Origin of the sequence: Actinoplanes xinjiangensis (genome assembly GCF_003148685.1) — a bacterium.
GTDB classification, from domain to species: domain Bacteria; phylum Actinomycetota; class Actinomycetes; order Mycobacteriales; family Micromonosporaceae; genus Actinoplanes; species Actinoplanes xinjiangensis.
This window is the reverse complement of record NZ_QGGR01000019.1, coordinates 1-55,811: the sequence shown is the minus strand read 5'-3', so window position 1 is coordinate 55,811 and position 55,811 is coordinate 1. Positions and strand designations below refer to the sequence as shown.

At 68.7% G+C, this 55,811-nt stretch carries 51 protein-coding genes, 24 tRNA genes, 1 pseudogene and 1 riboswitch; of the genes and pseudogenes, 54 read left to right on the top strand and 22 right to left on the bottom strand.

Annotated elements, in window-relative coordinates; genetic code table 11:
• Positions 1-123 precede the first annotated feature (123 nt).
• On the bottom strand, positions 124-1,923 hold the full coding sequence (locus BC793_RS33250; RefSeq protein ID WP_239170430.1) for a S1 family peptidase: 1,800 nt from the start codon (positions 1,921-1,923) through the stop codon (positions 124-126).
• Between the two features lie 424 nt (positions 1,924-2,347).
• Positions 2,348-2,476 carry a hypothetical protein gene (locus BC793_RS52445; protein ID WP_275416269.1) on the bottom strand — a complete coding sequence of 43 codons (129 nt, stop codon included), beginning with the start codon at positions 2,474-2,476 and terminating at the stop codon, positions 2,348-2,350.
• Between the two features lie 132 nt (positions 2,477-2,608).
• On the opposite strand from BC793_RS52445, the gene BC793_RS33245 reads away from it, so the two are divergent.
• The 5 genes from BC793_RS33245 to BC793_RS33230 all read left to right on the top strand — a co-directional run bounded on the left by BC793_RS33245 (position 2,609) and on the right by BC793_RS33230 (position 9,188).
• Positions 2,609-3,883, top strand: coding sequence for a DUF1800 domain-containing protein (locus BC793_RS33245; RefSeq protein ID WP_109599770.1), 1,275 nt, complete (start codon positions 2,609-2,611; stop codon positions 3,881-3,883).
• A 12-nt stretch (positions 3,884-3,895) separates the two neighbouring features.
• Positions 3,896-5,125: a DUF1501 domain-containing protein gene (locus tag BC793_RS33240; RefSeq protein WP_109599768.1), complete on the top strand. Its 1,230-nt coding sequence runs from the start codon at positions 3,896-3,898 to the stop codon at positions 5,123-5,125.
• Positions 5,126-5,135: 10 nt separating this feature from the next.
• Positions 5,136-5,261 carry a hypothetical protein gene (locus tag BC793_RS52440; RefSeq protein ID WP_275416270.1) on the top strand — a complete coding sequence of 42 codons (126 nt, stop codon included), beginning with the start codon at positions 5,136-5,138 and terminating at the stop codon, positions 5,259-5,261.
• Positions 5,262-5,365: 104 nt separating this feature from the next.
• Positions 5,366-6,679 carry a Na+/H+ antiporter NhaA gene (gene nhaA / locus BC793_RS33235; protein ID WP_109599766.1) on the top strand — a complete coding sequence of 438 codons (1,314 nt, stop codon included), beginning with the start codon at positions 5,366-5,368 and terminating at the stop codon, positions 6,677-6,679.
• Positions 6,680-7,061: 382 nt separating this feature from the next.
• Positions 7,062-9,188, top strand: a complete 2,127-nt coding sequence (locus BC793_RS33230) for a S8 family serine peptidase (protein WP_109599764.1) — start codon at positions 7,062-7,064, stop codon at positions 9,186-9,188.
• Between the two features lie 204 nt (positions 9,189-9,392).
• Here the strand turns inward: BC793_RS33230 and BC793_RS33225 are convergent, their stop codons facing one another.
• Positions 9,393-9,965 carry a C40 family peptidase gene (locus BC793_RS33225; RefSeq protein ID WP_109599762.1) on the bottom strand — a complete coding sequence of 191 codons (573 nt, stop codon included), beginning with the start codon at positions 9,963-9,965 and terminating at the stop codon, positions 9,393-9,395.
• 6 nt (positions 9,966-9,971) lie between these two features.
• A riboswitch (cyclic di-AMP (ydaO/yuaA leader) is annotated at positions 9,972-10,159 on the bottom strand.
• Positions 10,160-10,589: 430 nt separating this feature from the next.
• On the bottom strand, positions 10,590-11,120 hold the full coding sequence (locus tag BC793_RS33220) for a TetR/AcrR family transcriptional regulator (RefSeq protein WP_203896437.1): 531 nt from the start codon (positions 11,118-11,120) through the stop codon (positions 10,590-10,592).
• Here BC793_RS33220 and BC793_RS33215 point away from each other — a divergent pair.
• The gene (locus tag BC793_RS33215) at positions 11,103-11,396 is read left to right on the top strand and encodes a nuclear transport factor 2 family protein (protein ID WP_203896438.1); all 294 of its coding nucleotides are present in this window, start codon (positions 11,103-11,105) and stop codon (positions 11,394-11,396) included. The genes BC793_RS33220 and BC793_RS33215 overlap by 18 nt on opposite strands.
• Positions 11,397-11,473: 77 nt before the next feature.
• Positions 11,474-12,145 (top strand): VOC family protein, encoded by a 672-nt coding sequence (locus BC793_RS33210; RefSeq protein ID WP_109599760.1) that lies wholly within the window; start codon positions 11,474-11,476, stop codon positions 12,143-12,145.
• Positions 12,146-12,216: 71 nt separating this feature from the next.
• On the opposite strand, the gene BC793_RS33205 is transcribed toward BC793_RS33210, so the two are convergent.
• The 4 genes from BC793_RS33205 to hflX form a co-directional block, all read right to left on the bottom strand.
• Complete coding sequence (locus BC793_RS33205; RefSeq protein ID WP_109599759.1) at positions 12,217-13,218, bottom strand: hypothetical protein; 1,002 nt, start codon at positions 13,216-13,218, stop codon at positions 12,217-12,219.
• A complete protein-coding gene (locus BC793_RS33200) occupies positions 13,215-13,754 on the bottom strand; it encodes a SigE family RNA polymerase sigma factor (RefSeq protein WP_109599757.1) in 540 nt (179 codons plus the stop codon). The genes BC793_RS33205 and BC793_RS33200 overlap by 4 nt, the downstream gene beginning before the upstream one ends.
• A 101-nt stretch (positions 13,755-13,855) precedes the next feature.
• A complete protein-coding gene (locus tag BC793_RS33195; RefSeq protein ID WP_109599755.1) occupies positions 13,856-14,356 on the bottom strand; it encodes a hypothetical protein in 501 nt (166 codons plus the stop codon).
• 88 nt (positions 14,357-14,444) lie between these two features.
• A complete protein-coding gene (gene hflX / locus BC793_RS33190) occupies positions 14,445-15,626 on the bottom strand; it encodes a GTPase HflX (RefSeq protein WP_109599753.1) in 1,182 nt (393 codons plus the stop codon).
• A 306-nt stretch (positions 15,627-15,932) separates the two neighbouring features.
• Here hflX and BC793_RS33185 point away from each other — a divergent pair, with 306 nt between their 5' ends.
• From BC793_RS33185 to BC793_RS33080, 27 genes are all read left to right on the top strand, one after another.
• Positions 15,933-16,727 carry a SigB/SigF/SigG family RNA polymerase sigma factor gene (locus BC793_RS33185; protein ID WP_109599751.1) on the top strand — a complete coding sequence of 265 codons (795 nt, stop codon included), beginning with the start codon at positions 15,933-15,935 and terminating at the stop codon, positions 16,725-16,727.
• A 519-nt stretch (positions 16,728-17,246) separates the two neighbouring features.
• Positions 17,247-17,320, top strand: a tRNA-Trp gene (locus tag BC793_RS33180).
• Positions 17,321-17,532: 212 nt separating this feature from the next.
• Positions 17,533-17,605: transfer RNA gene (locus BC793_RS33175), tRNA-Ala, on the top strand.
• A 126-nt stretch (positions 17,606-17,731) separates the two neighbouring features.
• A tRNA-Glu gene (locus BC793_RS33170) sits at positions 17,732-17,805 on the top strand.
• Between the two features lie 65 nt (positions 17,806-17,870).
• A tRNA-Gln gene (locus tag BC793_RS49855) sits at positions 17,871-17,941 on the top strand.
• Between the two features lie 72 nt (positions 17,942-18,013).
• Positions 18,014-18,085, top strand: a tRNA-Gly gene (locus tag BC793_RS33165).
• A 45-nt stretch (positions 18,086-18,130) separates the two neighbouring features.
• Entirely contained in the window at positions 18,131-18,574 is a 444-nt protein-coding gene (locus tag BC793_RS33160; RefSeq protein ID WP_109599946.1) for an HNH endonuclease, read from the top strand.
• A gap of 218 nt (positions 18,575-18,792) precedes the next feature.
• A tRNA-Leu gene (locus BC793_RS33155) sits at positions 18,793-18,867 on the top strand.
• 15 nt (positions 18,868-18,882) lie between these two features.
• Positions 18,883-18,957: transfer RNA gene (locus BC793_RS33150), tRNA-Ala, on the top strand.
• 12 nt (positions 18,958-18,969) lie between these two features.
• A tRNA-Asp gene (locus BC793_RS49850) sits at positions 18,970-19,030 on the top strand.
• 9 nt (positions 19,031-19,039) lie between these two features.
• Positions 19,040-19,116 (top strand) — tRNA-Ile (locus BC793_RS33145).
• Position 19,117: 1 nt separating this feature from the next.
• A tRNA-Arg gene (locus BC793_RS33140) sits at positions 19,118-19,191 on the top strand.
• A gap of 39 nt (positions 19,192-19,230) precedes the next feature.
• Positions 19,231-19,318, top strand: a tRNA-Ser gene (locus tag BC793_RS49845).
• 4 nt (positions 19,319-19,322) lie between these two features.
• Positions 19,323-19,397: transfer RNA gene (locus tag BC793_RS33135), tRNA-Lys, on the top strand.
• Between the two features lie 8 nt (positions 19,398-19,405).
• Positions 19,406-19,483, top strand: a tRNA-Arg gene (locus tag BC793_RS33130).
• 7 nt (positions 19,484-19,490) lie between these two features.
• Positions 19,491-19,564 (top strand) — tRNA-Arg (locus BC793_RS33125).
• Between the two features lie 6 nt (positions 19,565-19,570).
• Positions 19,571-19,642 (top strand) — tRNA-Lys (locus BC793_RS49840).
• A 1-nt stretch (position 19,643) separates the two neighbouring features.
• Positions 19,644-19,718 (top strand) — tRNA-Met (locus tag BC793_RS33120).
• Positions 19,719-19,720: 2 nt separating this feature from the next.
• A tRNA-Val gene (locus BC793_RS33115) sits at positions 19,721-19,793 on the top strand.
• A 17-nt stretch (positions 19,794-19,810) separates the two neighbouring features.
• A tRNA-Glu gene (locus tag BC793_RS33110) sits at positions 19,811-19,885 on the top strand.
• Positions 19,886-19,928: 43 nt separating this feature from the next.
• Positions 19,929-20,010 (top strand) — tRNA-OTHER (locus tag BC793_RS49835).
• Positions 20,011-20,068: 58 nt separating this feature from the next.
• Positions 20,069-20,140: transfer RNA gene (locus BC793_RS33105), tRNA-Val, on the top strand.
• A gap of 73 nt (positions 20,141-20,213) precedes the next feature.
• Positions 20,214-20,287, top strand: a tRNA-His gene (locus tag BC793_RS33100).
• Positions 20,288-20,341: 54 nt separating this feature from the next.
• Positions 20,342-20,415, top strand: a tRNA-Arg gene (locus BC793_RS33095).
• A gap of 30 nt (positions 20,416-20,445) precedes the next feature.
• Positions 20,446-20,521, top strand: a tRNA-Cys gene (locus tag BC793_RS33090).
• A gap of 213 nt (positions 20,522-20,734) precedes the next feature.
• Positions 20,735-22,096 (top strand): flavin monoamine oxidase family protein, encoded by a 1,362-nt coding sequence (locus BC793_RS33085; protein ID WP_109599749.1) that lies wholly within the window; start codon positions 20,735-20,737, stop codon positions 22,094-22,096.
• A 198-nt stretch (positions 22,097-22,294) separates the two neighbouring features.
• On the top strand, positions 22,295-23,503 hold the full coding sequence (locus BC793_RS33080) for an AI-2E family transporter (RefSeq protein ID WP_109599747.1): 1,209 nt from the start codon (positions 22,295-22,297) through the stop codon (positions 23,501-23,503).
• Positions 23,504-23,566: 63 nt separating this feature from the next.
• On the opposite strand, the gene BC793_RS33075 is transcribed toward BC793_RS33080, so the two are convergent.
• Positions 23,567-24,160: a TetR/AcrR family transcriptional regulator gene (locus BC793_RS33075; protein ID WP_109599745.1), complete on the bottom strand. Its 594-nt coding sequence runs from the start codon at positions 24,158-24,160 to the stop codon at positions 23,567-23,569.
• A 160-nt stretch (positions 24,161-24,320) separates the two neighbouring features.
• Between BC793_RS33075 and BC793_RS52435 the strand changes: the two genes are divergently transcribed.
• The 6 genes from BC793_RS52435 to BC793_RS33045 all read left to right on the top strand — a co-directional run bounded on the left by BC793_RS52435 (position 24,321) and on the right by BC793_RS33045 (position 28,605).
• Positions 24,321-24,455 carry a hypothetical protein gene (locus BC793_RS52435; RefSeq protein ID WP_282959002.1) on the top strand — a complete coding sequence of 45 codons (135 nt, stop codon included), beginning with the start codon at positions 24,321-24,323 and terminating at the stop codon, positions 24,453-24,455.
• 26 nt (positions 24,456-24,481) lie between these two features.
• Positions 24,482-24,946 carry a DUF2269 domain-containing protein gene (locus BC793_RS33065; protein WP_211340655.1) on the top strand — a complete coding sequence of 155 codons (465 nt, stop codon included), beginning with the start codon at positions 24,482-24,484 and terminating at the stop codon, positions 24,944-24,946.
• Between the two features lie 150 nt (positions 24,947-25,096).
• A complete protein-coding gene (locus BC793_RS33060; protein ID WP_109599739.1) occupies positions 25,097-25,945 on the top strand; it encodes a L,D-transpeptidase family protein in 849 nt (282 codons plus the stop codon).
• A gap of 85 nt (positions 25,946-26,030) precedes the next feature.
• Complete coding sequence (locus BC793_RS33055) at positions 26,031-26,462, top strand: DUF6153 family protein (protein WP_146246541.1); 432 nt, start codon at positions 26,031-26,033, stop codon at positions 26,460-26,462.
• Between the two features lie 90 nt (positions 26,463-26,552).
• Complete coding sequence (locus BC793_RS33050; RefSeq protein WP_203896440.1) at positions 26,553-27,197, top strand: DUF305 domain-containing protein; 645 nt, start codon at positions 26,553-26,555, stop codon at positions 27,195-27,197.
• 190 nt (positions 27,198-27,387) lie between these two features.
• On the top strand, positions 27,388-28,605 hold the full coding sequence (locus BC793_RS33045; protein WP_203896441.1) for a cytochrome P450 family protein: 1,218 nt from the start codon (positions 27,388-27,390) through the stop codon (positions 28,603-28,605).
• 51 nt (positions 28,606-28,656) lie between these two features.
• On the opposite strand, the gene BC793_RS33040 is transcribed toward BC793_RS33045, so the two are convergent.
• Both BC793_RS33040 and BC793_RS33035 read right to left on the bottom strand, forming a co-directional pair.
• Positions 28,657-31,800 (bottom strand): diguanylate cyclase domain-containing protein, encoded by a 3,144-nt coding sequence (locus BC793_RS33040; RefSeq protein WP_109599734.1) that lies wholly within the window; start codon positions 31,798-31,800, stop codon positions 28,657-28,659.
• A gap of 548 nt (positions 31,801-32,348) precedes the next feature.
• Positions 32,349-32,993, bottom strand: a complete 645-nt coding sequence (locus BC793_RS33035) for a hypothetical protein (RefSeq protein WP_109599732.1) — start codon at positions 32,991-32,993, stop codon at positions 32,349-32,351.
• 397 nt (positions 32,994-33,390) lie between these two features.
• Between BC793_RS33035 and BC793_RS49105 the strand changes: the two genes are divergently transcribed.
• Together BC793_RS49105 and BC793_RS33030 are read left to right on the top strand one after the other, a co-directional pair.
• Positions 33,391-33,792, top strand: a complete 402-nt coding sequence (locus BC793_RS49105) for a hypothetical protein (protein WP_146246540.1) — start codon at positions 33,391-33,393, stop codon at positions 33,790-33,792.
• 226 nt (positions 33,793-34,018) lie between these two features.
• Positions 34,019-34,555, top strand: coding sequence for a VanZ family protein (locus BC793_RS33030; protein ID WP_211340654.1), 537 nt, complete (start codon positions 34,019-34,021; stop codon positions 34,553-34,555).
• Positions 34,556-34,713: 158 nt separating this feature from the next.
• Here BC793_RS33030 and BC793_RS33025 read toward each other — a convergent pair whose 3' ends face one another.
• From BC793_RS33025 to BC793_RS33010, 4 genes are all read right to left on the bottom strand, one after another.
• Positions 34,714-35,340 (bottom strand): ribonuclease FAU-1 family protein, encoded by a 627-nt coding sequence (locus BC793_RS33025; protein WP_109599728.1) that lies wholly within the window; start codon positions 35,338-35,340, stop codon positions 34,714-34,716.
• A 190-nt stretch (positions 35,341-35,530) separates the two neighbouring features.
• Positions 35,531-35,923, bottom strand: a complete 393-nt coding sequence (locus BC793_RS33020; protein WP_109599726.1) for a CPCC family cysteine-rich protein — start codon at positions 35,921-35,923, stop codon at positions 35,531-35,533.
• 216 nt (positions 35,924-36,139) lie between these two features.
• Positions 36,140-36,307, bottom strand: a complete 168-nt coding sequence (locus BC793_RS50745; protein WP_203896442.1) for a hypothetical protein — start codon at positions 36,305-36,307, stop codon at positions 36,140-36,142.
• Positions 36,304-37,302: an NADP-dependent oxidoreductase gene (locus BC793_RS33010; RefSeq protein ID WP_109599725.1), complete on the bottom strand. Its 999-nt coding sequence runs from the start codon at positions 37,300-37,302 to the stop codon at positions 36,304-36,306. Before BC793_RS33010 ends, BC793_RS50745 begins: the two co-directional genes overlap by 4 nt.
• A gap of 120 nt (positions 37,303-37,422) precedes the next feature.
• Here BC793_RS33010 and BC793_RS33005 point away from each other — a divergent pair, with 120 nt between their 5' ends.
• A complete protein-coding gene (locus BC793_RS33005) occupies positions 37,423-38,298 on the top strand; it encodes a LysR family transcriptional regulator (protein WP_109599723.1) in 876 nt (291 codons plus the stop codon).
• 65 nt (positions 38,299-38,363) lie between these two features.
• Here the strand turns inward: BC793_RS33005 and BC793_RS49100 are convergent, their stop codons facing one another.
• From BC793_RS49100 to BC793_RS32995, 3 genes are all read right to left on the bottom strand, one after another.
• Positions 38,364-38,798, bottom strand: a complete 435-nt coding sequence (locus BC793_RS49100; RefSeq protein WP_146246539.1) for a hypothetical protein — start codon at positions 38,796-38,798, stop codon at positions 38,364-38,366.
• Positions 38,799-39,946: 1,148 nt separating this feature from the next.
• On the bottom strand, positions 39,947-40,423 hold the full coding sequence (locus BC793_RS33000; protein ID WP_109599721.1) for a hypothetical protein: 477 nt from the start codon (positions 40,421-40,423) through the stop codon (positions 39,947-39,949).
• A gap of 301 nt (positions 40,424-40,724) precedes the next feature.
• Positions 40,725-41,192, bottom strand: coding sequence for a hypothetical protein (locus BC793_RS32995; protein WP_109599719.1), 468 nt, complete (start codon positions 41,190-41,192; stop codon positions 40,725-40,727).
• Positions 41,193-41,235: 43 nt separating this feature from the next.
• Between BC793_RS32995 and BC793_RS49095 the strand changes: the two genes are divergently transcribed.
• Positions 41,236-41,664, top strand: coding sequence for a hypothetical protein (locus BC793_RS49095; protein WP_146246538.1), 429 nt, complete (start codon positions 41,236-41,238; stop codon positions 41,662-41,664).
• Between the two features lie 437 nt (positions 41,665-42,101).
• Here BC793_RS49095 and BC793_RS49090 read toward each other — a convergent pair whose 3' ends face one another.
• On the bottom strand, positions 42,102-42,689 hold the full coding sequence (locus tag BC793_RS49090) for a hypothetical protein (RefSeq protein ID WP_146246537.1): 588 nt from the start codon (positions 42,687-42,689) through the stop codon (positions 42,102-42,104).
• 455 nt (positions 42,690-43,144) lie between these two features.
• Between BC793_RS49090 and BC793_RS32990 the strand changes: the two genes are divergently transcribed.
• From BC793_RS32990 to BC793_RS49830, 3 genes are all read left to right on the top strand, one after another.
• On the top strand, positions 43,145-43,483 hold the full coding sequence (locus BC793_RS32990; RefSeq protein WP_249037399.1) for an immunity protein Imm33 domain-containing protein: 339 nt from the start codon (positions 43,145-43,147) through the stop codon (positions 43,481-43,483).
• A 181-nt stretch (positions 43,484-43,664) separates the two neighbouring features.
• Positions 43,665-44,783: a hypothetical protein gene (locus BC793_RS32985; RefSeq protein WP_239170429.1), complete on the top strand. Its 1,119-nt coding sequence runs from the start codon at positions 43,665-43,667 to the stop codon at positions 44,781-44,783.
• Between the two features lie 226 nt (positions 44,784-45,009).
• A tRNA-OTHER gene (locus BC793_RS49830) sits at positions 45,010-45,088 on the top strand.
• Between the two features lie 159 nt (positions 45,089-45,247).
• On the opposite strand, the gene BC793_RS49085 is transcribed toward BC793_RS49830, so the two are convergent.
• From BC793_RS49085 to BC793_RS32970, 3 genes are all read right to left on the bottom strand, one after another.
• Positions 45,248-45,817, bottom strand: a complete 570-nt coding sequence (locus BC793_RS49085; RefSeq protein WP_146246536.1) for a hypothetical protein — start codon at positions 45,815-45,817, stop codon at positions 45,248-45,250.
• 239 nt (positions 45,818-46,056) lie between these two features.
• A complete protein-coding gene (locus BC793_RS32975) occupies positions 46,057-46,641 on the bottom strand; it encodes a hypothetical protein (RefSeq protein ID WP_146246535.1) in 585 nt (194 codons plus the stop codon).
• A gap of 600 nt (positions 46,642-47,241) precedes the next feature.
• Positions 47,242-49,260 carry an APC family permease gene (locus BC793_RS32970; RefSeq protein WP_170167305.1) on the bottom strand — a complete coding sequence of 673 codons (2,019 nt, stop codon included), beginning with the start codon at positions 49,258-49,260 and terminating at the stop codon, positions 47,242-47,244.
• Positions 49,261-49,618: 358 nt separating this feature from the next.
• On the opposite strand from BC793_RS32970, the gene BC793_RS32965 reads away from it, so the two are divergent.
• From BC793_RS32965 to BC793_RS52875, 7 genes and pseudogenes are all read left to right on the top strand, one after another.
• Complete coding sequence (locus tag BC793_RS32965; protein ID WP_109599712.1) at positions 49,619-50,653, top strand: iron-siderophore ABC transporter substrate-binding protein; 1,035 nt, start codon at positions 49,619-49,621, stop codon at positions 50,651-50,653.
• The gene (locus tag BC793_RS32960) at positions 50,653-51,696 is read left to right on the top strand and encodes a FecCD family ABC transporter permease (protein ID WP_109599710.1); all 1,044 of its coding nucleotides are present in this window, start codon (positions 50,653-50,655) and stop codon (positions 51,694-51,696) included. The genes BC793_RS32965 and BC793_RS32960 overlap by 1 nt, the downstream gene beginning before the upstream one ends.
• Complete coding sequence (locus BC793_RS32955) at positions 51,693-52,745, top strand: FecCD family ABC transporter permease (protein WP_109599708.1); 1,053 nt, start codon at positions 51,693-51,695, stop codon at positions 52,743-52,745. The genes BC793_RS32960 and BC793_RS32955 overlap by 4 nt, the downstream gene beginning before the upstream one ends.
• Positions 52,746-52,795: 50 nt before the next feature.
• Positions 52,796-53,593 (top strand): ABC transporter ATP-binding protein, encoded by a 798-nt coding sequence (locus tag BC793_RS32950; protein WP_203896445.1) that lies wholly within the window; start codon positions 52,796-52,798, stop codon positions 53,591-53,593.
• A gap of 114 nt (positions 53,594-53,707) precedes the next feature.
• Positions 53,708-54,829 carry a glycoside hydrolase family 12 protein gene (locus tag BC793_RS32945; protein ID WP_109599704.1) on the top strand — a complete coding sequence of 374 codons (1,122 nt, stop codon included), beginning with the start codon at positions 53,708-53,710 and terminating at the stop codon, positions 54,827-54,829.
• Between the two features lie 103 nt (positions 54,830-54,932).
• Entirely contained in the window at positions 54,933-55,265 is a 333-nt protein-coding gene (locus BC793_RS52880; protein ID WP_428839530.1) for an adenine nucleotide alpha hydrolase family protein, read from the top strand.
• Positions 55,226-55,639 (top strand): annotated as a pseudogene (locus tag BC793_RS52875) (sensor histidine kinase); the annotation flags it as partial. The gene BC793_RS52880 and the pseudogene BC793_RS52875, both read left to right, overlap by 40 nt.
• Between the last annotated feature and the right edge of the window lie 172 nt (positions 55,640-55,811).

The window sequence follows — 55,811 nt, the reverse complement described above, 5'->3', positions numbered from 1 at the left end:
CGACTCGGATCCGAAACCGGTGATCAAGCGGCTGGGTTCCGCCGGACAGGTGTGCCCGAAGTGCACGAAAGTCCGAGGTGCGGCGGCCGCGCACGCCGATCACGTGCGCGGCCGCCGCCCCGGTCAGGAACCCGCGTACCAGGCCTGCAGGTCTACCACCAGGTTGGTGGTGCCCGCGCTGACGTTGCGGACGCGGATCTTGCCGTCCGTGCCGACCGGCACCTTGGCCATGCCGCCGCGGGCCAGGTCGGCGGTGGGCGGGTAGTTGGACAGCGACGTGCCCGGCTCGGTGCCGCCGACCGGCCAGGCGTGCAGGTAGCCGCCGGCCGTGTTGTCCACCACGACGAAGTTCACCACTGCGGTGGCGCCCGGCGGAAGGCCGGTGGCGACGTCGACGGTGCCGTTCGCCGGCATCGGCGCGGGGTTGCTGCGGGTGTCGACCAGCCGTCGCGCCGCCAGGGTGCGCAGGCCCGCGCCGGTGGCGGGGGCGCCGGTGAAGTAGCCGGTCGCCGTCATCACCAGGTGGATCGGTGAGCCGCTGTTGTTGGTGAAGGTAGCCCGCCCGTCCGTGCCGAGCCGCACCGCCACGCCGTGTGACGTGGTGCCCGGGACGTAGTCCATGACGCTGCGACTGGTGCCGCCGGTCGCGAACGTACCGATCCAGCCCTGTGCGGTGGCGCCGGTGGCGATCAGGTCGACGAACGCGGCGGACGCCCCGGTGGGGATCACCCCGCCGGTGAAGGGGAACGTCCGGCTGCCACCGCTCGGGATCGCCGTCGTGCCGCCACCGCCGAGCCCACTGCGGGTGTCCACCAGCCGGGTCGGCGTGACGGGCACGTAACCGCCGCCGGACGTGCCGGCGCGGGTGTAGTAGCCCTGCACGTCGACGATGATGTGTACGCCGCCGCCGTTGTTGTAGACGGAGAGCTTGCCGCTGGCCGGCACCGCCACCACGGCACTGTTCGACAGGATCTGGTCGCCGGTCACGTTCAGTGTGGACAGCGCCGCCGGCCGGGTGGTGCCCTCGGGGAACACGGTCAGGTACATCCCGGCGGTCGTGGTCACCGCGGTAACGTCCACCAGCACCGCGGTCACGCCGGTGGCGGGTATCCCGCCGACGCCGGTGACGGGGAACGACGTGGTGGTGCCGGCCGCCTTGACGCCCGGTGCGCCGCCGATCGAGCCGCGGGTGTCGAGGACCGCCGCGCTCGTGGGGAGGCGGACGAACGTGCCTCCGCGGACGGTCTGGCGGACCCAGGCGGCGATGTCGTCGAGCCGGGTCTCCGTCGCCGTGGCGGTCGCGTCGGCCGGCGCATCGAGGCAGCCGGCCTGACCGGACGTGGTGTGCACGCCGACGAGTTCGAATCCGGCGCCGCGTGGCCGCAGGGCCGGTCCGCCCGCGTCGCCCTTGCAGATACCGACCGACGCGCCCACGGCCGGGGCGACGTCGATGGTGGCGCCGCCGACGGTCTGGACGGTCAGGTCGCCGCGGTGCAGGCGGCGCGGCACCCAGGTGGTGGCGGTGCGGCCGTACCCCAGGATCTGCAGCGTCTCGCCGGCGGTCGGCGCGACGGCGGCGACCGGAACCGGCGCGACGTCGATGACCGGGGCGGAGAGCTTGGCCAGGGCCAGCTGGCGGCTCGGGTGCGGCACAACGTCGACGACGCGGCGCTGCTGGCCGCCGGTCGCCTGCAGGTCGGCCCGCCCGACGGTGACCGTGGTCGTCTCGGCGGGCGCGCCGCCGGTACCGGCGAAGCAGGCGGCGCTGGTGGCGACCCACTCCGGGTCGATCAGGGCGCCGGAGCATCCGCGCACCAATTCGCCGACCTGGATGTGTGCCGCGAACGCGTACCCGTCGGCCGGTGTGCCGCCGGTGACGCCCGAGGCCGGAGCGGAGCCCACCCCCGCGGCCAGGGTCAGCACAGCCAACGCTGCAGCCAGCCCGGTTCGGCGTACGGCCCGTCTCGCGCGGCTGCGTGCAGCAGTCATCCTCGTGTCCATCGACAAGGCCTCCCCGTGTGTCCCCTGAATGGAATCCCGCGGGTCACCCTAGCCTTGCTTTTTGGCTTTTAGGGGGCTGCCCGGGCGCGCCGTTCTGTCGTGATCGGACAGCGGGCGGCCATCGATGACCGTGCCACCTCGCTGACGAGGAGCGTGACCCTGATCCGAAGTCCGTGATGAGAGCAGTGTGCCGCAACCCATCGACCGTCTCGAATCGCTACGGCGACGATGTCGGCCGTGGCGGTCGCATCGGAGGCCGTCCCCGGGCGTGTGCTTCGACCGCAGGGCGGTGGTGAAGGAGCGTCCTTGATCCCCTGCACGGATCCGGCCGATGCGCGGATGATTCTCAGCCCAGGGTCAGACGGTGGATGCCCCATGCGGTGAGCAGCGCCCGCTCGTCGTCGGTGACGGCGGAACGACCGGTCGCCTTGCGAAGCGCGATCGCCGCGTCTCCGCCCAGCATGGTGATCGCCATAGGCGAATCCGTTCCGAACAGCATGTGGCCGAGGTGTGTCAGAGACCGGAAACCCGCCGCCCGGCACGCTCGTACCGGTCCCGGACCGGGCCCTTACCCGGTTCTTACCTCGACGCCCTACGTTCTGTCCGCATGACCGACCGCCGTGCGCTGTCCCATCTTCTGCGCCGCCTCACGTTCGGGCCGACCTCGGCCGAGGTCGACACGGCAGCGCGAGCCGGCTACGACGCCACCCTCACCGGGCTGCTGCGTCCCGTACCCCTGCCGTCGCCGCCCGATCTCGGTGCCGACCCTCTCGCCCGGCTCGGGCCGGGCGCCGGCCGCGAGCAGCGACAGCAGGCGCGCCGCATCCAGAAAGAGCAGGTCACCGCGCTGACCCGATGGTGGCTGGCTCGGATGACCGGCCCGGTGGCGGCGGAGAAGCTCACCCTGTTCTGGCACGGCCATTGGGCGACCAGTGCCCGCAAGGTCCGCTCGGCGCAGCTCATGCTCGCCCAACAGCAGACCCTGCGACGGTACGGGCCAGGCGACACCGGACCACTGGTGCGGGCGATGCTGCGCGACCCCGCACTGATTCTCTGGCTGGACGGTCAGCGGAACACCCGCCGGGCGCCGAACGAGAACCTGGCCCGGGAACTGATGGAACTGTTCACTCTCGGACTCGGTGCCTTCACCGAGGAGGACGTGAAGGCGGGCGCCCGGGTGCTCACCGGCTGGCAGGTCGACCGGGCCACCGGCGTCGTGACGCTGAATGCCGGGCGGCACGACAACCGTCCGGTCGCCCTGCTCGGGCGGACCGGGACGTGGGACGCCGACGCGTACGCCGACCGGCTCGTCGGGCATGAGGCGCACCTGCCGTTCCTGGCACGACGGCTGTGGGTGCGCTACGCCGCCGCACCAGGCCCGTCGCCGGCCGCCACGGCGCGGATCGTCGCCGCGGGCCGGAACACGACCGCGATGCTGGAAGCCGTGTGCCGGGATCCGGAGTTCGCGGCGACCCGCGGCCAGTTGGTCAAACAGCCGGTCGAATGGCTGGTCGGCGCGTTGCGCCAACTCGGTGTGGACCCCGCCCGCCTCGAGGAGCAGCAGCAACGACGTCTACTGACGAGCCTGCGCGGGCTCGGCCAGGTTCCGCTGCTGCCGCCGTCGGTGGGCGGCTGGCCGGTCGGCGCCGCCTGGCTGACGACAGCCACGACACTTGCCCGGCTGCGGACCGCGCAGACGCTGACGCAACTCGCCCCGGCGACCGCCGACCGGCTCACCGGTACGGATCGGGTCGAGGCACTCGGTGACCTGCTGGTCGTGGACGCCTGGACATCGGGCACCCGGCAGGCGCTGGAATCGACGAAGGACCCACGCCGGCTGCTGACCCTCGGCCTGGCCAGCCCCGAATACGCCGTGCACTGAGGAGACACCGACATGGACGCCATCACCCGTCGCCGGTTCCTGATCGCCAGCGGCGTCACCGGTGCCGCCGCCCTCGCGGCCCGGGCCACGGCCTGCACACTCGACGACATCCTCGCCACGTCCGGCGACCGCGACCACGCCGCGAAGACCCTGGTCCTGGTCACCCTCTACGGCGGCAACGACGGACTCAACACCGTCATCCCGTACGCGGACCCGGCGTACCCGGCGGCCAGGCCCGGCATGACGTACGACTCCGGCGTCATCCTGCCGTTGGACGACGCGTTCGGTCTCAACCCGGGGCTGAGCGGCCTGCACGGGCTCCACCGGCAACAGCGACTGGCCGTCGTGCACGGTGTCGGGTATCCGCGCCCGAACCGTAGCCACTTCCAGTCGATGGACATCTGGCAGACCGCGCAGCCCGACCGGCCCGGCACCACCGGCTGGCTCGGGCGCTGGCTGGACACCGCCGGTGGCGACCCGCGGCTGGCGATCTCCTTCGAACCGGCTCTGCCGCCACTACTGGCCGGAGCCACGAGTGCCGGCGCGACCGTACCCGGTGGACAGCTTTCCCTGCCGGGAGGCCTGACGGCCGAGACTCTCGACCGGCTCGCCGCACCGGAGCCCGGCGCCTCTCCCGCACTGTCCCGCGCGGCCGCCTGCTTCGCCGACCAGATGCGGGTGCAGGACATGATGCGGCAGGTCACCGAGGGGACCGACGAGGACGAGACCGACGACGATGAGCCACCGGCGGCGACAGCCACCGGCGGCGCCGCACCGCCGCTCGATCAACAGCTCGCCCTGGTCGCCCGCTGCATCGAGGCCGGCGCGGCGACCCGGGTGTACTCGGTGTCGCTGGGCGGTTTCGACCTGCACGCCGACGGCAAGGACTCCCAGCAGGCGCAGCTCGCCAGGCTCGACAAGCCACTGACGGCGTTCGCCGAGCGGATGGCCGGTAAAGGCGTCGTGGTGGCGGTCTACTCCGAGTTCGGCCGGCGGGTGCACGCCAACGCCTCCGACGGCACCGACCACGGCACCGCCTCCACCGTGTTCCTGCTCGGCGACGGGGTGCGTGGTGGCCGGTACGGTGAGCCGCCCAGCCTGACCGATCTCGACGACGGCGACCTCAAACACACCGTCGACTTCCGTGACGTCTATGCCGCGCTGCTCGCCGACGTGCTGGGCAGCGACCCGGAACGCTCGCTCGACGGCTGGACCGGACGGCTGGCCGGCGTACTCGGCTAGACCCAGGACCGTGGGGACCGGGCGAAGTGGTGGCCCTCAGCGGCCCGGCGGCGCCGTGCTGTTCTGGATCGCGCTCGGTGGCCGGCTCGATCCGGTGCGGGCCTCCGATGATCCTGCCGAGGTCCAGGGGGAGTGAGGTGAATCGCTGCCTGAGTCGTACCAGGCGGGGTAGGTTTCTGTTCAGGTGTGCCGGGAAGCCTGGTCGGCGATGTCTTCGTCGTGCCCTGCTGAAGGAGTCCCGTGACCGCAACACCCCCGACTCGCCCGACCCGCCACCTGTTCGGCCGGGGGAGCTGGCCGGAGGTCAGCCGGATCGGCGACATCCTGCGCACCGAGACCGTCGGTGGCGCGCTGCTGCTCGGCGCTGCGGTGCTGGCACTGGTCTGGGCGAACTCGCCGTGGTCGGACGGCTATCACGATCTGGTCGCCTGGCAGGTCGGGCCGCATGCGCTGCACCTGGATCTGACTCTCGCGCAGTGGGCGGGCGACGGGCTGTTGGCGATCTTCTTCTTCGTCGCGGGGCTGGAGTTGAAACGCGAGTTCGTCGCCGGGGATCTGCGGGATCCGCGTCGGGCGGTGATGCCGGTCGCCGCCGCGGTGGGTGGGATGACGGCACCCGCGCTGATCTACGTGGCGATCAACGCGAGCACCGAGGGCGGAAATTTGTCCGGCTGGGCGGTGCCGACCGCCACCGACATCGCGTTCGCCCTGGCAGTGCTCGCGGTGATCTCCACCCACCTGCCGGCGGCGTTGCGCACGTTCCTGCTGACTCTCGCGGTCGTCGACGACCTCCTCGCCATTGTGATCATCGCGGTGTTCTACACCAGTTCGCTGTCCCTGCTGCCGCTGGCCGTAGCGCTGGTGCCGTTGGGGTTGTTCGCGGTGCTGGTCCAGCGGCGGGTCCGTTCGTGGTGGCTGCTGCTCCCGTTGGCCGCGGCCACCTGGGTGCTGGTGCACGCGTCCGGCGTGCATGCCACGGTGGCCGGGGTGCTGCTCGGCTTCATGGTCCCGGTGCTGCGCCGCAGCGACGGGGACGGTCCGGGGCTGGCGGAGCATTTCGAGCACCGGTGGCGGCCGTTGTCGGCCGGGTTCGCGGTGCCGGTCTTCGCGTTCTTCGCCGCCGGTGTGTCGGTCGCCGGCGCGGGCGGTCTCGGCGAGACGCTGCGCGATCCGGTCACGATCGGCATCGTCGCCGGTCTCGTGGTCGGCAAATGTGTCGGAGTGCTCGGCTCGACGTGGCTGGTGCAGCGGTTCACCCGCGCGACCCTCGGCGAGGGCGTGAGCTGGTGGGATGTGCTTGGCCTGGCGCTGCTGGCGGGGATCGGGTTCACCGTGTCGCTGCTGATCGGTGAACTCGCCTTCGGGGTGGGCAGTGAGAGCGACGAGCATGCCCGGATCGGGATCCTGGCCGGTTCGCTGATCTCGGCGCTGTTGGCCATGGTGGTGCTGCGGGCCCGTAACCGCCACTACCGGCAGCTGTGTGCGGCCGAGGAACGCGACACCGACGCCGACGGCATCCCCGACTTCTGGGACGACGACACCGTACGACCCTGACCCGTCGCCGGGCCCTTCCCGCGGATGCGGGAGGGGCCTCCGGTGCCGGCGAGTTCCTGCCACTGGGTATCGCCCCATCCCATTACCGACAGCCGTCGGCAAAGCCGCTTGCCCCTGCGTCCGGGTGATCACCTGCCCCGGCCGCCTGGCCAACCTGCCATGGAGACGACACCGCGCGGGGCGGCCTCCACAGGCACCCTGCCCCTCCGTGCCCGGCTGAAGGGCGCGAAGCCTCGCTACTGAGGCGCCGACCTCAGTAGACGCACGGCGTTCCCCCCGTTGCACAGCAACTCACCTGCAACGCCTGATCTTCTTGTCCCTCGTGTCGGCCGGCCGACAAGAGAGATCGAAGATCAAAGACCCAGCGAGAGTGAAGGTTCACATGCGCCGTTACGTCGTTGGTTCACTGGCGGCGGGTGTGCTGGCCGCCGTCGCCGCGTTCGCGTTGCCGTCCGGTACCACCGATTGGCAGCCCGTCACGTACGGGCTCACCGCGGACCCGGAACGACTGGTGCCACAGACTGTTTCCGCTGCTCAGCCGGCGCGAGTGCTCAGCACCGCCCGCGACGCCGCCGGCCGCCCCGTCGTCACCGTCCGCAAGGCCACCGACCGGGCCGCCGCCATCGCAGCGGTCAAGGCCGCCCAGCAGGCCCACGGAGCGATCGGTGTCGAACTCGACGCGCCGGTGACCGCCCTCGGCGCGCCTACCGGCACCGACGCCTACCGCAGCCGGCAGTGGTCGTTGGCCACGATGAACGTGGCTCAGGCATGGCAGGCCTCCACCGGCACCGGTATCACCGTCGCAGTGATCGACAGCGGCGTCGACGCCGGGCATCCGGACCTCGCCGGCCAGGTCCTGCCCGGTGTCGACCTCATCGCCGGCACCGAAGGCGTCAGCACCGACCCGAACGGCCACGGCACCCATGTGGCCGGCACCATCGCCGCGGTCACGGGCAACGGTACGGGCGTCGCAGCGGTGGCCCCGGACGCGAAGATCCTGCCGATCAGGGCGCTGGACGCCGACGGCTCCGGCTACATGTCCGATACCGCGACCGGCATCGTCTACGCCACCGACCACGGCGCCCACGTCATCAACATGTCCCTGGGCGGCACCGAGCCCAGCGCCGCGGTCAGCAACGCGATCTCGTACGCCCGCAGTAAAGGCGTGGTCGTGGTCGCCGCCGCCGGCAACAGCCGCGCGTCCGGCAGCCCCACCTCGTACCCGGCCGCGGACCAAGGGGTCATCGCGGTCGCGTCGACGACCTCCAGCGACTGGTACAGCAACTTCTCCAACCAAGGCGACTACATCGACGTCGCAGCCCCCGGCAGCGGCATCATCAGCACCTACCCGCAAGCGTCGGGCAACGCGTACGTGTCCATGAACGGCACCTCGATGGCCGCCCCGCACGTAGCGGCACTCGCCGCACTGCTCAAGGGCTACCGCCCGGCGCTGACCCCCGACGAGGTCCAGCAGGCGATGGAGGTCTCCGCGGTCGACCTGGGAACTCCCGGTGAAGACAGCGACTACGGCCACGGCCGGGTCGACGCCGCCGCCGCACTGGCCGCGATCACCCCGGCCACCACCGCCCCGACTCCTGCTCCGTCGACCGACACGGTCGTCCCCGACGTGGCGAAGCCGAGCACCCCGGCATCGGCCGGTCCTCCGCCGACCACGGTGGCCCCGCCGCCGAGCCCCGCCACGGTGCCCTCGCAGCCGACGGCGCCGTCACCCACCACCACGACACCGACACCAGCCCCGAGCATTCCCGCCGAAAAACCGTCCCTGCCTCCCGCCACACCGCGCCCGACGACGCCTCCGCCGCCGCCGGCCGCAGCACCCCCGACGACGCCTCCGCCGCCTCCCGCCACATCGCACCCGACGCCGTCGGCGCCTCCGGCCGCAGCACCCCCGACGACGCCACCGGCGCCTCCGGCCACATCGCCTCCCACCACGCCGCCGGCGCCTCCCGCCGCATCGCCCACGCCGACCCTGGTGAAGCCGGTGGTCACAGCGAACGTGACAGCGAAGACGGTCCGCTACGGCACCAAGGTCCAAGTCGTCTTCACCGTGAAGGCCAACGGCAAGGCCTGGGCCGGCAAGACCGTTCAGGTCTGCGACGCAGCCGGTTGCCGGGCCCGAACCACGTCCTCCAGCGGAGCCGTGACCAGCGACCCCGCTACGGTCAAGGGCCGCTACGCGGTCTACCTCAAGGTGCCCGCCACCACGACCAGCACCGCCGTGACCTCTGCGGCGTCGACGTTCAAAGCCGGCGCGGCGGTCAGCGCCACCCGTCACAGCAAGACGGCGATGCGTGTGAACGTCACCGGCGCGGTCGGGCAGACCGTCCGGATCCAGCGCCTCTCCGGCAAGACGTGGGTGACGGTCAAGACCTACCGCGCTACCGCGAACGCCACGGTCCGCGGGTTGGCCGCCAGGCAGCAGTACCGCGTCGTGGTCGTGGCCACCGACACGATCGGCGCAGCGACGAGCCCCACCGTCCGGCTGTGATCGCAGCCTCGTCCCGCATCATTCGGTTGCACGTCTGATGATACGGGACGAGGCCAGACATCACTGCCTACAGGCACAGTCCCCATACGCCGGCATCATCCGGTGACGCGCATCCCACGACGCCGGCGTCTGCATCCCACCGAGACGGGATACAGACGCCGGCGTGTGGACAGCCGCGCTACGTGCGCCGCCTGCCGATCATGCTCAGACCAGGCGCCGGACCACGTAGTTCCTGCTCCAGATCTTCTGCTTGCTGACCGTCTTGCCGGTCCGCGGAGCCGACCACATCTTGCCGCCACCGGCGTAGATGCCCGCGTGCGTGCCGCGCGCCCCCTTGCGGATGATGATCAGGTCACCGGGGCGGGCCTTGGACTTGGCCACGGCCTTGCCGTACCGCTGCTGCAGATTCGCCTTGTGGGGCAGCTTCTTGCCTGTCGCCTTCTTGTAGACGTACAGGGTGAAACCGGAGCAGTCGAACCGTTTCGGCCCGGCCGCGCCGAACTTGTACTTCTTGCCCTTGTGCCGGGCCGCCTCGCTCACGACCCGGGTACCGGCCAGCTGGGCTTTGGCGGTGGCCGACGTGACGGTGACGGTCGCGGGGCTCACCGCCGCGGCCTGCGGCAGGGCCCAGACGGCGGCGACGGTGGACGTCTGCGGGGCGGCGGTGGCGGACTGCGGTGTGCCGAGTCCGCCGGTGAGAAGGCCGAAACCCACGGACAGGGCGACAGTGCCGGCTCCCAGGGTACGGGTGGGCCGGCTCAGGGTGCTTACGCGCACGGTGAAGGAATCCCTCCGGCACGCCTGCGAGGTTAGCTGTCGGATTCGGGCGCGAAGGATTGCCCGGCCGCGAGTTGCGGCTTCACCCCGAGGCCCTCCGGCCGGAGCGCCGCGAACGGCGTACCGGTCGAGGGCCGATATGTGGTTCCCCCGTCCCTGCCCCCGAATGCCTCATGAATCGTCATGCGGTTCGTGCCGCCGGACCGGGGCAGGGCTCGGCGTGGTCCGGGTCGGCACGACCGGCGGGCTGCTGCCCGCCGCTCATCCTTGATAGCCCAGGTCTCCGGTGCGCCCTTCCGGCGGCATGGTCACTGTGTGTAGTTTTTACTGCGACCGGTGTCCGGTTTGGAAGACCGGTGCGAGGTATGCCGCGACGTCCCGCTTCCGCTTGATTACGCGCTGGTGGCCTTGATCTGTGAAAGGGAACACGAAAATGCCCGGACCGTCGCTCCGCGTCACTCCGGTTGGGGTCAGCCGGTTCGTGACGCCCGGCAGACTGCCGGCCCACCGATCATGACCGGCCGTACGGATGGCACCCGCCCAACCGGTGATGCGATCGCGCAGTCGTGGGCCGAGCGGGGAGGCCCCCGCCGCATCGGCAGGCCGAACCGGAACCGTCGCCGACTACGCCTCGCGGACGCCGTAGAGACGCAGGATGCTGTGACGCAGGGCCGCCGTCGTCTGCGTGGCGGTCATGCGGCCGGCGGCGAACTCGGCGCCTGCGGCATGACCGAGCGCGATCGTGGCGGAGACCAGCCAGGCCGGGCTGAGGGTGCCGTCGAACTCGCCGGTGTCCTGGCCGCGTTCGATCAGCCGCTCCAGTCGCTCGACGACGGGGGCATGCCGGCGGTCGGTGTCGGTCGGGTCGGCGGCGATCACCGAGGGGTGCTGAAGGAGTGGGTAGCGCTCGAACAGCTGCCAGGTGACGTCCAGCCAGCCCAGCATCACCTCGGTGGCGGGGCCGCCGTTCTCGGTGGCCGCGTCGAGGGCGGCCGTGGCTTCGGCGGTGATGCGGTCGATGACCGCGTTGATCAGTAGTGGCCGGGACGGGTAGTGGGCGTACACCGTCTGGCGGGTGACGCCGGCTTCGGCGGCGATCTGCTCCACCGTCGCCTCAGCGACGAAGACCCGGCGACCGTGTTCGACCGCTACCACACTCCGGACTATGAGCTGGTCAACGACGGCGTGCTGCTGAACCGGCAGCGACTGCTGGACCACATCCGTCCGGCCCGCAGGCGGGCCGCCGGCCTCAGTGTCGAGGTGGAGCAGGCCCTGGTGGACGGAGACCAGGTCGCCGCCCGGTACCGGCTCACGGCACAGATGCACAAGGGCGGCGCCATCACCACCGAGATCTACATGTTCGGGGAGTTGGCTGCCGACGGTCGGCTGCGTCGCGCCACCCAAGCCACCCGAACGCTCCGATCGGAATAGCACCACAGATACGCACCGTCAGTCGCCGGGGCCGCGCCTCGGACGACTGAGGCACGACCTCCGGTATCTTGCCCTCCATGCAACCACGGGTGTCAGCGGCAGTACCGGTGTGTTACGTCCGCGATCTCGCAGCCAGCCGGGCCTTCTACTCCTTGTTCGGCTACACGGAGGTACGCGCGGGAGACGACGGTGACAGCCGATGGTCCTACCTGCAATGCGGTGAGCACACCCTGTTGCTGGCCTACGTCCAGCCGCCGCTGATCCAGGTCGAGCTGCCGCTGCTGATCTACCTCTACGTCGAGGACCTCGCAGTGGTGAACGCCGGACTGGACGACGCCGGTATCGGCTACGAACTCGCCGGCTACCCCGACCACGCACCCGGCGGCGAGTTCCGTACGAAAGACCCCGACGGCAACGTCGTCCTGGTCGGGCAGCGGGCCGCCGTCAGCCCGGAGAGCCGGGCCGTGCCGTCCGGCGCGGCGGCACGACTGTCCCTGATCCAGCAGGCGGCCGAGGCCATCAGCCGCCGTGGCGGCGCGCCGGCGAACTGCCAGATCGGGCTGCCGGACGGCGGGGCGTGCGCGGAGCCGGCCGAATTGAAGCTGGCCGACCCGTGGGGCGAGACGGTGTGGGGCTGCAGCACCCACGCCGATGAGGCGCTGCTCAACGCCCGCAGCTCGTTCATCGCGACCGAGGACGCCTACGGGCTGGGGCCCTGGCTTCGCCACCGGCAGCGCCGCGACCAGTAGAAGCCGGGCCGACGCCATGCTTCGGTCACCGCCGTGAGCAGCAAGACCGTGCCACCAGGACGCGCCGGTGATCAGTCGTTGTCGCGGGCGAGCAGGTCGTAGGTCAGCTCGGAGATGTTCTGAGCACCGGCCGGGGCCTGCGGGACCTCGACGCCGCCGTACTGGGTGACCGTGATGACCAACGGTGCCTCCGGCTGGTCGTCCGGCGACTGGGACGCGAGCGTCCCCGGCAACGTGAGCGTGAAACTGGCCAGGCGGCCCTGTCCGTCGAGAGTGGCCTGGTATTTCATCGATTTCGCCGGCGGGCCGTAGTAGCTCGCCGGTTCGCCGATGACCAGGTTCAGCTCCTCATCGACCATGGTGGCGTCGAGGGTGCCGGTGATCGAGTCGCCGGTGCGTTGCGCGGTCGTCACCGCGCTGATCAGCTCGTCGGCGCCGGTGATGTCCGGCTTGTCGGTGGTGGGTGCGGGGGCGACGTAGTCCAGCGAGCTCTGCTCGTCGACGGCGGCCACCGCGACGAGCCGCCGCTCATCGGTACGGAGCCAGTGCCTACCGCTCAACTGGGCGATGCTGGCCTCGTACCGCTCGACCTCGGCCTGCGGAAGGCCGGCATTCTTCAGCTGGTCGATGACTTCGGGTTGGCTGTACGTGCCCGCGCCGGCCGGCTTCAGGTACGTGGTGTCGCCGGCCCGCATGATGGTCATCGCCCCGCGATATTCGACGACGTAGCCGTCGGGCACGTCGATCTGGGCGCGGACGATGTCGGTGACCAGGTACGCGCCTGTGCGGCTGAACGCGTAGTTTCCCGACTTCAGCCCCTCCAGCGCGTTGTCGAGGTCCTGGATCGCGGTGCCGGAGCCGACGACGGCCGGATCGTTGTCGACGGCGGGCCGCAACGCGGCGATGCCACCGGTCACCGCCATCAGAGCCACAGCGGCGCCGGCCGCGCTGGCGAGGCGACGGCGAGTGCGCCGGCGCTTGCCGTCGCGCAGCACTGAGCCGGGTTCGAGGGGGTCGGTGGCGTGGGTCAGGTTGTTCATGGCGTTGCGCAGGTCGTCCTGGGTGGGAGTCATGACTGCTCCTGGATGCCGTGGGAGGTGGGGGAGCTGCGAACGTCGTCGTCCAGCGCGATGCGCATCTTGCGCAGCGCCGTGTGGCAGGTCGACTTGACCGTGCCGACGCTGATGCCGAGCGTGTCGGCCACGTCCCGCTCGGTGTGGTCGTCGAAGTAGCGCAGCACGACGATGGTCCGTTCGCGATGGGTGAGAAGGTCGAGGGCGGCCAGCAACGTTCTGCGGTCGTCGAGCGTGGTGTCCTCGTCTGCGGGGACGTCGGGAACGACATCGACCGGTCGTTCGTGCCGGTGGTGTGCCGTGCGCCACCAGTCGGTGACCGCGTTGGTGACGGACCGCTGCAGATACCCGTACGGATCGTCATGCTCGATCCGTGACCACCGCTGATACGCCCGGACGAGGACGGATTGCACGATGTCCCGAGCCTGTTCACGGTGCCCACAGAGCAACTCGGCGTGCACGATCAGCCGATGCGAGCGAGTCGCCACGAACGTTGTGAAGGACTCGTCGATGTCCCGGCCTCGTCTGAACTTCATGATCTCCCAGACGTAGCGCGCCGCGGAAAGGTTGGGCTCCCGATCCCAGATCCTTGCACCCGGGGCCGTAGCTCAGGTGCGGACGCCGAACCGGCGACCGTTCACCTACGCTGCGGGGGGCCGACGTCGGACCGGCGTCCCGGGCGTAGCGCGGCGTGATGTTGGCCCGGGCCGAGACCGTCGCGTGCCGCCAGCGCGTCGGCGACCGCACCGGTGACGAATCCGTAGACCGTCTTGTGCAGCAGATCGATCACCAGCTCGGGCCGTGGCCAGGTCTGCGGTGGAGCGCCCACGCCGGTGGCGTTCTCCAGGATCTGGTCGTTGGTCAACCGCACGACGGTGAACATCGCCGACGCCCACGGGCCGCGCAGCCCGGCCCGCGCTATGACAGCACGCACCGTCCCGGCCAGCGCGCCCTGCCCGTAATGCATGGCCGGATTCAGCCACGGCCGCTGCGGCGAACCGGTCAGGCGGGCAAGGACCCGCCCGGGCACGCGTGAGTCCGGCCGGCCGGTGAGCCGCTGTTCGATCTTCTCCGCCGCGGTCATCACGGCCGCGCCGACCAGCCCGGCCACCAGACCCTGCCGGATCACCTGCGTCATCGGGTACACCGTTCATCCCTTCGTCATGACCGGCCGAGGCGGGGCCGGCAGCCGGCGCCGTGGAGGCACCCGTCGCGAGCGGCGGCCGTCACCGGAGTCCAGCGGTGGAAGCGGACGCCGTCACCCGGTGCAGCCGGGCGCCCAGTGCCTCGCGCAGTTCCGCGATGCCCTCACCGGTGAGAGCGGAGACGGCGCTCGCGTCCGGGTACGCGCGGCGCAGCGCGGTCACCCACTCCGGCGGCGCCACGTCGATCTTGTTGAGGACCAGCAGCTCGGGAAGATGCCCGGCACCGATCTCATGCAGTACGCCGTGCACGGTGGTGATCTGCCCGAACGCGTCGGGAGCGGAGGCGTCCACGACGTGCAGCATCAGATCGCTGCCGCTGACCTCCTCCAGCGTCGACCGGAACGCGTCGACGAGCTGGTGCGGCAGATTCCGCACGAACCCCACCGTGTCGGTGAGGGTGAACTCCCGGCCACCCGCGACAGTCCGGCGCACCGTGGGATCCAGGGTGGCGAACAGCACGTCCTCGGTCAGCGCCCCGGCCCCGGTGAGCCGGTTCAGCAGGGCCGACTTGCCGGCGTTGGTGTAACCGGTGATCGCCACCGACGGCACCTGGTTACGGGACCGGCGCCGACGGACACGCTCACGTCGGCGAGCCAGCTCGGCGGCCTCCGCCCGCAGCCGGGACGCCCGCCGGCGCAGCGTGCGGCGCTGCACCTCCAGGCGCATCTCACCGGGGCCGCGCACACCGATACCCGCACCGCCGGCCATCCGCCCGCCACCGACCCGGGACAACGCCCGGCCCTCACCGCGCAGCCGCGGCAGCTGGTAGGCGATCTGCGCCAGCTCGACCTGCAGACGGCCCTCACTGGAACGGGCGTGCTCGGCGAAGATGTCCAGGATCAGCGCCGTCCGGTCCACCACCGGCACACCCACCACCTCCTGAAGGTTGCGCGCCTGACCGGGAGTCAGCTCGCCGTCGGCGACGACGAGATCAGCCGTACGGCCGGCGACCAGCTCCGCCAGTTCCTCGGCCCGTCCGGAACCGATGAACGTCGCCGGGTCCGGCCGGTCGCGGCTCTGCACCAGCTCACCCACCACCGACAGCCCGTCGGTGTCGGCCAGCCTGCGCAGCTCCGCCAGCGAGGTGCCGGTGCCCCGCGCGCTCTCACCGGTCTCGTCGCTTCGCCGTACCGCGACCAGTACCGCCTTCGGCTGTTCGGCGCCGTCGCGGATCCCGGATCCCAGCAACCACTTCCCGGCCATCAGATCCCCTTCCGTCGTATCGGTCCGGCCCGACTACCCAGGGTCACGTGACTCATGCGGTGCAAGACGAATGCCCGTGGCCGTACCAGAAGATGAGGTTCTTGCATATCGGATTTTTGATTTGCGCCCGTGGCCCCCGGGGATAGGGTTCAGAGGTCGGTCAAGAAGAGTGCCGTGATCATCCAGTGCGACGCCGTCGCCGGTGGATCCCGGGCTCGGACCCGTCACCGGCCGGGCGTACCGCTCAACCTTCCGTCGCGCTGCGGTGATCTTCATTTGGGTTCATCGATCCACTTGGAGTGAGCGATGCATTCGACCACCATGCGCATCCTCGACAGCCGCCGCGCCGAAGCCGACGCCCGTGCCGTCGATCTGATCAACGCCTACGCGGCATGTGATCCAGCCGATCCGTCCCGGGCACTGCTCCGAGACCAGACGATCGCCGCGTGGCTGCCGATGGCCCAGCGCCTGGCACGCCGATACTCCCAGCGTCCCGAGGCACTCGAGGACCTGACACAGACAGCGACCATCGGACTGATCAAGGCCGTCGACCGATTCGACCCGGCTCAGGGCGCAGACTTCGTCGGGTACGCGTTTCCCACGATCGCGGGCGAGATCAAACGGTACTTCCGGGACCGGGCCTGGTCCGTCCGGGTACCGCGGCGCCTGCAGGAGATGCGGGCGGCGATCAATGACGCGAACACCACCCTGACCCAGTCACTCGGGCACGCGCCGACCATCGCCGACATCGCCGCCCACCTCGACGTCGACGAGGAGAAGGTGATCGAGGGCCTGGAGGGCGCCCAGGCCTACCGCGCCGCCTCACTGAACCTGCCGCTCGGTGAGGACGGCTCCGTCGAACTCGGCGACCTGCTCGGCGCCGAGGACGACGGGTACGAGCGCACCGAATGGCATCTCTGTCTCGGGCCGGCGCTGGCACGTCTGACGCCGCAACTGCGGCGCATCGTGACGCTGCGGTTCTACGGCAACCAGACCCAGTCGCAGATCGGCGCACAACTCGGCATCTCCCAGATGCACGTGTCCCGGCTGCTGGCCAGGGCCCTGACCGAGCTGCGCACGGACCTCGACGCCCGCACCTGACCGGCGACCGCCTGACCGCGGCCGCTCCCACAGCACGGCGGGCAACCGAGGACGGGCTCAACCTCTGTCGAACACGAAGCGACGGCTTGCTCCCGAGCCGCCGCAACCCGCAATCCGCCCCCTGCCCTCAACGGGCAGGGGGCGGCGTACGTAAATCAGTCGTGGACTTCGCCGACATGAGGTTGAATGATCTCAACGCCGGTGAGGCGGGAAAAGCGGCTCACAAAAGCGTTGACGAAGATATAATGATCGGCCATGCTGGATAACAGCAACCGCACCACGAAACGTCGAAGGGAGTTGAACCGTCATGTTGTCGCAACCGAACTGCGCCATCGCCCAATCCCGGGCGTCGCGGTATGGGTCCGCCATGCCCGTCGTGACGGCGAGACTGCACCTGCGAGGTCATGAAACCAGTGGTGACCTGGAGCGGTGGAGCGGGTAGCGCAGCAGAATCTGCGTCTACGCCGCCCACCTCAGCCTCCGAGGAACGGGCGGCTTTTTCGTTCCCGGACATTTCTTGCGGGTGTAGCTCAACGGTATAGAGCACCGGTCTCCAAAGCCGAATGTTGCAGGTTCGAATCCTGCCACCCGTGCGTGCCCTGAATGCGTTCAGTGGAATTGTTTCTTATCAACTCAACAGTGGATGGCATGTATATCCAGCACCCCATTCGTGGGTTCGCTGGAGATCGCCCGGCACGGCACCCATCCGGTGCCGTGCCGGGCTGATCCGGACCGCGGGAGACGGCAACCCGCCTACTCCGCCGAGTAGGAGACACCCCGTACGACCCGGGGTCCGGACACAGATGGGCTTGTGGCGCAGCAGGAAGCGCACCGGTGCGGCAGACCGGAGGTCGACGGTTCGAATCCGTCCAGGTCCACGCGGCAGGCACCGCCCGCTCAGGGCGGTCCTGACCCCTCGCCTTCCTGGCGTAAACGGCAGAGCCCACGGGTCTCCGTTCGATCAGGGGAAGGCACCACACCGGCGCGGCATCGCGCCGGCTCACCGCCCGTGAGGCTGAGGCAGGTAGACCACCGGACTCTCGATCCGGAAGACCGGGTTCGACCCCCGGACGGGCGACGCAACACCAGCATGCGGTCGTGGTGAACTCGGCGGAGGTCAAGCCGCTGCTCCCGGCGCCCTCTTGGGGGTTCGGCTAATGGCAGGCCGCCGAGCCTTGACCTCGGTCGTGCAGGTTCGAGTCCTGCACCCCCAGCAGTGATGCCCCGGCAGCCCAACGGAAGAGGCGGCCGGTTCGATCTCCCAGCGCACCACCCCGGTGCGTCCCGCGGCTGTAGCACAACGGTCAGTGCGCCGCCTTGCCATGGCGGAGACCGGGGTTCGACTCCCCGTAGCCGCTCATGTCCAGCAACACCGACGACAACATAGGAAGGAGGTGGGCCCGGTGACCGCGGTCCTCGTCTTGAACGCCGACCTCGGCCCGCTGCACCGGGTCACCCTCAAACACGCGATCCGGATGCTGTGCCGCCGGGTCGCCGAGATCCATGACGCCGAACCCGACCGCCTCATCGGTACCTACCCGATGCCGAAAGTCGTCCGGCTCGTCGCGTACGTCGTGACCCGCTGGCGGCACAGCCGCGGCCCCGCCTGGTCGCGGCCGGGCGTGCTCGCCCGCGACGGCGAACGGTGCGCCTACTGCGACAAGAAGGCGTCAACGATCGATCACGTCCTGCCGCGCTCGCGCGGCGGAGAGAACTCCTGGCTGAACACGGTGGCGGCCTGCGGCCGCTGCAATCAGCGCAAAGGCGACCGCACCCCGGCCGAGGCCGGGATGCCGCTACGGACCTCTCCCCAGGTCCCCAGCTGGGCGCAGTTCACTGTGCGCTGAACGGTCCGGGCCGGCGGGATCCGCTACCCCCGCCGGCCCGGACCCCGATGGGCGCTGAGGTAACCGGCAGGCGGCTCAGGCCAGCGCAGCACGACAGGTGGTGCAGCCGTCTCGTAAACGGCAGGAGGGCGTTCGAGCCGCCCCGCTGGCTCTCTTCGCAGCACAGTCCCGCTGCGGCGAACAACGGTGCGGGTACGAATCCCGCCGGAAACACCCATGCCCGGGTAGCCCAACTGGCAGGAGGCGGCTGGCTTAGAACCAGCACAGTGCGCGTTCGAATCGCGCCCCGGGTACGCAGCACCATCTTTGGGCCTGTAGCTCCAACTGGTAGAGCAGCGCTTTTGCACAGCGAAGGTTTGTCGGTTCGAATCCGACCGGGTCCACGATGTCGACGTAGCTCAGTGGAAGAGCAACCGCCTGTCGAGCGGTAGGCCGCGGGTTCGATCCCCTCACCCTCCGCATCGGCTCGCCGTAGCTCAGCGGTCAAGAGCGTCGCCCTGATAAGGCGAAGGCCGGTGGTTCGACTCCACCCGGCGAGACCAGGCCCCTGTAGCTCAGTGGAAAGAGCGTCCGGCTACGAACCGGAAAGGCGGCAGGTTCGACTCCTGCCAGGGGTACGCAACATCTAGTCAGGCGAAATACCGCAGTAGATCCGTGGAGGAGCCAGCCGACAGTCGGCGCCGGCCACCGTCTCGAAAACGGTTGGGGCTCACGCCCGTGGCGGTTCGACCCCGTCCTCCTCCGCTTCGCGCCGTTAGCTCAGCCCGGTCAGAGCAGGGGCCTCTTAAGCCTCGGGTCCACAGTTCGAATCTGTGACGGCGCACGTGTCTACCCCTGGTAGCTCAATCGGAATCGAGCAGCGCCCTTCTAAGGCGACGGCTGCGGGTTCGAGTCCCGCCCAGGGGCCCAGCATCCTCTCCCGGTAGCTCAACGGAACAGAGCAGCGCGGTCCTGACGCGCGGGTTGCGGGTTCGAGTCCCGCCCGGGAGACGGCTCGCGCCGCGAGCATGGATGGTTATGCTCCGGACTTTTAATCCGGAGAGCAGGGTTCGAGTCCCTGGCGGCGTACGGCGGGGTGGAGCAGTTCGGAGTGCTCGCGGGCCTCATAAGCCCGAGGTCGCCGGTTCGAATCCGGCCCCCGCTCCCGTTCCGGTAGCTCAGTAGGCAGAGCACCGCCTCGACACGGCGGGGGTCCCTGGTTCGAGTCCAGGCCGGAACACGCAAGAGGTACCACCTGGCGCGGTGGACGAATAGGAAGAGTCGCCCGGCTTTCACCCGGGAGTGTTGCGGGTTCAAGTCCCGTCCGCGCTGCGCAATGCCCGAGTCGCTCAGTGGATGGAGCGGAGCACATTCTGGAGGAGCCGGCTGGTTACGGAAACGCCGCTGGAAACGGCGTACACCCTCGGGTGTCGTGGGTTCGAATCCCACCTCCTCCGCACCTGCTGGTCGGTGTGACCGGCCTTATCGGCAGGCCGTGGTGAGTTCGATTCCGGCGCCCGTGTAGCTCAGCGGCAAGAGCACCGGTCCCACACACCGGTTGCCCGGGTTCGAGTCCCGGCACGGGTACGACCCTCGCACTTCCTCGGCCGCGGTGGCCGGGACTGTTCGAGGCGGCGCCGGCTCAGCGGGCCGGCGCATGGTGGCTGTAGCTCATCAGGTGAGAGCGCCAGGTCGTGACCCTGGAGGTAGTCGGTTCGAGCCCGACCAGTCACCCTCACGCGGGCGTACCGAAGATGGCCGGTTCGGCATTGGTGGTGGACGCTCATTGCCCCTGTAGCTCAGTGGAGTAGAGCACCAGGTTCCGAACCTGGGGGTCGCTGGTTCGAATCCAGTCGGGGGTACGGAATCCGGGCGCGGATCGCGGCCGGTCTGGCTTCGTGGCGTTCCCGGTGGAGCGCCCCGCCTGCAAAGCGGGTGACCCTTCCGGTTCGACTCCGGGCGAGGCCTCGACGCATGCCATCCACTGTGAGTGACCCGAGCGGGCATCGGAGCCGGTACCGGTGGTGCATTTCGGCGAAAGCACGCGTCGGCCGGGCAGGCGGGCCGACGCGTTCTCGGTATCCTTCCGGGAGTCTGATCATTCATGTCAGCGCCGTGGTGGTTGGTGGGTGCGCTGACGAGTTCGTCGTGCGGCGAACTCGTCTACCACCGGGAGTGTGCATGACCAACCAGCGGTACCGATCTGTTGATGTCGTCGTCGTGGGGGCCGGGCTGGCCGGTCTGTCTTGTGCCCATGTGTTGTCGGGTCGCGGCGTCGATGTGCTCGTCTGCGAGGCCCGTGACCGGGTCGGCGGGCGTACGGACAGTGTTGTGGTCGATGGCGAGACCGTCGATCTCGGTGGCCAGTTCATCGGCCCGGGCCAGGATCGCGCCTACGCGCTTGCCGAGGAACTCGGTGTCCCGGTCTTTCCCACCTATACCAGCGGTGTGCATCTGGCCGAGGACGACTCAGGCCGGATCAGGGGTTTCCGGGGCCGGGTGCCCCGGCTGGGTGGGCTGTCGCTACTGGACTTCGCGCAGGCGGAGGCCCGCTTCGAGCGGTTGGCTCGGACGGTCGACGTCGAGGCTCCGTGGCGCAGCCGTCAGGCGGAGTGGCTGGACAGTCAGAGCCTGGCCGTCTGGATCCGTCGTACCTTGCGCACCGCGGGCGGTCGGCGCCTGTTCAGCACCGCCGCGCGGTTGCTGTGGGCCTGTGAACCGAGTGAGTTGTCGCTGCTGCATGCGTTGTTCTATGCCCGCGCGGCCGGCAGCCTGCGGACGGCGATGGCGATCGAGGGCGGGGCGCAGCAGGACCTGCTCGACGGCGGCGCGCATGCGCTGGCTGTCCGTCTGGCCGACCGGTTAGGTGACCGGGTCCGCCTGCGGGTGCCCGTCCGGCGGATCACGTACGGCGGTGACGGGGTGGTGGTCGCCGTCGAGTCGGGCGAGACGTTTCGGGCGGCGAGGGTGGTCGTGGCCGTCCCGCCGACGCTTGCGGGCCGCATCGTTTATGACCCGCCGCTGCCGGCCGCGCGTGACGGCCTGACTCAGCGGCTGGCCATGGGTGCCACGATCAAATGCATGGTCGTGTATCCCGAACCGTTCTGGCGTGCGGCCGGGCTCAGCGGTTACGCGCTGAGCCTGCGGGGGCCCCTCGCCGCGGTGGCTGACAGCAGCTCGCCTTCCGGTCGCTGTGGGGTGCTGGTCAGTGTGCTGGAGGGCGCCACGGCACGTCGTCTCGGCGGCCGGCCCGCCGCTGAGCGCCGGTCGGTGGTACTCGAGCAGTTGGCGCAGTTGTTCGGGCCTGGGGCTGCCCATCCGGCGGCGTACATCGAGCGGGACTGGAGCGCCGAGCCGTACACCAGAGGTGCGTACGCTGCGCTGTTCCCGCCTGGCGCATGGACCCAGTACGGTCCTGCGCTGCGCGCCCCAGTTGGCCCGATCCACTGGGCCGGCAGTGAAACCGCCACCCGCTGGTACGGCTACATCGACGGCGCGATTCGATCCGGCGAAGCCGCCGCCACAGCCGTGACGAGCATGTAGGGGACGTTGCGGTTCAAGTCGGTCGTCCCCGATGACGTGGGCGTTTGACAGTCGCAGGCCAGGTGGTGCCGGTGTGTCGGCTATGCCGTTGCTGAGCCGAGTTGATCAGCCGGCGCCGCCTGCTGCGGCTGCTCGTTGTCTGCATGGTCCTCTTCGCCCGTGATGTTACTTTGAGGAAATATAGGGCAACCCTCCGTTATGGGGGAAAGTGACAACGGTAGGGTCGCGCGTCGCGCGCTGGTCGTCATCGGGCTGGTTCTCGCCACGATCACCGTGCTGTTTCTCGGGTACGAGGCGCGACGAGTATTGACCTGGATCGTCATCGCGGGCTTCTTCGCGGTGGCGCTGCATCCGGCCGTGACCTGGATGACCCGGAGAGTGACGTTCTGCAAGCGCTGGCTGGCGACACTTCTGGTCTTCGTGACGGCATTCGCCGTCCTGGGCGGTCTGGTCACGCTTTTCGTCGTGCCGTTGGCTCGCGAAGGCAGTCAGGTGATCGCGGACTTCCCGCGGGTCGTCGAGGATATGCGCAACGGCCGCGGGCCGGCCGGATCGTTGATCGAGCGATTCCATCTGCTGGAGTACGCGCAGAACAACGCCGACCGGATCCGGGAGTATGCATCGGGCCTGGGTGCACCGACCCTGGCATTCCTGCGTTCGATGGCCACCGGCGTCGCCGGGATCGCGACGATCTTCGTGCTGTCCTACCTGATGGTCCTGGAGGCGCCGAAGATCGTTGACGGGTTCCTCGCCCTGTTCTCGTCGCGCCGTGCCGAGCACATCCGCCGCGTCGGCCACGACTGTGCCAAGACGATCACCGGCTATATCACCGGCAACCTGCTGATCAGCGTCGTCTGCGGCACGCTCACGTACGTGGTGCTCGCGGTGATGGATGTCCCGTACGCGGGCCTGATCGCTCTGTTCGTCGGTCTCGCCGACCTGATTCCGCTGGTCGGCGCCACGCTCGGCGCCGTCATCGCGACCGCTGCCGCGTTCGTCGGGTCGACCACCGCCGGCATCGTGGTCCTCGTCTTCTTCGTGCTCTACCAGCAGCTCGAGAACCACCTGCTGCAACCTCTGATCTTCGCTCGTACGGTGAAGCTGAACCCGCTCACCGTCCTTGTCGCGATCCTCATCGCGGTGGAACTGGCCGGCATTCTCGGCGCACTGCTCGCCATCCCGGTGGCCGGGATCCTGCAGATCCTCGCCCGTGACATCTGGGACACCCGTCGCGGACGTCCCAAGAGCGAACCCACCGTCGGCGAAGGCCGCACGCCGGTGTCCGTAGCCGGCGACGACCGCCAGGCCGAGCGGGCAGCGAACGCGGGGGCCCGTGACACCCACGCCGCCTACGCCGCGATGTCCGACGAGCCGGCGACGCCCCACCCCGCTCAGATGCGCAGCTGATCTGCGGATTTCGCCGCTCTCGGCGCCTGGTTGGCGGCGGTGCCCGGTGATGGCCGCGGTCGTTCAGCCGGCTGGGGGCAGCATGCCGGTGAGCGTGACGGCGACGAGCCGGTCCCGTGCTGCCGGTGACGGTGATGCGGCCGCGGCGGCCAGTGCGTGCAGGCAGTAGGTGGCCAGTTCGGCGGGCGGCACGTCGGTACGGGTCATGCCGGCTTCTGCGGCTGTCGCGATGACCTCGGTGAGCAGGTCGTGCACGTGCCGCTGGGCGTGGTGCAGGTGCGGTGCCCGGTGCAGCGCCAACGCGGTCTGTACTGACTCGGCAGGGTGGTGCGAGGTGTCTCGGCCGGTGCTGGACAGGTGGGCGTAGACGGTCAGTGCTGTGCGCAGCCGGTCACCGGGGTCGGTGCAGTCGGCTATCGCGGAGCTGAGTTGCCGCAGGTGGTCGCTGACCTGGCGGTCATGCCAGGCGACCATGATCGCCTCGACGTCTTTGAAGTACTTGTACAACGTGGCGCGGCCGATGCCGGTGTGTTGGGCGATCTGCGACATCGTGACGGCCAGGCCGTGTTCGGCGATCAGTGCTGCCGTGCTGTCCAGGATGGCCGCGTGCACGGCGCGCCGGTGCTCGTCGACGGTGGTGTTCCACAACTTCGGCACCCTTTCATCATACGGACCGCTCCGGATGCGTCGGATTGTCTTGTGCGTAGACAGTGTGTATCGCAAAATCACTTGGGCGACCTGTGCACGCCGAGGAGGAACCATGACCGAGCACCCCACTGCGGGTACGGACGACCGATCACGTAGGGACAGGCCCGGTATGCCACGCTGGGTGAAGGTCTTCGTCATCTTCGGGGCGGCCCTGGTAGTGCTCATGCTGGTGCTGTTGTCGTCCGGGCACGGCCCCGGCCGGCACGGGCAGGCGGCGGCGAGTTCCCACCTTCTCCGATGGTGAAGCCGGCAGTGCGCCGAGGGCTGCTGGTGGCGCACATCGCCGCATCGATGGGCTGGTTCGGCGCGATCGCTGCCTCACTCGCCTTGGCCGTGGTCGCCCTGGTCGCCAACGATCCGGCGGTCATCGGCGCGGTGCATCGGGTGCTGGAGCCGCTGGGCTGGGCGGCGCTGGTCCCGTTCAGTCTCGCCGCCTTGGCCACCGGCGTCGTCCAATCGCTGGTGTCGCCCTGGGGTCTGATCCGCCATTACTGGGTTCTGAACAAACTCGTACTCAACGCATTCGGTGTCGCGGTGCTGCTGCTCTACATGCAGACCCTTGCCGGGCTGGCGAGGGTCGCAGCCGCCGGCGACACGGTGCGACCGTCGTTGTCGCCCGTGCTGCACGCCGCGGCGGCGATCGTGCTGCTATTGATCGCGCTCGTGCTCTCGGTCTACAAGCCGCGCGGCATCACCGCCTGGGGCTATCGCGAGCCGGCCGGCCGAGCCCTGTGAATCCCGCCGGCGGCGTTCCACTCCATCGTGACGCCGGGCCGCCTGCCGGCCCGGCAGGTGCACCACGTTTGCTCCCGATGACCGGCGCAACCGCCGGGCGACGCATCCGATCCTCTGAAGGTCGCCGTTTGCTGACCGGGGGAGTTCTTGATGGCCGGATCCAGCGTCGTGGCATGGCTCGCCGGCGTGGCCGCGTTGGCAGGACTCGCGACCGCTGCGGCCGTCACCGTCGATGCTGCCGGCCCGATCAGTGCCGAGCCACCGGCCACCGCGGCGCGGGCCACCGCGGGTACGCCATTCATCACGGTCGTCACCGCCCAGCCGACACACGCGCGAACGGCTCCGGCATCGCGGGCCTCCGCCACCACGAACCCGGCGAAGGCTTCACCGATCGCACCGTGTGCGACCGGGCGCTGGCAGCGTGACATCGAGGAAGGCCTCGACACCCTCGGCGGGTACGGAGTGGTGACCGTCGACGGCCGACAGGCGCCGAACGACTGCGCCGCCATCAGCGCCTTCCAACGCCGCTTCGGCATCGAACCGGCCCGCGGGCAGGCAGACGCCACGACCGCCGACGTCGCCCGGCGGATCGTCGCGAGTTCGACACCCGAACGCAGAAGCGGATGCAAGGCCACGGCGGAGGTCACCGCTTGCGTGGACCTGAGCCTGCAGACGGTGTGGGTCATGCGTGGTGGCGAGGTGGTGTCGGGGCCGACCGTGATGCGGTCCGGGTTCCGCGGGCACGCCACCCCGGCCGGCACCTTCAGGATCAACAAAAGGGCGATGCGGGAGTGGTCGGACCCGTATGAGGTGTGGCTGCCGTACTGGCAGCGGTTCGTCGGCGGGATCGGCTTCCACGAGACCACGACCTACCTGCACGACGACCAGCGCGGCTCGCACGGCTGCGTCAATCTGCTGCACCGCGACGCCGTCGACATGTTCGACCGACTGCACCGGGGTGCCACCGTGCGCACCTTCGGCCGCCGATCCGGCACCTGACCGGGCGGCTGGCGGTGGCGTGGGCCGGCCCAGCGGAGAGGGGCCTGGTCGTGGCTGGGCCGGGCCGCCGCGCTAGCGTGGAGCGGTGAATGTCGCAGCCAGTGCTCTGACCGGGTCGCTGACCCGGTGGGTGCTGCTGGTCTGCACGCTGGTCGGGCTCGCCGCGATGCACACGATCGGGCACACCGACCCCAGCGGCGGCACGCACGCCGCTGCCGTGTCCAGCACGGCCGTGACCATGCCGGTCGTGACGGAGACGGTCTCGGCGATCCGTGCGGCGGTGCCGTGCCCGGATGGTCACTGCGACGGCCACGGCGCGATGGGCGTTTTCAGCATCTGCATGGCCGTACTGCAAGGTTTGGCCGTCGCGGTGCTGCTGGCGCTGATGCTGCTGACCATGCTCGGCGGCCTCGGCCGGCTGCACGCTCGAGAGCGAGCGGCCACGGGGGTGCCACGGGCACCGCCGGTGCGAAGGGCGGGTTTGACGATCGCCGCGATCTCGGTGCTGCGCATATAGGCCACCGTGTCGCTCCGCGCGGCCGACCGGCCGGGCGGTGTTGGTGCACGTCTTTGTCATTCCCGTACCTTTTGAAAGGCCTTTTCCGCAATGATGCGTTCTTCTTCGCTGCCCTCGTCCGGGCTGCGCCGTGGCCTGCTGGCCGGCGCGGCAGTCACCACCGCGCTGCTGCTGTCCGCCTGTGGCGGCGGTGACCACGAAACCGCCGCCGATACCGGCATGAACCACGGCGCCGCCCCCGCCGCCACTTCTGCTGCCGCATCGGCGGGCGCGACATTCAACGACGCCGACGTGATGTTCGCCCAGATGATGATCCCGCACCACCAGGAAGCGGTGGAGATGGCGGCCATGGCCGACGGCCGCGCCGCCAGCGCCCAGGTCAAGGACCTGGCCGCCAAGATCAAGGCCGCTCAGCAGCCGGAGATCGACACCATGACCGGGTGGCTGACCGCCTGGGGTAGGGCGCCGATGCCCGACATGAGCGGCGGCATGGACCACGGCATGCCTGGCGACATGTCCGACGCCGACATGGCCGCCCTGTACGACGCCAAGGGCGCCGCGTTCGACAAGCAGTTCCTCACCCTGATGGTCGAGCACCATGAGGGTGCCGTCGAGATGGGCCAGGAGCAGGTCGCCAAGGGCTCCAACCCGGAGGCCAAGGCCCTCGCCGCGAAGATCATCACTGATCAGCAGGCGGAGATCGCCACGATGAAGCAGCTCCTGGCAGGCCTGTAAGCCTCACGGGGGTGGCCGGGCACGAGCGCGTGCCCGGCCACCCCCGTGCCCGGCCGGCGGCCCGCCTGCGCGCCGGCGGTCATCGAGCACGCCACCCGCCAGATCCGGATCCTCGGTGTCACCGCGTACCCGGCCACGGCATGGTGATCTGTGAAGAGGTGTCCATAGAGGATTGACTATGGTTGCGGTTGTGGCTCTATTCAGCGATGAATACCAGGCGGATCCGCACCCGGCGTTGGCGGGACTCCGGCGGTCCGGGCCGGTGCACCGGGTGGTGTCGGCGGCTGACGTCCCGTTCTGGCTGGTGACCCGCTGGACGGAGGCGCGGCAGGTCCTGGCCGACCCTTCGCTGTCCAAGCGGCAGCCGGTCGACGGGCTGCCGCAAGAGTTGCAGGCCGTACTGTCGACGCAGTTGCTGCTGCGGGACCCGCCGGACCACACCCGCCTGCGCCGGCTGGTCTCCGGAGCGTTCACCCCGCGCCGCATCGAGGATCTGCGGCCCCGCATCGAGCAGATCACCGATCGGCTGCTGGACGGGCTGAGCGGCGCGCCTGAGGTCGACCTCATCGACGCGCTGGCGTTTCCGCTGCCGTTCGAGGTGATATGCGAACTGCTCGGGATCCCCGCCGCGGAACGTGGTTCGTTCCGGGGATGGTCCAACACGATCATCCTCGGCGACTTCGGCAGCGCGGATCTGGCCGAGGCCGTCCGTGAACTGAGCCAGTACCTGCGCGGATTGTTCGCCCGTAAGCGGGCGCAGCCCACCGACGACCTCCTCGGCGCGCTGTTGGCGGTGGACGGCGACCGGCTCGACGAGGACGAGCTGATCTCCATGGCGGTCCTGCTGCTGGTCGCCGGCCACGAGACGACGGTCAACCTGATCGGTAACGCGGTGTACCTACTGGAGCGGTGGCCGGAGCAGAAACGGCGGCTGCTGGACGATCCGGGGTTGGTGCCGGCCGCGATCGAAGAGGTGCTGCGGATGGCCGGCCCGTCCGCGATGAGCACCTACCGGGTGACGACCCGGCCGATCACGCTCGGCGACACGACAATTCCGGCGGGGGAGCAGGTGCTGATCTCGTTGCTGTCGGTCAACCGTGACGACGAGCGGTTCGCCGACCCGGACACCTTCGACCCGTCCCGGGACGACGGTGGTCACCTGTCCTTCGGGCATGGCAGCCACTTCTGCCTGGGCGCCCCACTGGCCCGGCTGGAGGGACAGATCGCGATCGGCCGACTACTGGCGCGCTATCCGGACATCCGGCTCGCGACGCCGTGGCAGGAGCTACGCTGGCGGCCCGGCCTGCTGATGCACGGCCTGACCGCCCTGCCGGTACGCGTGACGTCTCGGCCGGCACCTCCTCCGGCGGGAGCACTCGGCGATGACCGCCAGGGCCACGACGTCTGACGCGTCGTCCCGGCTGTGGATCATCGGCAGCACCTTCCCGTGGGCTCGGCCTCAGAAAGAGGGCGACAGTGGCGACGGTGATGCGGCTTCCGGTCTCCTGCGTCGTTGTTGCTTGATGGCGTACATGGCTGCGTCAGCCTGGTCTATCGCGGTGAGGAAACCTTCTTCGGCGTTGACCGAGACCCATCCGATTGATCCGGCGACGCCGGCTGCTTCAAGTTCGGTGTTGATGCGGGCGATGACGGTCTGGGCGTCGACGATGGTGCACTGGTTCAGGACGATGCCGAATTCGTCGCCGCCGAGCCGGGCGATGAAGTCGGTGTCGCGGATGGCGTGGTGGGCGGCGGACGCGGCGGCCCGGATGTAGGCGTCACCGGCGGTGTGTCCTCGGGTGTCGTTGATGATCTTGAGCCGGTCGAGGTCCAGCATGGCGATGACGGTGGGGTCGCCGAGACGTTCGAATCGGGTTTGGGCCTGCTCGATGATGTGCTGCCAGGCGCGTCGGTTCGGTAGACCGGTGAGGGCGTCGGTGTCGGCGCGCAGCTGTTCGCGCAGTACGGCGTTCGTTGCCCGGTCCTGTGCCCGGTCGGCGGCCAGGGCGGCGGTGAGAAGCCGGCCCAGCACGGCTAGCAGCGGTTCGGCATCGTTCATGACCGGGTCGCCGGTGTGGGTCTGTGGGTCCAGGCCACAGATTCCGCCGAACAGCGAGCCGTCGGGTTCGGTGATGACCGCTCCGGCGTACGTGCCGATGTCGAGGATCTGGTTGACCGCGGCGTCGGCGTACTCGGGTACGGCTCGCGCGTCGCGGGCGACGGTCGGACTGTGGCCGGCGGCCATGTGAATGCAGTAGCTGTCCGACCAGGGATGGCTGTCGCCTTGACGTAGGCCGTAGCCATTGTCGGGGTCCAGGTACAGGTAGGTCTGGCGCCCGTTCTCCACGCGGGTGACCGACCAGAACGTCAGCGGCATCTGTTGCTGGAGGTAGTCCAGTGCGAGGTGAGCGGCGTGCTGAAAGCCCGCGCCCGTGGGCGCGGATCGCCGTTCGGGGAGTTCATCGCCCGCCGCGGCCGGCGGGACGGTAGCGGTGGGCACGGGATTCGTGAACGGGTGGTCGGCGAGCTCGGCGGTGCGGTCGGCCGCGGGGGAGACGGTGACGGCGTCGGCGGGCAGGGTGAACGTGAAGCGCGAGCCGGGTCCGTCGGTGCGGGCGGACGCGGTGATGCCGCCGCCGTGGCGCTCGACGATACGTTTGCAGATTCCCAGGCCCAGGCCGGTTCCGTGGTAGCCGGCGGCGCGGTGGGCGCGGTGGAAGTCGTCGAAGATGCTGGCGTGCTGGCCTTCGGGGATGCCGATCCCGTTGTCGTCGATCGTCACGGTGACGAGGTGATCGGCGAGCCTGCTGCGGATCCGGATGTGCGGCGTGACGTCCGCGGCGGTGTACTTGATGGCGTTGCTGATCAGGTTCTCCAGCAGCTGGCGTACCAGCACCGGGTCGGCGTACACCGGGTGCAGATCGTCGATGTCGAAGGCCGGCACCCGCTTGCCGCTGCTCTCGACCTGGTCCATACGGGCGATGGCCACGTCGTGGACCACCTCGCCGAGGTCGACCAGCGTGGGGGCCAGCGTCGCATCCCGGGCGGTGGTGTATTCGAGCAGGTCGTCGATCATGCTGTTCATCCGGCGGGCGGCCCGGCCGATCCGCGTCAACCCGTCGCGGGTCCGCGCCCCGTCGAGTCCCGTCGAGTCGGCGTCGAGATCCTCGGTGAGTGATTCGGTCCAGTTCTGGACGGTGGCCAGCGGATTGAGCAGATCGTGAGCGACCACGCCGGCGAAGGCCGCCAGCTCGTTGCGATGCCGGCGTTCGGCGGTGACATCGTGAAAGACGGTGACCGCGCACCGGGTGCCGTCGATACCGTCGGGCAGCAGCGAGGAACTGACGCTGAGCAGCCGGCCCTCGGGTACGCCGGGATGACGCACCAGGATGTCCATCTGATGCACGTCCGTGCCGGCCAGGGCCCGCCGGGACGGCATCTCCTCGGCGGTGAGCGGGGACCCGTCCGGGTGGAACAGGCCGTACACGCCGGGCTCGGCCATACGCTCAGAGATGCCGGCGGCGCCGCCGACGAGGCGCCGTACGGCGGGGTTACGCAGCAGTACACGGCCCTGCTCGTCGACGACGGTGAGGCCGTCGGACATCGAGTCGACGATGGCCGTCATCAGCTTCGCCTGCTTACCGGAAGCCTGCTGCTCGCCGCGTAGTTGCAGGATCAGGGCGGTGCGTTCGTCGCGGCCCAGCGCCAGCGCCAGCCCGGCCACGGCGATCAGCCCGACGAAGGCCTGCGCTGTCAGGGCGCGGGCGGCATGCGAGTCGATATGGGCGAAGACACCGGTGCCATACAGGGTGAACAGCACCGCGACGGAGCCGAAGACCAGGTCGTGGACGACTACGAACCCGGTGTGCAGGCGCGACCCGGCCCAGATCGTCATGGCGATGAGTGGGAAGGCGAGCGGCAGGCCGTGGCTGATGCCGAAGACGAAGTAGTAGGCCGCCGCCGAAGCCACGACAATGCCGACGTACTCGACGCGGCGCGGTACCGACGTGCCCCGCCACCGGGCGCGCCAGTTCCGCAAGCCCGCTGCCTTGCCGTGGCGCCAGGAGTATCCCCAGGTCAGCCACACTGCGATGAACAGCAGGATGCTGACCGTGTTGCGGGTCATCCACACCGCCGTGGCCAGCCACGAATACGTTCCGGTGACCGCCCACACTCCGGTCGGACCGATCACCGCGCCGCCGCCGGTACTGACCAACGCTGCGGTCGACAAGCGCCACAGTTCCCGGGTACGGGTCAACCGGCTGTCGCCGTCGGTTGCCCACAGGTGTGGCAACCACCGGTACAGCAGAAATGCGAACAAGGACGCCTGTACGACGTTGGCCAGTACGAAACACGCGGCCAGCGGCAGAGACGCGCCCGTCAGCAGGTTGACCGCCACGGTGACGGCGGACAGCGCCAGCACGTCCGCGGCACGCCAGCGGGACCGGTACTGGACCGCGAACCAGATCGCCGACACCCCGGCGGCGGGCCAGACCAGGCTCAGGTTCGTCTGGTCCATCACGGTCAGCCGCCCGGCGTAGGTCGCCGCCAGGTACACGGCCGAGAACCCGAGCGTGCGCGACACCGACGACCGGATACCCATAGCTTCTCGTCCCACCTCACGAACGACCGGCACCGTCGCGCAACTCCTCACCCGGAGGCGTCGTCACACGATCCGCCGCCACCCATCAGTGACCCGTGATCCGCGCCGCTGACAGCCCGCATACAGCGCCGGTCAACTCTCCTGCCATCTAGCCGATCGGCAGCGCGGGCCATTGCATGAGCCGCAGGCTCCTGCGCCGCGCCGCCCGGACCCGCGGAGGAACGCCGGCGTCCACGGTTAACCGCTGGCTCCGTCGTCGTCGAGTTCCAACTCGATCGCGGGGCGCACCGAAACCTTAGATTGTCACGCTGGCCCTGGCGGGAGGCCATCCGGATCTGCGCGAGCAGCTCGGCGGTGTATCGGCTCGCCGTCACGTAGGTGCGGCGGACAGCGATGGATCGGGTGCCCCCGGTCATGCCGATGATCGAAGTCTTACTCGAAGCGGCGACATGGTACGTCGGAGCGCGGGCTTCACTGGGGGAAGCCGAGGTGATCGTGAGCCCGGGCTGCCTCGTGGAGGCGCTGCCCGTGGCGTGGAGTTCGTTTCTTCAGTTCAGTTCAGGGCTGATCCCGTCGGGAAGTTGTTCTCCTTCGACGGGATCGCTGGGCGGTGGCGTCAGCAGGTCGGGCGGGCACAGTTGCAGGGCCAGCCGGCCGAAGGTGTCGAGTTGGACGTCGGGTTGGTATTCGCAGGCCACGCCGCCGGCCACGGTTTGGGACCAGGCGTGGAGGGTGCCCCGTACGGTGGGATGGCACTGCACCTCGAAGTCGGCGGAGACTTGGTCGACGCCGGTGTAGAGGACGACGGGTGTCTGTTCCGGGCCGGACGCCATCCCGAAGGACTGTCCTTCGGCGGACGGCGCGTCGGTGTGTACCGGTTTCCCGGTCTCTCGTGCCAGCGAGTTGCCCAGGTCGATCAGCCAGGAGGCGGGCGCGGCGACGTTGGTGATCGACGGCGTGAACGGCTGGTTCAGCAGCGGTGTCCCGGTTGTGCCGGCGGCAAGTTCGGCGGCCCCGTATCGGGCCGCCTCGACCAGGATCGGCGTCGTCCGGGTGGAAGACCAGGTGAGCGGATTGGCGGTGGGATCGCAGCCAGCAGGGACGGGGGCAGTGGCCGGCGTAGCGTCGGCCTGAGCGCAGGCGCCTGCCAGCACCACCGCCGGTACCGCTAACAGGAACCCGATCTTGGACATTGCGGCAGCATAGACAAGCGACACGGTGGTGAGACGACCGAGGCCGTCGCGCGACGGCAGCTCGCCTGGTCAGCAACGGCAACCGGGCCTGGATCTCGACCACGGGCAGCCCTTCGCGGCGAGCCACGCTGCACGGGAAACGACGTTCCTCATCCGATGGGAAGTCAGGCGCACGTCCGTCCGGCTCGACGACTAAATTACCGACGCCGGCCGACGGTGGGTTCAAGCCCGCTATCCAGCGCAGGCATTGCTGCACGGAGTGCTCCCTCGGCGACATGAACTTCCATGGACTCGATCATCGCAGGAGACATCCGGATCTGCCGCCGACCGCATGTTGGCGACAGCGCTTCGGGGGCCATCGGGTGAGGTACGCGGGAGGCCTCGCTATCCTGCCGAAGTGACGGCGAATGATGATGCTGACGCTGGGAATCAGCTGATCGACGGCCTGAAGCTGTCGATACGGCTACGGCGCGATTTCACCGTCACCGATGCGGATCGTCTTCTGGCCGCCGCCCGCCGGATATACCAGGACCTCAACTCAGGTGCCAGCACCGACGATGCTGAGGCGATGGTGTCATCTGCCGCTGACGCCCTCTATGTCATCCTTGATCACGCGGGCCTTGTCGGAGACGCGGCGGATGAGCGGCTGACCGCATACCACCGCGACGGCCTGGATGTAGGCGGATGGCGCGCTGAGGTAGTGGCGAACGACCCATGGCCACTATCGCCTGGGCCCCTCAGTAATTGCGTGGTTCCTGACGATGCCTTCGCTTTGCCTCCCAAGAGGGACGCCGATTGAGAGTGCCGCGGCACAGGCCTACGCGGTAGTACGAAAGTACTGATCTGCCGCGATCCGCTCGCTACGAAGGATCATGGCGATCCTCTTCGATGCGGGCTCCGCCGGTGATCTTCATAATCCGACTGCAACCGCTCCAGCGCCGAGGCCAAGGCCGGCTTACGGGTACACGATGAAGGCGTACCCGAGCCCTCTTGTACTTGGAGGATGAGAGCGAACGATGTCCGGCGTGTTCCAGATGTTCTGGTCTTTGGCTACGGAAAGGGCGGTCGTAGTCGCGGCGCCGGTTATCATTGTCCTCTGCCTGGCCTTGGCGTGGCTGTGCCGACGTCTTCTGCGGTTCAGCATGGTTTGGTCATTTTTGGCGTCGTTGAGTCTGGGCGGCGTCGTCCTAGCCATGTTCGTCAGCGGTCGGCGCGGTTTGGAGTTTGACGCTATCGACGTCGAGCTGATCGCCTCGTGTAGCGGCACCGAACGTCTGACAGTCCTTGACGCCCAGGCTGTCCTGAACGCAGTGCTGTATGTGCCATTCACCTTCGCTGCGGCTATGGCCAGCAGAAAGGCCGCCGCCAGCGCGGCGACGGCAGCAGTATTCGTCTTCCTTGCCGAGGGCCTCCAGACGGCAATGAACAGGGGCGTCTGCGAGATCGCCGACATCATCCACAATTTGGCAGGTGTAGTGGTAGGTGCGGCGGCTGCCTATTCAGTGCATCGCCTAACCGCGATCGGCCGCCGTGAGCGCCGCCAAGCGGGAAGACAGCCGTAGAGGTGATCAAGGTTGGCGTGCACGGCGTGGAAAAACACTACTCTGCCGCAGTCCGCGTGTTGAGTTGCCGTTGGCGTCACGTTCGGTGGCCGAGAGCCGACGTAGCTCTGGCACCGCTCCCAGAGATCCGCGTGGCGGCAGGCTCGGTACCGTGCCAATCACGGATGTGGCTTCGCCGACTCCCAGCCGCTGGGCAACTGCATCGGTGACCACTCCGGATCAGGCTGAAAATCGAGGTGGGTGCCGTCGAAGGGAAAGTCCGCAGCCTCAGCGAGCTTGATGAGCCGTTCGCCTTCGGCTCGGATAGCCTCGGCCGTGGCCCTGTCGAAGTACAGCGGTCGCCCGATGCGAGCGGCCATTTCCTCCTCGTCCTTCCATTCCCAGCTCCGGCTGGGTTCCACCCAGATGTCCAGTACCAGGTCGGTGGTGTCGACGCCCTCATCATGACGAGTGAAGGGTGTCTCGAGGTTCACGTACCAGCCGACGAAACGGCCCTGCTTGAAGAACCACCAGATGGAGTGCAAGGCGTCGGGCGGCATCAATACCAGGATGTCGTGATCACGCCAGATCTTCGGCACGAGCCTTGGCTGACGCATCTCGTCTTGAGGTCGATCGTGCAGCGTCTTTCCCTCAGCATCAACGAGGACGGCGAACTCGCTTCCGGCCGGCATCCAGAGCAGAAGACCCGCATCATCGTCACTTACCACTCGCATTGGCTTGACGAAGGTGTACTGGTCTGCCCGGAAGCACCTACGCAGAAGGACACGACCCCGGATGTACGGCATGGCCGGACTGTAGCGAGCGATCACCACCGTATCCGAGACGTATGCCGACGGGCCCCCGCCGCATACTCATCTGCCGCCGAGAAAAAGCTCGTGCTGTCACCGCGACTGTCCGCTGCCGGGGACAGTCGCCCGCGAGCAGATCTTCGACGGACTCCTGACCCGCCTCGACCAGCAAGCCAGCTGACGAGCCTCAGCTACCGCGACGCCAGAATCCGGCGTCGCGGTAGCGCCACCAATACAGGACAGTGCGGTCGTCAGGCCACGGCGCCTCTTGGTCGCCTCGGCGCTCGAAGTGGTCCCGTTCGAGGTCGATGGGGCGCCAGTTCGGATCCAGCGGCTCATCATCGCGAGGCGGCCGCACCTGGGCCACAAACCGCTCCTCACACGCCCCGAACGACTTGAAGTTGGCCTGCGCCTCGATCAACGACGGCCGGTTCGCGCCGCCGGCCCAGTCAGGCCAGCGCAGCTGCACCTCATCGTCCTCCCAGAAACACACCGGGCAGATGTCACACGAGCCGGGCGGCCCGCCCATGGTCAGATGCCCGCAGCACATGCACGGGAAGGTCGGCATCACGGCGGCCATCCTGCACCATGCCAACGTGAAGCCCCAGCGGATTCCTCGGGCTTGACGACCAGTAGGGGAGTGCCAACCGGCCAGGTCCGCTACCACAACCGGACGAGACCAACCTTCACGTTCTCGCCGATATGGGCCCGCACTTCAGCGCTGTCGGCGTCCGCGGCCTTGACCACGACATTGCTCAGGTGGTGCCGCATCCTTCTCGTCTGGGCCGCGTGCCCGTCACGGGACGAAGTCGAGCACCGCCGTGCGTCCGGCGACAGGGCCGGGTCCGCCCTGTCCGGGCACCGAGAGGCTCCAGGTGATGTCCTGGGTCAGGACCGCTTTCAGCGCGGGCACGTCGAGGGCGTGAGCGTAGTTCGCCACCGCGTACTGCAGCCCGGCGATCACGAGACCACCGTCAGCACGATCTTGCCCTGGATGTGGCCCTGCGCGGCTCGCGTGTGTGCGTTGCCGGCCTCGGACAGCGGATACGTGCTGTCCACCCCGACCTGGAGCTTGCCCTCGTCGAACAGGCGCCCGATCTCGGCGAGCTGGGGGCCGTTGGAACGTACCTGGATGTTGGAGACTGAGATGGCCAGACGTGCCGTCTCTTCCGGGTCGTACTGGGCGAAGAACACCGGAAGCATGGTGCCGCCACGCTTGAGCACGGTCAGCAACCGTGAGCTGTCCGGGCCACCGACCGTGTCGATCACGATGTCGACATCGCTGACCACGTCCGCGGCCCGCGTGCGGGTGTAGTCGATGAACTCGTCGGCGCCGAGGTTGCGCAGGAACTGCTCGTGGCGGCCCGAGGCCACCGCGACCACGCGCGCGCCCTTCCATTTCGCCAGCTGCACCGCGAAGTGGCCCACTCCGCCGGCGGCCCCATTGACCAGCACGGTCATCCCCGGTGCGATCGGTACCGGCTGATGCACCTGACCGGTGAACGGAGACGGCACGTCGTGGCCGAGATCGACCAGGTACTGCCAGGCGGTGAGCACGGCCATCGGAGCCCCGGCCGCCTGCACGTGGTCGATACCGGCCGGCTTGCGGGCCAGGTCCGACGCCGGCGCGGCCACATGCTCGGCGTACGTCCGGCCGTTGAACCCGGGGAACCTCAGCATGCCGAAGACCTCATCACCGACGGCGAACTCCGCCACGTCCGCAGCGACCGCCTGGACCACACCGGACATGTCCGTTCCGGGAGTCAACGGGAACTCCAGCGCCGGCCGCATCTCGGCCGGCATTACCTTCAGACCCTCCCGCAGGTACCAATCCGGCGGGTTGACGCCCGCCGCGTACACCCGGACGAGGACCTCGCCCGGTCCGATCTCGGGTACCGGCACCTCGTCGTACCGCAGAACTTCCGGTCCGCCGGCCTCGTGGAACTGGATCGCCTTCATCACGCCTGTGCTTTCTGGAGGAGACATCGCTCCCTCAGTCAAGGCCGCAACGGCCTGGCGGTCCAAGACCGGTTCGGCAAGCCGATCATTCCGAAAAGACATGACGGTACGCTGAACCGGGTGAACGATCTCGGACAGGACCTGGAACTGCGGCTGGTGCGCTACTTCACAGCCGTCGCGGCGCACCAGCACTTCGGCCGGGCCGCCGCCGAGCTGCACGTCGCCCAGCCGGCGCTGAGCCGCCAGATCCAACGGCTCGAGAAACATCTCGGCGCACAACTGCTGGACCGCGGACCCCAGGGCACCCGGCTCACTCCGGCCGGCCAGGCGTTCCTCCCCAGGGCCCAAGCCCTGCTGCAGGCCGCCCGGCAGGCCGAGCTGGCCGTGCGCAAGCAGGCCGAGACCGAACGGATCACCATCGGCTACGTCGAAGACCTCGTGATCACTGCCGCGGTCCGGGAACTGCGCCGCCACCACCCGCACGCCGAGATTGCCACCCGGCACCTGAGCTGCCGCGACGTGAGAGCGTTGTCCGACAAGCGCGTCGACGCACTGATCGGGCGGGCCCCGCTGCCGTTGGCCGCCGACGAGGTGCTCACCACCCCGCTGTACGAGGAACACCGGATTCTCGTGGTCCCACGCGGTCACTCCTTGGCCGGCCGCGCGTCGGTGACCTCGGAGGAACTGGCCGGCGAAAAGGCAGCACCCTGCGCCTTCGAGGCCGGGGACTGGACCTCCTACCAGCTCCTCGGCCCCGATGTGCCACCGCTGGACAGCTACGAGGACAAGCTCGAACTGGTCGCGAGTGGCCAGGCGATCGCCGTGCTACCCGTCGGCGATCTGCGCAGCTCACTGCGTCCCGACCTGGTCACCGTCCCGATCGAAGGTGCTCCCCCCAGCCGGGTCGTCGTAGTCAGCCGCAAGGACGACCCGAATCCCATGATCGGGCGCTTCCGGCTGGCGGCCAAGGCCGTCCTCACCGCCCCAGCAGCCTGACCGGCTCGGCTCTGAACTTCATCCGCGGCACCGAGCGATCGAAATCCATTTCGACACCGTCAAGCTCACACGCGCGCTTCCGCGATCCGCTCGCTGCAAGGCGTCATCTGCCGGAGGTCGGTCAACGCCCGCTCGTGCCCATAAGGGCGCGTCTTGGCGCTGACTGTTTGAAAAATAATCAAAATCGTAACAACTATGGCCGCAAGGATTGCGGCTACGCATGCTTGCGGTATCGGCGCCCTCAGTCCAGGAGGTGTGGCGAAAAGCAGCGGCAGTGCCGCTGGAAGAAACCACACCCCACCAGAAATGCATCCGCCGCATACCAGCAGCACAGTCGCCGTATAGCAAGCGCCGTTGAATGCTCGCGAACCACGGGCCAGCAGTGGGATGGCACTGACTACTACAAACGGGACACAAGCGATCAGGAGCGCCATTTCCAACTCCACGGCAGCCAGTACCGCCGAAATGACGAGGCTGTAGGCGGGCGCCAGCGTCGCCATCGCGCGTCGCGGCCTGCCTACCATCAGCCATGTCCGGGGGGTCCGCGGCTTCACGACAACACTACTGAGCTGTCACGATTGGTATGATACGGGCATAATTCATCTGGCGGCCATCCATGTTTCTACATCGCCGGGCTTGCCTGGCTTCGCGATTTGAGCAGTCGCTCAAATCTTAGCCTAGGGTCTGTCGCACGCACTTTCAACCTCCATCGGCGGCTGGACCCTGAGCCTCGGCCGCGTCATTTGCCCTTGGCGTCACGCCAAGGAGGCCGCACACTCCTCTGCCGCTGTCCGCGCTCGGGCGGGCCGCCGCCGTCACGGCCGATGGTCGGCAGTGAGGGATCGGCGTCTCGTCGTGCCGATGCGCGGATTACCGCTCGGAGCCGACTAGATCAACGCAGCGAGAAAGCCGATTGCCACCGTTCCCCCGCAAGGGATCGCAATCAAGCCGCCCGACCATCCGGAGACGATGCCATTTGCGAGGCACGGCGATGTCCGGCGAAGGCTGAATCCGAGTGCCACGCAAAAAACGAATAGCAGTAGTTCGAGTGCTCCCGTTATAAGGGCCACCATGAACACCGAGTCGGGCGCGGCGTGACGAGTGGAAGTAAAAGCGATATACAACCAGGGGTCGGCAGCGACGACATGACCGGCGAACGCAACAACTCTTCCGATCGCGGCGAGATTGCTGGACTCCGATCGACTGAAGCGGGGGTCAACGGCCACACCCTGCAAGAATCTCATGCTCCTACTGGCGGTCCAGCGGGCAGAGGTCTCGACCGAACGCGCCCGTGCGGATGAAGTGGAGGTCGAAGCAGGTGCCGCATTCAGCAGCGCAAAATCGGCTCGCGGTACGGGGCTGAGTGGTTGAGGATGTTCAAGGCCCTGCCCTAGTCGTTTCTCCTCACCCCGGGAGAGCGGCCGAGGAAACTCAGGAGAGGGAGGCAGCCCGTTCGAGCCGGGCCAGGGCGGGCTTTGGTAGCCATCGAAGTCTGCCAGCTAGTGAGTGCGCTCATCGCCGCTGAGCATGCCTGCTGCCACCAGACCGTCGTAACGGTGCGTGTCCGCCGAGTCCGGATCGCGTGCACGCTGGTGCCGATGACAGTGCACACGCTCCGGCCGTCGATGATGCGCTATAACCATGCCCGTTACACCGGGTAGACGCGGTACTGCAGCTTTTCGTCGTACCGGAGTCCGGTGACTGCCGTGATGATCGACCAGAGGAAGTCCTCGTCTGGGCCCCAGGACGGCAGGACGATCTCGGCCTCGACCGGCAGTGGCATTCCTTCGTCCTCGACGGCCACACCATCCGCCCAGACGTAATGCCGGGTTCGTTCGCCATTCGTGAACAGCGTGAAGCCGTAGGTGCTCGAAACGCTGCTGAAGAAGACCACCAAAGCGTCGGCCGGGTCGGTCGGCTCCCAGCCCATGACCACATCCATCATCGGGTTCCAGACCTGCACCCAGCCACCCGACTCGGCGGCATAGAGGGCGTCGGGCTTGAGGGCGCTTGTAGCCTGGTCGGCTCCGACCAGTTCGCCGCTGAAATCTGTGATGGCGAGGTCGTCCACAGCCTCGTCCGCCGTCACGTTCTGACGGAAAAGCACCGAGGTGTTCCAACCCATGATCAAACCTTTCCTTGTACGACGGGGCCGCCGCCCATTGTTCAGGGCGGCACCGTCAGGACAACGTGGGAGGGCGCTCTCGCGAGAGGCCTCGACGGCTTTGCTCGCAAAGAAGACCCCGTGAACGTCTTCCCGTTCATCGCCGCGGAGCAGACTCCGCCGCCCTGCCGGCCGCCTCCTAGCAAGATCGGGTCAATTGCCGACACCGCAAGCCGGCGCCCTCATCTGCCGCCGCGCGCTCGTGGTGGCCAGGCGGCGAGCCGACATGCACGCTGGTGCCGAGATCAGTGCGGCCTTCGCATCACGCGGGTGCGCTACTGATGAAGGCCTCCGGCCGGCACAGTACGGTGATTCGATATGACAGGCCGACGTTGGACCAGATCCGGCCCCGCAGCGTAAGGCAGATGCCGACCCGGTCGTCGTGTTCCGGGTGCTCGAAGAAATCTGCTCGTGGGTCCGCGATTGCGCCGACCAGCCCTTGGGAGCCCTGCGTGGTACCCGGCACCTGGAGCAGGCCGACAGCAATCTGGATCTCGGCGTCGTCGAGCTCGTGGACGGTGTACCAGTGGGTGTCAGGCAGAAACAACTGCGAGTCGACAACACGCCGCTGGTAGTTCGGTCCCATCATCCCGGATGCCGGGTCGGGGATGTCACCGATCCAGGCCGTCCCTGCAAAGTCGGTGCGCAACCGCTGGGCGTCGGAGCGGAACTCCGTCACGAGCGTGTCGAGACGAGGCTGGGCGACGAGGTGCACGGATGCGTCGGTCATGATCGCACTCTAATCCGGGCCGGTTACACCTAACGCGGCCGCGGTGGCCTTCCGGATCGGGCACGCCGCTGCCCGCCGACTCAATCACCGCGCCACCTCCGTCGAGATCCTGACCGTCTCTGTGGATCCGGACACCGTTTCAACAAGACTTTCGGCACCACTTGCGGGTTTCGACACCGTTGGTCCAACAGCCATCAGAGTCTTGGACCTGGCTCGCGGAAAGGGTGTGGTCCTGCGGCTACAGATGTTCATCGCCGGCTGTGGTCATCTGGACTACCAGGTGGGTTCGAGCGGCGCTGTCGGACCATCGTTTGACGCTTCGGCTTTCAGTGAGAAGCTCACCGCCGACGACCGGCCTGCCGTGTTCCCACGGCTCCGGCCAGCTCTCGAAGTGCCGCACCTCTACGAAACCGCGGGCCTCCAACGAGACAAGACCCGGTCCGCATACCTCAGCCACTCGCTGCCGCGATGACGCCTCGGGTCAGCCGAGTTCCCAGAGGGCTACCGGAGACTGCTCCAGACCTTCGAGCACGATGTGTTCCCCGGGATCGAATCCTTGGTCATCGCCCATAGCCAGATCCTGCCCGCACTGGCGGGAATCAGGTAGTAGCTGCATCACGTGGGGACCAGATCCGATCCGACAACATCCGGATCCGCCGCGATCCGCGCTCGGGGTGGCCGCCGTCGTCACGACCGGCCGTCGGCCGCGACTTGCTGGCGTCTTGTCGTGCCGATGACAGTGCGTTGGGCTCGCCGGAGACATAGCGGAGTTGTGCAATTGCAGTGGTCGAGGAATCTGCTCAGAGTCACCCAGCGCCAGCATCGCCGTGAATCGACCTTCGGCATGGATATAATTAGGGTGCTGCTAATTTTTGGCCAAGCGCCTGTGGGTTCCGGATACAACAAGCTTCATTCAAGCGCGAAGATCGCGTCTCCCGAACACCCACTTTTGACGCCGCGAACCTGTACCGGCACGGACTCGCCGGGCACCATGGTGGGGATGCGGGCCCGTACGTTGATAGCTCCACTCCGGTCGGCGATAGCTTCCCACTCGCTTCCGGCCCACGTCGAGACGCGAACTTTTTCCCCCGTCAGGTAGCCCTTACTCCGGACCCGAACTTGGCTTCCCGCGGGGCCCGACGCCGGCGTCAATGTCACGTCGCGCGGGCTGCCGAAGCAGTTGAGCGGATCAATCGGGTTCGCACTGCTACCTCCGGCGGCCCGGTCCCTCGACGCGGAGTCCGGTTGAGAAGTCGGCTGAGTCGTCGCCGCGACTGTTGCGCCGGTTGCCGGCGGTGATGGCGGCTTATCGTCCGAGCCGATAAAGTCAGCCCAGTCCGGAATAAGTGCGATTACGGCCACAAAGATGCCGGTTGCAGCTAATGTCGCCATCCCTGAAGGCGAAGCAAGCCACCCATTTGATCTTGGGTGCTCATGACCGGGTTCAGACACGCAGCGAATATAGTCCAGTTCGTCAAAGGTGACGGTCGCGATCACCCTTTCGAGGTGTTGACCGGTGAGCGCAGACCGCGCAGGTTACGAGCGCTTCAAGATCAACCAACCTGAACTGCCGCTGACAACGTGCGCTCAAGGACGTGAGTGGCCTGGCTCGTCGTCATCAGGAGACCAGTAGATCGTCGCGGACCACCACGGACCGTCCGCCGTCATCTCCTGGGAGACCGTCAGATCGAGGATGTCCATGGGGTCGAGGTCGCGCCGCTCGACCTGTCGGACATTCGCCGCAGGAGCCGCGGAAGGTCGGTGCTGCCGTCATCACGAGGGTTCGTCAGGCTGAAGCGACGGGACGTCCACCATTCGGTCACGCCTGGATCTTGAGGCATGGTGCGACTTCTCGGTACTCCCTCGTCTGCCGCATTCCGCACGCGTTGAGCCTTCGACTCGGACCGGCGCATCCGTCGCGGTGCGCCGCATGCATGCGAAGATGCGGCGTGATGTCTTGGGCGCAACGCCGAGTGTGCTGGCGTTTCGGGGTCAAGCCGCTTCTTCCGGGCCGGGGAACGATGATCGGCGTCGGCTTGAGCCGCAGCTCAGGGTTGCTACCGCTCAATGCCGTCCGTCACCCGCCGGTCGGGCAGTCCAACGGTTGGTACGTATGGCGAGGCGGGCCGGCACCACAAGACGACGACTTCTTCAGCCCGGTCCACGTCGAGCACGCCAAGAGCCATTTCCCCGAGTTGATGCCGTACCTGGCTCTCCCACCTGGCATCGGCGTCATCCTGGCTCCAGGCCACGAGGATGTTTGGCACGATGAGGCGTTCCTCGAGCCGTGATCCTGACCCGTGGCCGAATTACTCTCCTGCCGCCGACAGACACCGCCCGGTATCGAGGTAGATCAGGTGCTGGGCCTCGCGCGGTGCCAGGGGATACTGCGGCGGGCTGCGCTTGCCGAAGGGCGCGCGAGGGTGGGATCATCTCGACCATGATCGAAAGAATCGAGTCCTCCGTCCGCCGGTGAGCGTGACAACCGGGCGTGACCTGCCCGAACCGCAGTGCACTCTGTTCGAACACGCTCTGCGTCTTCACAAGCAACATCCCGACGGCGTTCTGCCTCGCGACGGTGAACCGTATCCGGACGAAGACCGTCACCGCTCGCGGCCATCAATCCGGCGTGCGAGGGATCCACGGCTCCACGGGGCCGATGTCGCTGTCATCCTCGACAGGCACTTCCGCCAGCATGACGCGCAGGCGAGTGGACTTGTCGACGCCTTCCACGATGTCTACGTCCCGATCCATCGCAACGACCACATCGTTGCCGCGGCGCTGCGCGCGGACCGGCAACGCGTGCGGCAAACCGGCCGGTGGCTGGTGCGGCACAGCATCGACCGCAATGCCGCTACGGTCGGGCTCGCGCTACTGACCGCCGATTGGGCCGAGGAAGACATACCGCTGATCCAAACCATCGGTCTGCTGTCGGACCATTTCGGGCCGTTGGCCGCCGAGGCGCTGCAACGCCGCCGTGGAGGTGCACAAGCGCTGCAGTGGCTCACCAAGCGCGCCGCCGGCTGGGGCCGGGTCTACCTCGTCGAGGCGCTGTGCCGGCAAGACGCTGCCAGTTCCCGGGCGTGGCTACTGCGTCATGCGAGCGACGGTGATTACCTCAACGGCTACTTCGCCGGCAAGGTTGCCACCACAGCGCACCTGCACGAAGCGATCACCAGCGCCACTGCCGACGACGAGCTGATCGATCACACCGGCCGGCTCCTGCGGACCATGGCGGACTGCGGCGGCATGGGCATGACCCTCGAGCACTACCCGCCAGCACCTGTCGTACTGGCCGCCCACGCTGCTCACCTCGCCCGGCAGTCGCCGACAGCGAACCGGTACGTCGATGCCGCGATGATCGCCGACTATCTGATAGCCCGGCCTCCGAACCGCTGCGGCTGCACAGGCGAGCAGCGGGACCGCATCGTGCAGCAATACCTCGCCGTGCTTGAACAGCCCGAATGGCGCGCTGCGATCCGCGCAGGCCTCAACCCGACCAGCGACTTCTTCGCATGGTTCACCGGCCACGTCGCGGCACGGCTGCGCCTCGGCGCATTCTCCAAGGACACAGGAGATGACGAACGCTGAATCACGCTACCAATCAACAGCAGCAACAACGGTGACCCGACACCTGAGAAGAAGCGGTGGCGCGTCCCCAGCCAACCTCCATGGCGCCGAGCCGCCACTGGCCTCGACGCACTCGCATGCGCGCGATCCGCGCGGCTCAGCCGATAAGGCGGGAACGCGGACGGGCGCTTGCCAAGCCATCGGAAACTGGCGAGCTGAGGGCCGCGTCAATGCTGTAGATTCGCCGCGTCTCGTCGTCTAGGGGCCTAGGATCCCGCGCGCCCTTCGGGGACGCGGAGACGCGGGTTCGAATCCCGTCGAGGCACTTGGCCGACGCCGCAGACGGCGTCGGCCAGCACACTCTCGTGCCGCCGTCCACGCTCGGGCCGGCGGCCGCTGTCACGGCTGGTGGTCAGCTGTGCCGGACCGGCGCCTTGTCGTGCCGATGTGTGGACGTCTGAACGCCGACAGGGAGTCGGCCGTGATCAGTTCGCCTGCACTCGCTCGATGGCGGCGCGGCCGAAGTCGTTGACGATCGTGTAGTCGCTGGCACCCACCACCGGATCGGTCACGAGAACAACGACTACATACCGTCCCACCGCAGCGACGAGGTAGGCGCCCCACCGGTCGCCTTCGTCGTACTGGCGGATGAAAAGCACCGTGTTCGGTCCCGCGGTATCTTCGGCGATGCCGCGAAAGCCTGTGTCACCGCCGCCGGCCCGGCACCGGGCCAGCTGGTCCTTCAGCGTGGCCAGGTAGGCCTGGGCGCCGCCGGGCCGGTAGCGGCCCACATTTTCGTATACTCGGTGTCGCGGGTCGTAGTCTGCCGCCAGACTCCGCTGTGCGATGGGCTGCGGCATCGGCGCATCCGCGCATGGCTGCGGCAGCAACGGGTGGATCAGATCGGGCTCGACCGGACCGGGCTGCGCTCCACCAAGATCCGCCGGCTGCAATATCACGGCTTCGGGTACGGGACGAGGCGCGGCCTGGGCTGGGGAAATGGCCAACGCTGCGCCGAGTAACCCGGCAACGAGACACGAAACGTATCGATTCATGACCGCATCATGCCAATGCCACGCAAAAGGGAGTAGCGCGACTTTGGCATGCCCGCGTGGATACACGGCGTTCGGATTGCCGTGACGGTGACGGCTCGACGAACGCTGCAGTCCACGATCGATGGGCGCCGGGTATGCGACCCTTTCCGGGCCGCGGTGGCATCGTTCTTGTTACGCGAAGCCGGCGCACGCCCTGAGCCGGAGGCACCGGAGCTCCCGATTCGCCGCATGGTGAGGAGCTACGGAACGGCCGGGCGGATCCATGGGTCGAGGATCAGGTGGTCGAGGCCGATCGCGGCGAACTTGTCGTACAGCGGCTGTGTCAGCTGGACCATGTTCACCCGCATCTTGCCGTCCCGCGGGGTGGTGACCGAGTAGATGGCCGCAGCGGGGTCGCCCATCAGCGCCCCGACCGCTTTACCGGTGGTGGCCTGCAGCTTTTCCTGATCGGCGATGCTGTGCCCGCCGGGTGCGGCGACCACGCAGAGGTTGTCGGTGTAGATCGCGGTCAACGCCGCCCGGGCCCGGTCCACGTCGCCGCTCACGACCTCGACCACCAGGATGCGGGCGTTGCCGACGTGCGTCGCGAACGGCTGTGCGAACTGGTCGGCATGCTTATGCAGATACTCGTGGACCTGGTCGTCGATCCAGTCCTCGCCGTCACGCCAGCCACCGCTCGGTGCCGGGCACGGCGGGGTGTCCGGTAGATCGGAGTGGTTCCCGAGATCACCGGCCGACGTGGGCGCGTACGGCTGCCGCTGGATGTCGGACAACCCATCCGGGTGCCATCGGCCGCGCAGGGTCGCGCCGCCCGTCGGGTTCACGCTCGGTACCCGGATGCCGTACGGCAGGTATCGCCGTTGCCCGGGAGCAGGACCGGGGCCGGCGCGCACAGCTCCCCATCGTCGACCGGGCCGCTGGCCTCGACGAGATCGCCGTCCCGGACGATGAGCCCGGCCGGCTCCGCTGGAGCGATCACCCGGACCGGTACTGGTTCCGGTAGTGATACGGGTCCTGGATCTCCTCCTAGTGATGGCGTCTGGTGAACAGCGGACACCAGCGATGCCACGGCCAGGATTGCGGCCCCCGCGGTGGTGACCAGCGCAAGCGGGCCCCGCGGCTTCCGGGTCATGTCCGACTCGGGCGGCGGTGGCCGGGTCGCCTGCCCGAGTTCGCCGGCCGCGATGTGCTGGTCGTCGCTCAGTCCAGGGTCGCGATCATCAGGCACGATCGTTCCTTTGCCGTCTTCCGGGGTCCGCGTATCGGGTCCGACGGTAGGCGGTGATCAACTTCCTGGCGTCCCCCGGGCCAGCGGATCGCGCCTCTGAACGGAGGAGGGCCGTTCGGCAGGCTGCGCACCGATCATCCCGCGGGCGGAGAACCGCCCGTGACCCGATCTTGGTGCGACGGGCACTGAACCGGGTTCACGCGCCGACGTGGATGCCCGGGCGGCGGGCCGGATCGGTTTCGTGCTCGCGGATGATCTCGCGGGCGACGGGGGCGGTGTCGCCGCGGCCGAGCAGGAAGTAGCGGATCATGTGGATGAGCGGGCTGCCTTCGGCCCAGGCGAAGTAGCAGTGCGGGCGTACTCCGGTGGTGTCGCGCAGGGCGAGCAGGATCGCGGCGATGGCGTTCGGCGCGGCGGGCGCCTCGGCGCGCAGGATCCGGTGGCCGTCGACTTCGGCGCCGCGCACGGTGAGGGTGTCGCTGAACGCGGACGGGTCGACGACGTCGATCTCGAGGAAGATCACATCGGCGGTGCCCGGTACGGGGTTGTCGCCGCGCTGTTCGCGTTCCTTGCCGGCGTACTCGGCGGCGTCTCCGGCCTGGCGGCGGTTGGCGATGAGGTTGATCCGGCCGTCGTAGGCGAGGGTGTCGGTGATGAACCGGCGGGCGTCGTCGTCGAACTCGATGCGGTCGGCGCGCAGTTCGGTGGTGCGTGAGACGCGGGAGATCAGGGAGACGACGATGATGCCGGCGATGAACATCGCGGAGATGGTGATGCCGTCGGGTTTGTCGATGACGTTCTCGGCGAGCGCGTAGCAGAGGATCGCGGTGAGCAGTCCGAAGCCGGTCCCGGCGAGGCGCTGACGGGCGCGGAAGGCGGCGACGGTGACGGCGAACGCGCCGGAGACCATCATGGCCAGGATGCCTGTGGCGTAGGCGCCGGCCTGGGCGTCGACGTCGGCGTCGAAGGCGATGGTCAGCACGACGCTGATGATGGTGTAGACGATGACGACCGGCCGGACCGCGCGGCCCCATTCCGGGGCCATGCCGTAGCCGGGCAGGTAGCGGGGGACGATGTTGACCAGGCCGGCCATCGCGGACGCGCCGGCGAACCAGAGGATGAGTACGGTGCTGATGTCGTAGACGGTGCCGAAGACCTCGCCGAGGTGTTCGTGGGCCAGCCAGGCCAGGGCGCGTCCGTTGGCGTCGCCGCCTTCGGCGAACTCGGCGGCGGGGATCAGTACGGTGGTGACGACGCTGCTGGCCAGCAGGTACACGCTCATGATGAGTGCGGCGCCGGTGAGCAGTCTGCGGGTGTTGTGGATCCGCGAGCGCAGCCGTTGCTGCTCGTCGCTTCCGGTGGCGGCGACCAGGGGCATCATGCTGACACCGGTCTCGAACCCGGACAGGCCCAGCACCAGTAGGGGGAAAGCGAGCACAGCGGGCACGATCAGGTCCCCGGCGCCACCACCGCCGGCGGTGAGTGCCGTGGTCCACGCCGACCAGGCGCCGGGCGTGGTGATGATCTCGAGGATGCCGACGGCGATGATGACGGCGTTGAGGCCGAGGAACACCACGACCAGGGGGATGGCGACGCTGACGGCCTCGCTGAAGCCGAGCAGGAACACCCCGCCCAGCAGCAGGAGCAGGATGACGGTGAGCGTGACGGCGTGGCCGTGCAGCACCTGCGGGGCGTGCGGGTTCTCCAGCACGTGCAGGCTGGCGTCGGCCGCCGACAGGGTGATCGTGATGATCCAGCTGGTGGCGACGAAGCCGAGCAGTACCAGCACGAAGATCTTGCCGCGCCAGAACGGCAGCAGCCGTTCGAGCATCGCCACCGACCCGGCGCCGTGCGGGCTCTCCTTGGCGACGCGCCGGTACATCGGCAGCATCCCGAGCAGGGTGAGGGCCACGATCAGGAGGGTGGCCAGCGGAGACACGGCGCCGGCGGCCGCGGCGGCGATCGCGGGCACGTAGGCCAGGCTGGAGAAGTAGTCGACGCCGGTCAGGCACATCACCTTCCACCAGGGGTGCTGCTCGGCGTGTGCTTCGCCGGCGGCCGGTCCGACCGGTTGGACCTGGTGCTTGAGCAGCCACGTCGCCAGTGTTCCGCCGTGCTGTCGGCGCTGGGCCGGGGTGTCGACGACAGCGGGGATCGCGTACGGGGACGGCGTGTGGCCAGGCCTCGGCTGCACGGATTCGTCGGTGGTTCCCATGGCTCGCTTTCTCTGGTGGTTCGGTGGTGCCGTACGGCCCGTTCGCGCGTGCTCGTCGGCCCCGGCAGTGGGTGGCCCCACGTCGAATCCATCCCGCCCATGATCGGGCAGGCGGACGAGCGCGTGCCCGCTGACGGGCGTCAAAAAAGCGTTAACAAACCCGTGCGGCAGACCGGCGAGGGGTTTCTGTGCCTGTCGGCCGGTGCGGATGGCGACCCTGGCAAGTGGACGGTCAGGCCGCGAAACACCGAACGCCCATCGATGCCATCGCGCTGACCAGGGAGTCGATCATGCAGGCGCTTTCGCCGCCTGTTAGGTTAGCCATGCCTTACCTGCTACGAAGTGGAGTTCCCTCGCCATGCGCGCACCCCGATTCCTCGCCGGAATCGTCGCCGTCACCACCGCCCTGGCGCTGAGCGCCTGCGGCGGCTCCGCCGACGAGACCGCCCCCACCACCTCGGGCTCTGCCGCCGCGGCGTTCCCGGTCACCGTCACCCACGCGTTCGGCAGCACCACCATCGAGAAGAAGCCCGAGCGGGTCGCCACCGTCAACTGGGCCAACCACGAGGTGCCGCTGGCCCTCGGCATCGTGCCGGTCGGCTACGCGAAGGCCAACTTCGGTGACGAGGACGGCGACGGCCTGCTGCCCTGGGACGCCGCGAAGCTCAAGGAACTCGGCGCGCAGACCCCGGTGCTGTTCGACGAGACCGACGGCATCGACTTCGAGGGTGTGGCCAACACCAAGCCCGACGTCATCCTGGCCGCCTACTCCGGGCTGACCCAGCAGGACTACGACACCCTCAGCAAGATCGCGCCGGTCGTGGCGTACCCGAAGGCCGCCTGGGCCACCTCGTGGCGCGACAGCATCAAGCTGGAGAGCAAGGCGCTCGGCCTGGCCGCCGAGGGTGACAAGCTGATCACCACCATCGAGAAGCAGATGAAGGACGAGGCCGCCCGCTACCCGAAGCTGGCCGGCAAGTCGGTGATGTTCCTGACCCACATCGACCCGACCGACCTCAGCAAGGTCAGCTTCTACACCACCCACGACACCCGGGCCCAGTTCTTCACCGACCTCGGCATGAAGCACCCGGCGAGCATCGAGAAGGCGTCGGCCGCCACCAGCGAGTTCAGCCTCACGCAGAGCGCCGAGCAGGTGCAGAACCTCAGCGACGTCGACATCATCGTGACCTACGGTGACGCCGAGGGCACCACCCTGGCGACGCTGCAGAAGGACCCGCTGCTGTCGAAGATCCCGGCGATCGCCCGCGGCTCGTTCGTGTCGCTGCCCGGCAGCACCCCGGTGGCCACCGCCGCGAACCCGACGCCGCTGGCCGTCTCCTTCGTCCTCAAGGACTACGTCGACCTGCTCGGCAAGGCCGCCGACAAGCTCTGATGACACGACTGGAAACTCCGTCCGGGCCGGACGTCGCCGCGCTGCGACGCCCGGCCCGGGTGCGACTGGCCTGGCTGCTGGCGGTGGTGGCCGTCCTGGTGGTCGTGATGCTGGCCTCGGTGGCCTTCGGTTCCCGGGTGGTCGGCTGGTCCGACATCGTCGCCGCGTTCGGCGGCACCGACGAGACCCTCGACCAGGCGGCGGTGGTCAAACGCATTCCGCGTACGGTCCTCGCCGCGCTGGTCGGTGCGGCCCTGGCGTTGTCCGGGGCGGTCATGCAGGGCGTCACCCGCAACCCGCTGGCCGACCCGGGCATCCTCGGTGTGAACATGGGCGCGATGCTGGCGATCGCGGTCGCCATGGTGACCATCGGGCTGTCGACCGCCACCGAGTACATCTGGGTCGCCATCGCCGGCGCCGCGCTGTCGGCCGTCTTCGTCTACGGGGTCGGTTCGCTGGGCCGTGGCGGCGCCACCCCACTCAAGATCGCCCTGGCCGGTGCCGCCACCTCGGCCGCGCTGGCGTCACTGGTCGTGGCGGTGGTGCTGCCGCGCGGCGACATCGCCGAGAACTTCCAGTCCTGGCAGGTCGGCGGGGTCGGTGGGGCGAGCTGGGAGAGCATCGGTCACGTCCTGCCGTTCCTGATCGCCGGCCTGGCCGTCTGCCTGCTGTGCGCCCGGCCGCTGAACTCCCTGGCCCTCGGTGACGAACTGGCCGCCGGGCTCGGCGAACGGGTCGTCCTGGTCCGGGGTGCCGCCGCCCTCGGCGCGGTGGTGTTGTGCGGCGCGGCCACCGCGGTCGCCGGGCCGATCGCCTTCGTCGGCCTGATCGTTCCGCACATGTGCCGGTTGCTGGTCGGGCTCGACCACCGCTGGCTGCTGCCGTTCGTCACGCTCGCCGGGGCGGCGCTGCTGACCCTCGCCGACGTCATCGGCCGGGTGGTGAACCGGCCCGACGAGATCGAGGCCGGCATCATCACGGCCCTGGTCGGTGCCCCGTTCTTCATCTACATCGTCCGCCGCCAGAAGGTACGCGAGTTGTGAGCACCACGACCCTCGAGAGCACCACGACACTCGAAACCGTCACCCGTGGCCGGATCCGCCGGGGGCGGCGGCGCCGGACCGTACTGGCCGTGCTCGCCGTGGCCGTCGTTGCGGTCTTCGTCGTCTCGCTGATGGTGGGGCAGACCTTCTACCCGCCCGGTGACGTGTTGCGGGTGATCCTCGGTGAGACCGTGCCCGGCGCCTCCTTCACCGTCGGTGAACTGCGGTTGCCCCGTGCGGTGCTGGCGGCGGTCACCGGCGTGTGCTTCGGGATGGGCGGCGTCACCTTCCAGACCATGCTGCGCAACCCGCTGGCCAGTCCCGACATCATCGGCATCAGCTCGGCGGCGGGCGCTGCGGCCGCCTTCGGGATCATCGTGTTGAACCTGAGCGAGACCGGGGTGTCGGTGTTCGCCATCGTGGCGGCGCTCGGGGTGGCACTGGTCATCTATCTGCTGTCGTTCAAGGACGGGGTGGCCGGCACCCGGCTCGTGCTGATCGGCATCGGTATCGCGGCGATGCTGAACAGCGCCACCTCGTACGTGCTGAATCAGGCCGGGCAGTGGGATCTGCAGGCCGCGACCCGCTGGCTCAACGGCAGCCTCAACGGCTCCACCTGGGACGAGACGGTTCCGGTGCTGGTGGCGTTGGTGGTGTTCGGCCCGATGCTGCTGGCGCGCTCGCGTGACCTGACGATGCTGCAGCTCGGCGACGACACCGCGGCCGCCCTCGGTACCCGGCTGGAACGTACCCGCCTCGTGTCGATCATCGCGGCGGTCGGGCTGATCGCGTTCGCCACCTCGGCCACCGGGCCGATCGCGTTCGTGGCGTTCCTGGCCGGGCCGATCGCCGCGCGCCTGGTCGGTCCGGGTGGCTCGCTGCTGCTGCCGTCGGCGCTGACCGGTTCGCTGCTGGTGCTGGCGGCGGACTTCCTGGGCCAGTTCGCGTTCGACACCCGCTTCCCGGTGGGCGTCGTGACCGGGGTGCTCGGTGCCCCGTACCTCATCTTTCTGCTCGTCCGCACCAACCGCGCCGGAGGCTCCCTGTGACAAGCGACCACACGCCGACGGCCGGGGGAACCACCGCCGCCACCCACACGCTGGCCGTCGAGAAGCTGACCGTCGGCTACGCCGACCGGGTGGTGATCGAGTCGCTCGACCTGCTGGTGCCGCCGGGCCGGATCACGGCGATCGTCGGCGCCAACGCCTGCGGCAAGTCGACGCTGCTGCGGTCGATGTCGCGGCTGCTGGCACCGCGCGCCGGGCACGTGCTGCTGGACGGGCGCGAGGTGCACCGGATGCCGGCCAAGGAACTGGCCCGCACCCTGGGTCTGCTGCCGCAGTCGCCGATCGCCCCGGAGGGGATCACGGTGGCCGACCTGGTCGGCCGGGGCCGCAACCCGCACCAGCGGCTGTTGTCGCGCTGGAGCGCCGCCGACGACCGCGCGGTGGCCGCGGCGCTGGACGCCACCCACACCGCCGACCTGGCCGACCGTTCGGTGGACGAGTTGTCCGGCGGGCAGCGGCAGCGGGTGTGGATCGCGATGGCGCTCGCCCAGCAGACCGACGTGCTTCTGCTCGACGAGCCGACCACGTTCCTGGACGTCAGCCATCAGGTCGAGGTCCTCGATCTGCTCACCGACCTGAACGCGGCCCGCGGCACGACGATCGTGATGGTGCTGCACGACCTGAACATGGCGGCCCGGTACGCCGATCAGCTGATCGCGCTGGCCGGCGGTGGCCTGCACGCGGCCGGGGAGCCCGCCGAGGTGCTGACCGAGGAGTGCGTGCGAACGGTGTTCGGTCTGGACAGTCAGGTCATCACCGATCCGGTGTCGGGCAAGCCGCTGATGCTGCCGATCGGTCGCCACCACGTCAGGTCGGCCGCCGTCATGTGAGACAGCCCGCCGGGGCCTGACGGCGGTTCCGGAACCGGCTCGGCTTTCGACCTCCTTCGATGTGTTGTAACGTCCGCCGGGAGCGCTCCCACCGTTCCCTCGAAGGAGCTTTCCATGCGTCGTCCCCTCCGTGCCCTGCTCGCGGCCGCCCTCACGGCCGCAGCCGGGCTCACCGCTCTCACCCTCGCCGGACCAGCGCAGGCCGACACCCGGATCTGTGAGCAGTACGGCTCCACCACCATCGGCGGCCGGTACGTCGTGATGAACAACCGCTGGGGCACCACCGCCGAGCAGTGCATCAACGTGACCGGCACCGGCTTCAGCATCACCAGCCAGCAGGGCGTCGGCAGCACCAGTGGCGCGCCGGTGTCGTACCCGGCCGTCTACTACGGCTGCCACTACACCAACTGCTCGCCCGGCACCAACCTGCCGATCCAGGTCAGCGCGATCAGCAGCGCCACGAGCAGCATCAACTACACCTTCGTCAACGGCGCCACCTACAACGCGTCGTACGACATCTGGCTCGACCCCACACCGAAGCGGGACGGGGTCAACGCCCAGGAGATCATGATCTGGTTCAACCGGCAGGGCTCGATCCAGCCGATCGGCTCGCGGGTCGGCAGCGCCACCATCGGCGGCCGCACCTGGGAGGTGTGGCAGGGCAGCAACGGGTCCAACGCGGTCGTGTCCTACGTGGCGCCGTCGGCGATCAGCAGCTGGAGCTTCAGCGTCCTGGACTTCATCAACGACGTGAAGAACCGCGGTGCCATCACGAACTCGTGGTACCTGACCAGCATCCAGGCCGGCTTCGAGCCGTGGATCGGCGGCGCCGGGCTGGGCGTCAACAGCTTCTCCGCGAGCGTCAACGGTGGTGGCGGCGGGCCGTCCACACCGCCGTCGAGCCCGGCTCCGGGCGGCTCTGGTTGCCGGGTCACGTACGCCACCAACGTCTGGAACACCGGCTACACCGCGAACGTGACCGTCGCCAACACCGGCGGCAGCGCGATCAACGGCTGGACGCTGGCGTTCACCCTGCCGTCCGGACAGTCCGTGACCGGCTCGTGGAACACCGCACTGACCGGCACCTCCGGCGCCATCACGGCCCGCAACACCAGCCACAACGGCAGCATCCCGGCCGGTGGCAGCACCTCGTTCGGGTTCCAGGGCAGCTACGGCGGGACGTTCGCCGCACCGTCGGCGTTCACCCTCAACGGAACCGCCTGCACCCGGGCGTGACCTGTTCTCGCCGGGCCGCTCCCGCGGCCCGGCGAAGCACGCCCACCCGCGGTGAGCCGCTCACCGCGTCCTGGTCGAAAGCCTCAGCGGCAGCTACCACCAGGTGATCGGCTCCGGCATCCCGCGCGCGCTGCTCGACTTCGCCCGCGCGGTCAACGCCACCCAGATAGTGCTCGGCGCCTCCAGCCGCGGCAGGCTCGCCCAACTGTTCTCCGCGGGCGTGGGCGCCACCACCACCGCCCTGTCCGGGTCGATCGACGTGCATCTGGTCACCCACGAACGCGCCGGGCAAGGCCGCCGCACCCGTCGGATACCCCCGGCACTGTCCCGCGGCCGCCGCATCGCCGGGTTCGCGGCCACCCTGCTCGGACTTCCCGCCCTGACGGCACTGCTGCACACCTGCTCGCCACCGCCGACGAATCGCTCGAGCGACTGACCCGGCTGGTCAGCAATCTGCTCGACATGAGCCGGCTGCAGGCGGGTGCGGTCGGCGTCACCGCGGTGGGGGTGGGCGCTGAAGACGTCGTTCCCCGCGCCCTCGACGATCTGGGCGCGGACGGCCGCCTCGTCGATCTGCGCATCCCCGACGATCTGCCGCTCATCCACGCCGACCCGGGCCTGCTCAATCAGGTGCTGGTCAATCTCGTGGCCAACGCGCTGCGGTTCAGTCCGGCCGGCGAACCGCCGATGGTCACCGCCAGCGCGCACCACGACACCGTCGAACTACGGGTCATCGACCACGGGCCCGGCATCGCCGAGGACCGCTGGGACCATGTGTTCCTGCCGTTTCAGCGACTCGGTGACCTTGACATCTCCCCGCCCTGAAGGGGGCGGGGATTCCACTGGGTCGCCCCAGAGTCGTTCCTGCTTCATCGCCGATCGCCCGCCCGGGAGGTGGTTCCCCGTTGAGGTCTTGCATCAGCTCCACAGGCCGTCACCGCCAGCCCGGCGGCCAGAATGTTGCGGGCCGCGTTCACGTCCC

What these genes read in the sequence shown, in the direction of transcription:
- BC793_RS52445 (WP_275416269.1), bottom strand. Translation starts at nt 2,476, where the DNA reads ATGGCGATCACCATGCTGGGCGGAGACGCGGCGATCGCGCTTCGCAAG.
- BC793_RS33245 (WP_109599770.1), top strand. Translation starts at nt 2,609, where the DNA reads ATGACCGACCGCCGTGCGCTGTCCCATCTTCTGCGCCGCCTCACGTTC.
- BC793_RS33240 (WP_109599768.1), top strand. Translation starts at nt 3,896, where the DNA reads ATGGACGCCATCACCCGTCGCCGGTTCCTGATCGCCAGCGGCGTCACC.
- BC793_RS33230 (WP_109599764.1), top strand. Translation starts at nt 7,062, where the DNA reads ATGCGCCGTTACGTCGTTGGTTCACTGGCGGCGGGTGTGCTGGCCGCC.
- BC793_RS33210 (WP_109599760.1), top strand. Translation starts at nt 11,474, where the DNA reads ATGCAACCACGGGTGTCAGCGGCAGTACCGGTGTGTTACGTCCGCGAT.
- BC793_RS33205 (WP_109599759.1), bottom strand. Translation starts at nt 13,218, where the DNA reads ATGACTCCCACCCAGGACGACCTGCGCAACGCCATGAACAACCTGACC.
- BC793_RS33200 (WP_109599757.1), bottom strand. Translation starts at nt 13,754, where the DNA reads ATGAAGTTCAGACGAGGCCGGGACATCGACGAGTCCTTCACAACGTTC.
- BC793_RS33195 (WP_109599755.1), bottom strand. Translation starts at nt 14,356, where the DNA reads ATGACGCAGGTGATCCGGCAGGGTCTGGTGGCCGGGCTGGTCGGCGCG.
- hflX (WP_109599753.1), bottom strand. Translation starts at nt 15,626, where the DNA reads ATGGCCGGGAAGTGGTTGCTGGGATCCGGGATCCGCGACGGCGCCGAA.
- BC793_RS33185 (WP_109599751.1), top strand. Translation starts at nt 15,933, where the DNA reads ATGCATTCGACCACCATGCGCATCCTCGACAGCCGCCGCGCCGAAGCC.
- BC793_RS33085 (WP_109599749.1), top strand. Translation starts at nt 20,735, where the DNA reads ATGACCAACCAGCGGTACCGATCTGTTGATGTCGTCGTCGTGGGGGCC.
- BC793_RS33080 (WP_109599747.1), top strand. Translation starts at nt 22,295, where the DNA reads ATGGGGGAAAGTGACAACGGTAGGGTCGCGCGTCGCGCGCTGGTCGTC.
- BC793_RS52435 (WP_282959002.1), top strand. Translation starts at nt 24,321, where the DNA reads ATGCCACGCTGGGTGAAGGTCTTCGTCATCTTCGGGGCGGCCCTGGTA.
- BC793_RS33060 (WP_109599739.1), top strand. Translation starts at nt 25,097, where the DNA reads ATGGCCGGATCCAGCGTCGTGGCATGGCTCGCCGGCGTGGCCGCGTTG.
- BC793_RS33050 (WP_203896440.1), top strand. Translation starts at nt 26,553, where the DNA reads ATGATGCGTTCTTCTTCGCTGCCCTCGTCCGGGCTGCGCCGTGGCCTG.
- BC793_RS33040 (WP_109599734.1), bottom strand. Translation starts at nt 31,800, where the DNA reads ATGGGTATCCGGTCGTCGGTGTCGCGCACGCTCGGGTTCTCGGCCGTG.
- BC793_RS33035 (WP_109599732.1), bottom strand. Translation starts at nt 32,993, where the DNA reads ATGTCCAAGATCGGGTTCCTGTTAGCGGTACCGGCGGTGGTGCTGGCA.
- BC793_RS33025 (WP_109599728.1), bottom strand. Translation starts at nt 35,340, where the DNA reads ATGCCGTACATCCGGGGTCGTGTCCTTCTGCGTAGGTGCTTCCGGGCA.
- BC793_RS33020 (WP_109599726.1), bottom strand. Translation starts at nt 35,923, where the DNA reads ATGGCCGCCGTGATGCCGACCTTCCCGTGCATGTGCTGCGGGCATCTG.
- BC793_RS33010 (WP_109599725.1), bottom strand. Translation starts at nt 37,302, where the DNA reads ATGAAGGCGATCCAGTTCCACGAGGCCGGCGGACCGGAAGTTCTGCGG.
- BC793_RS49100 (WP_146246539.1), bottom strand. Translation starts at nt 38,798, where the DNA reads ATGGCGACGCTGGCGCCCGCCTACAGCCTCGTCATTTCGGCGGTACTG.
- BC793_RS33000 (WP_109599721.1), bottom strand. Translation starts at nt 40,423, where the DNA reads ATGGGTTGGAACACCTCGGTGCTTTTCCGTCAGAACGTGACGGCGGAC.
- BC793_RS32995 (WP_109599719.1), bottom strand. Translation starts at nt 41,192, where the DNA reads ATGACCGACGCATCCGTGCACCTCGTCGCCCAGCCTCGTCTCGACACG.
- BC793_RS32990 (WP_249037399.1), top strand. Translation starts at nt 43,145, where the DNA reads ATGTCTTGGGCGCAACGCCGAGTGTGCTGGCGTTTCGGGGTCAAGCCG.
- BC793_RS49085 (WP_146246536.1), bottom strand. Translation starts at nt 45,817, where the DNA reads ATGAATCGATACGTTTCGTGTCTCGTTGCCGGGTTACTCGGCGCAGCG.
- BC793_RS32970 (WP_170167305.1), bottom strand. Translation starts at nt 49,260, where the DNA reads ATGGGAACCACCGACGAATCCGTGCAGCCGAGGCCTGGCCACACGCCG.
- BC793_RS32965 (WP_109599712.1), top strand. Translation starts at nt 49,619, where the DNA reads ATGCGCGCACCCCGATTCCTCGCCGGAATCGTCGCCGTCACCACCGCC.
- BC793_RS32960 (WP_109599710.1), top strand. Translation starts at nt 50,653, where the DNA reads ATGACACGACTGGAAACTCCGTCCGGGCCGGACGTCGCCGCGCTGCGA.
- BC793_RS32945 (WP_109599704.1), top strand. Translation starts at nt 53,708, where the DNA reads ATGCGTCGTCCCCTCCGTGCCCTGCTCGCGGCCGCCCTCACGGCCGCA.